General features: G+C 66.8%; 56 protein-coding genes and 1 tRNA gene (1 of these 57 cut by a window edge). 32 read left to right on the top strand and 25 right to left on the bottom strand.

What is annotated here, in order from left to right:
* The 7 genes from sufC to ACWIEX_RS10780 form a co-directional block, all read left to right on the top strand.
* Nucleotides 1–466, top strand: partial view of a Fe-S cluster assembly ATPase SufC gene (gene sufC, locus ACWIEX_RS10810; protein ID WP_061967769.1) — the 3' portion only. It extends 287 nt beyond the left edge of the window; 466 of the gene's 753 nt are visible here — the last part of the coding sequence; its start codon lies off the left edge, out of view; the stop codon is at nt 464–466.
* Nucleotides 466–1,815, top strand: a complete 1,350-nt coding sequence (gene sufD, locus ACWIEX_RS10805) for a Fe-S cluster assembly protein SufD (protein WP_454033035.1) — start codon at nt 466–468, stop codon at nt 1,813–1,815. The genes sufC and sufD overlap by 1 nt, the downstream gene beginning before the upstream one ends.
* Nucleotides 1,815–2,024, top strand: coding sequence for a tautomerase family protein (locus tag ACWIEX_RS10800; protein ID WP_061967772.1), 210 nt, complete (start codon nt 1,815–1,817; stop codon nt 2,022–2,024). The genes sufD and ACWIEX_RS10800 overlap by 1 nt, the downstream gene beginning before the upstream one ends.
* A 4-nt stretch (nt 2,025–2,028) precedes the next feature.
* Complete coding sequence (locus ACWIEX_RS10795; RefSeq protein WP_454033034.1) at nt 2,029–3,267, top strand: cysteine desulfurase; 1,239 nt, start codon at nt 2,029–2,031, stop codon at nt 3,265–3,267.
* Nucleotides 3,268–3,283: 16 nt separating this feature from the next.
* Entirely contained in the window at nt 3,284–3,667 is a 384-nt protein-coding gene (locus tag ACWIEX_RS10790; RefSeq protein ID WP_454033033.1) for an SUF system Fe-S cluster assembly protein, read from the top strand.
* A 38-nt stretch (nt 3,668–3,705) separates the two neighbouring features.
* On the top strand, nt 3,706–4,044 hold the full coding sequence (locus ACWIEX_RS10785) for a hypothetical protein (protein ID WP_454033032.1): 339 nt from the start codon (nt 3,706–3,708) through the stop codon (nt 4,042–4,044).
* Between the two features lie 110 nt (nt 4,045–4,154).
* The gene (locus ACWIEX_RS10780) at nt 4,155–5,045 is read left to right on the top strand and encodes a PhzF family phenazine biosynthesis protein (RefSeq protein ID WP_454033031.1); all 891 of its coding nucleotides are present in this window, start codon (nt 4,155–4,157) and stop codon (nt 5,043–5,045) included.
* Between the two features lie 84 nt (nt 5,046–5,129).
* Here the strand turns inward: ACWIEX_RS10780 and ACWIEX_RS10775 are convergent, their stop codons facing one another.
* Nucleotides 5,130–5,489, bottom strand: a complete 360-nt coding sequence (locus ACWIEX_RS10775; protein ID WP_454033030.1) for an MmcQ/YjbR family DNA-binding protein — start codon at nt 5,487–5,489, stop codon at nt 5,130–5,132.
* 3 nt (nt 5,490–5,492) lie between these two features.
* Nucleotides 5,493–6,560, bottom strand: a complete 1,068-nt coding sequence (locus ACWIEX_RS10770) for a malate/lactate/ureidoglycolate dehydrogenase (RefSeq protein WP_454033029.1) — start codon at nt 6,558–6,560, stop codon at nt 5,493–5,495.
* Nucleotides 6,561–6,790: 230 nt separating this feature from the next.
* On the opposite strand from ACWIEX_RS10770, the gene ACWIEX_RS10765 reads away from it, so the two are divergent.
* Complete coding sequence (locus ACWIEX_RS10765; RefSeq protein ID WP_454033028.1) at nt 6,791–7,180, top strand: HesB/IscA family protein; 390 nt, start codon at nt 6,791–6,793, stop codon at nt 7,178–7,180.
* A gap of 27 nt (nt 7,181–7,207) precedes the next feature.
* On the opposite strand, the gene ACWIEX_RS10760 is transcribed toward ACWIEX_RS10765, so the two are convergent.
* Together ACWIEX_RS10760 and ACWIEX_RS10755 are read right to left on the bottom strand one after the other, a co-directional pair.
* Complete coding sequence (locus ACWIEX_RS10760; RefSeq protein ID WP_454033027.1) at nt 7,208–8,266, bottom strand: GGDEF domain-containing protein; 1,059 nt, start codon at nt 8,264–8,266, stop codon at nt 7,208–7,210.
* Between the two features lie 186 nt (nt 8,267–8,452).
* A complete protein-coding gene (locus ACWIEX_RS10755) occupies nt 8,453–9,925 on the bottom strand; it encodes a DEAD/DEAH box helicase (protein WP_454033026.1) in 1,473 nt (490 codons plus the stop codon).
* 162 nt (nt 9,926–10,087) lie between these two features.
* Between ACWIEX_RS10755 and ACWIEX_RS10750 the strand changes: the two genes are divergently transcribed.
* Entirely contained in the window at nt 10,088–10,783 is a 696-nt protein-coding gene (locus tag ACWIEX_RS10750; RefSeq protein WP_454033025.1) for an alpha/beta fold hydrolase, read from the top strand.
* Nucleotides 10,784–10,789: 6 nt separating this feature from the next.
* Here the strand turns inward: ACWIEX_RS10750 and ACWIEX_RS10745 are convergent, their stop codons facing one another.
* From ACWIEX_RS10745 to parE, 3 genes are all read right to left on the bottom strand, one after another.
* Entirely contained in the window at nt 10,790–11,041 is a 252-nt protein-coding gene (locus ACWIEX_RS10745; protein WP_454033024.1) for a hypothetical protein, read from the bottom strand.
* A 101-nt stretch (nt 11,042–11,142) separates the two neighbouring features.
* Nucleotides 11,143–12,084: a LysR family transcriptional regulator gene (locus tag ACWIEX_RS10740; RefSeq protein ID WP_454033023.1), complete on the bottom strand. Its 942-nt coding sequence runs from the start codon at nt 12,082–12,084 to the stop codon at nt 11,143–11,145.
* 159 nt (nt 12,085–12,243) lie between these two features.
* Entirely contained in the window at nt 12,244–14,325 is a 2,082-nt protein-coding gene (parE, locus tag ACWIEX_RS10735; protein WP_454033022.1) for a DNA topoisomerase IV subunit B, read from the bottom strand.
* A 280-nt stretch (nt 14,326–14,605) separates the two neighbouring features.
* On the opposite strand from parE, the gene ACWIEX_RS10730 reads away from it, so the two are divergent.
* A complete protein-coding gene (locus tag ACWIEX_RS10730; RefSeq protein ID WP_454033021.1) occupies nt 14,606–14,803 on the top strand; it encodes a hypothetical protein in 198 nt (65 codons plus the stop codon).
* 163 nt (nt 14,804–14,966) lie between these two features.
* On the top strand, nt 14,967–16,358 hold the full coding sequence (locus tag ACWIEX_RS10725; protein ID WP_454033020.1) for a hypothetical protein: 1,392 nt from the start codon (nt 14,967–14,969) through the stop codon (nt 16,356–16,358).
* A 9-nt stretch (nt 16,359–16,367) separates the two neighbouring features.
* Here the strand turns inward: ACWIEX_RS10725 and ACWIEX_RS10720 are convergent, their stop codons facing one another.
* The 3 genes from ACWIEX_RS10720 to ACWIEX_RS10710 form a co-directional block, all read right to left on the bottom strand.
* A complete protein-coding gene (locus tag ACWIEX_RS10720) occupies nt 16,368–17,471 on the bottom strand; it encodes a glycosyltransferase family 4 protein (protein WP_454033019.1) in 1,104 nt (367 codons plus the stop codon).
* 185 nt (nt 17,472–17,656) lie between these two features.
* Nucleotides 17,657–19,066 carry a type I glutamate--ammonia ligase gene (gene glnA, locus ACWIEX_RS10715; RefSeq protein WP_454033018.1) on the bottom strand — a complete coding sequence of 470 codons (1,410 nt, stop codon included), beginning with the start codon at nt 19,064–19,066 and terminating at the stop codon, nt 17,657–17,659.
* Nucleotides 19,067–19,162: 96 nt separating this feature from the next.
* Nucleotides 19,163–19,501, bottom strand: a complete 339-nt coding sequence (locus ACWIEX_RS10710) for a P-II family nitrogen regulator (protein WP_061967805.1) — start codon at nt 19,499–19,501, stop codon at nt 19,163–19,165.
* A 278-nt stretch (nt 19,502–19,779) separates the two neighbouring features.
* Here ACWIEX_RS10710 and ACWIEX_RS10705 point away from each other — a divergent pair, with 278 nt between their 5' ends.
* Nucleotides 19,780–21,309: an NAD(P)H-hydrate dehydratase gene (locus ACWIEX_RS10705; protein WP_454033017.1), complete on the top strand. Its 1,530-nt coding sequence runs from the start codon at nt 19,780–19,782 to the stop codon at nt 21,307–21,309.
* A gap of 79 nt (nt 21,310–21,388) precedes the next feature.
* Here ACWIEX_RS10705 and ACWIEX_RS10700 read toward each other — a convergent pair whose 3' ends face one another.
* A complete protein-coding gene (locus ACWIEX_RS10700) occupies nt 21,389–22,186 on the bottom strand; it encodes a PRC-barrel domain-containing protein (RefSeq protein ID WP_454033016.1) in 798 nt (265 codons plus the stop codon).
* Between the two features lie 23 nt (nt 22,187–22,209).
* Between ACWIEX_RS10700 and ACWIEX_RS10695 the strand changes: the two genes are divergently transcribed.
* Nucleotides 22,210–22,413: a hypothetical protein gene (locus ACWIEX_RS10695; RefSeq protein WP_454033015.1), complete on the top strand. Its 204-nt coding sequence runs from the start codon at nt 22,210–22,212 to the stop codon at nt 22,411–22,413.
* Between the two features lie 19 nt (nt 22,414–22,432).
* Here ACWIEX_RS10695 and ACWIEX_RS10690 read toward each other — a convergent pair whose 3' ends face one another.
* Nucleotides 22,433–22,603: a hypothetical protein gene (locus ACWIEX_RS10690; protein ID WP_454033014.1), complete on the bottom strand. Its 171-nt coding sequence runs from the start codon at nt 22,601–22,603 to the stop codon at nt 22,433–22,435.
* A gap of 229 nt (nt 22,604–22,832) precedes the next feature.
* Here ACWIEX_RS10690 and ACWIEX_RS10685 point away from each other — a divergent pair, with 229 nt between their 5' ends.
* Nucleotides 22,833–23,111, top strand: coding sequence for a hypothetical protein (locus tag ACWIEX_RS10685; RefSeq protein ID WP_454033013.1), 279 nt, complete (start codon nt 22,833–22,835; stop codon nt 23,109–23,111).
* Nucleotides 23,112–23,158: 47 nt separating this feature from the next.
* On the opposite strand, the gene ACWIEX_RS10680 is transcribed toward ACWIEX_RS10685, so the two are convergent.
* Nucleotides 23,159–23,233 (bottom strand) — tRNA-Lys (locus tag ACWIEX_RS10680).
* Between the two features lie 173 nt (nt 23,234–23,406).
* Between ACWIEX_RS10680 and ACWIEX_RS10675 the strand changes: the two genes are divergently transcribed.
* The 9 genes from ACWIEX_RS10675 to ACWIEX_RS10635 all read left to right on the top strand — a co-directional run bounded on the left by ACWIEX_RS10675 (nt 23,407) and on the right by ACWIEX_RS10635 (nt 31,868).
* Nucleotides 23,407–23,685 (top strand): FtsB family cell division protein, encoded by a 279-nt coding sequence (locus ACWIEX_RS10675; RefSeq protein ID WP_454033012.1) that lies wholly within the window; start codon nt 23,407–23,409, stop codon nt 23,683–23,685.
* 174 nt (nt 23,686–23,859) lie between these two features.
* Nucleotides 23,860–24,957, top strand: a complete 1,098-nt coding sequence (pdhA, locus tag ACWIEX_RS10670) for a pyruvate dehydrogenase (acetyl-transferring) E1 component subunit alpha (RefSeq protein ID WP_454033011.1) — start codon at nt 23,860–23,862, stop codon at nt 24,955–24,957.
* Nucleotides 24,958–25,015: 58 nt separating this feature from the next.
* Nucleotides 25,016–26,428 carry a pyruvate dehydrogenase complex E1 component subunit beta gene (locus ACWIEX_RS10665; RefSeq protein ID WP_454033010.1) on the top strand — a complete coding sequence of 471 codons (1,413 nt, stop codon included), beginning with the start codon at nt 25,016–25,018 and terminating at the stop codon, nt 26,426–26,428.
* A gap of 13 nt (nt 26,429–26,441) precedes the next feature.
* The gene (locus ACWIEX_RS10660) at nt 26,442–27,779 is read left to right on the top strand and encodes a pyruvate dehydrogenase complex dihydrolipoamide acetyltransferase (RefSeq protein WP_454033009.1); all 1,338 of its coding nucleotides are present in this window, start codon (nt 26,442–26,444) and stop codon (nt 27,777–27,779) included.
* A gap of 17 nt (nt 27,780–27,796) precedes the next feature.
* Nucleotides 27,797–29,236, top strand: coding sequence for a dihydrolipoyl dehydrogenase (lpdA, locus tag ACWIEX_RS10655; RefSeq protein ID WP_454033008.1), 1,440 nt, complete (start codon nt 27,797–27,799; stop codon nt 29,234–29,236).
* 161 nt (nt 29,237–29,397) lie between these two features.
* Nucleotides 29,398–29,796 (top strand): GlsB/YeaQ/YmgE family stress response membrane protein, encoded by a 399-nt coding sequence (locus ACWIEX_RS10650; RefSeq protein WP_454033007.1) that lies wholly within the window; start codon nt 29,398–29,400, stop codon nt 29,794–29,796.
* 189 nt (nt 29,797–29,985) lie between these two features.
* The gene (locus ACWIEX_RS10645) at nt 29,986–30,264 is read left to right on the top strand and encodes a GlsB/YeaQ/YmgE family stress response membrane protein (RefSeq protein ID WP_454033006.1); all 279 of its coding nucleotides are present in this window, start codon (nt 29,986–29,988) and stop codon (nt 30,262–30,264) included.
* Between the two features lie 101 nt (nt 30,265–30,365).
* On the top strand, nt 30,366–31,379 hold the full coding sequence (gene lipA / locus ACWIEX_RS10640; protein WP_454033005.1) for a lipoyl synthase: 1,014 nt from the start codon (nt 30,366–30,368) through the stop codon (nt 31,377–31,379).
* A gap of 15 nt (nt 31,380–31,394) precedes the next feature.
* Nucleotides 31,395–31,868 carry a type II toxin-antitoxin system RatA family toxin gene (locus ACWIEX_RS10635; RefSeq protein WP_454033004.1) on the top strand — a complete coding sequence of 158 codons (474 nt, stop codon included), beginning with the start codon at nt 31,395–31,397 and terminating at the stop codon, nt 31,866–31,868.
* A gap of 4 nt (nt 31,869–31,872) precedes the next feature.
* Here the strand turns inward: ACWIEX_RS10635 and ACWIEX_RS10630 are convergent, their stop codons facing one another.
* Nucleotides 31,873–32,370 carry a CinA family protein gene (locus ACWIEX_RS10630; protein WP_454033003.1) on the bottom strand — a complete coding sequence of 166 codons (498 nt, stop codon included), beginning with the start codon at nt 32,368–32,370 and terminating at the stop codon, nt 31,873–31,875.
* 2 nt (nt 32,371–32,372) lie between these two features.
* Nucleotides 32,373–33,608, bottom strand: a complete 1,236-nt coding sequence (locus ACWIEX_RS10625; protein WP_454033002.1) for a bifunctional 2-C-methyl-D-erythritol 4-phosphate cytidylyltransferase/2-C-methyl-D-erythritol 2,4-cyclodiphosphate synthase — start codon at nt 33,606–33,608, stop codon at nt 32,373–32,375.
* A 147-nt stretch (nt 33,609–33,755) separates the two neighbouring features.
* Here ACWIEX_RS10625 and dusB point away from each other — a divergent pair, with 147 nt between their 5' ends.
* From dusB to hflX, 7 genes are all read left to right on the top strand, one after another.
* Nucleotides 33,756–34,745: a tRNA dihydrouridine synthase DusB gene (dusB, locus tag ACWIEX_RS10620; protein ID WP_454033001.1), complete on the top strand. Its 990-nt coding sequence runs from the start codon at nt 33,756–33,758 to the stop codon at nt 34,743–34,745.
* 26 nt (nt 34,746–34,771) lie between these two features.
* Nucleotides 34,772–35,905 carry a two-component system sensor histidine kinase NtrB gene (locus ACWIEX_RS10615; protein WP_454033494.1) on the top strand — a complete coding sequence of 378 codons (1,134 nt, stop codon included), beginning with the start codon at nt 34,772–34,774 and terminating at the stop codon, nt 35,903–35,905.
* A 16-nt stretch (nt 35,906–35,921) separates the two neighbouring features.
* Nucleotides 35,922–37,373, top strand: a complete 1,452-nt coding sequence (ntrC, locus tag ACWIEX_RS10610) for a nitrogen regulation protein NR(I) (protein ID WP_454033000.1) — start codon at nt 35,922–35,924, stop codon at nt 37,371–37,373.
* Nucleotides 37,374–37,494: 121 nt separating this feature from the next.
* Complete coding sequence (locus ACWIEX_RS10605; protein WP_454032999.1) at nt 37,495–39,783, top strand: sensor histidine kinase NtrY-like; 2,289 nt, start codon at nt 37,495–37,497, stop codon at nt 39,781–39,783.
* Nucleotides 39,780–41,147 (top strand): nitrogen assimilation response regulator NtrX, encoded by a 1,368-nt coding sequence (ntrX, locus tag ACWIEX_RS10600; protein WP_454032998.1) that lies wholly within the window; start codon nt 39,780–39,782, stop codon nt 41,145–41,147. The genes ACWIEX_RS10605 and ntrX overlap by 4 nt, the downstream gene beginning before the upstream one ends.
* A gap of 406 nt (nt 41,148–41,553) precedes the next feature.
* Nucleotides 41,554–41,802, top strand: a complete 249-nt coding sequence (hfq, locus tag ACWIEX_RS10595; RefSeq protein ID WP_038365847.1) for an RNA chaperone Hfq — start codon at nt 41,554–41,556, stop codon at nt 41,800–41,802.
* Between the two features lies 1 nt (nt 41,803).
* The gene (gene hflX / locus ACWIEX_RS10590) at nt 41,804–43,204 is read left to right on the top strand and encodes a GTPase HflX (RefSeq protein WP_454032997.1); all 1,401 of its coding nucleotides are present in this window, start codon (nt 41,804–41,806) and stop codon (nt 43,202–43,204) included.
* 13 nt (nt 43,205–43,217) lie between these two features.
* On the opposite strand, the gene mazG is transcribed toward hflX, so the two are convergent.
* Complete coding sequence (gene mazG, locus ACWIEX_RS10585; protein ID WP_454032996.1) at nt 43,218–44,054, bottom strand: nucleoside triphosphate pyrophosphohydrolase; 837 nt, start codon at nt 44,052–44,054, stop codon at nt 43,218–43,220.
* A gap of 37 nt (nt 44,055–44,091) precedes the next feature.
* Between mazG and arfB the strand changes: the two genes are divergently transcribed.
* Both arfB and ACWIEX_RS10575 read left to right on the top strand, forming a co-directional pair.
* Nucleotides 44,092–44,511, top strand: a complete 420-nt coding sequence (gene arfB / locus ACWIEX_RS10580; RefSeq protein ID WP_454032995.1) for an alternative ribosome rescue aminoacyl-tRNA hydrolase ArfB — start codon at nt 44,092–44,094, stop codon at nt 44,509–44,511.
* A gap of 1 nt (nt 44,512) precedes the next feature.
* Nucleotides 44,513–45,073 (top strand): regulatory protein RecX, encoded by a 561-nt coding sequence (locus ACWIEX_RS10575; protein WP_454032994.1) that lies wholly within the window; start codon nt 44,513–44,515, stop codon nt 45,071–45,073.
* A gap of 19 nt (nt 45,074–45,092) precedes the next feature.
* Here the strand turns inward: ACWIEX_RS10575 and ACWIEX_RS10570 are convergent, their stop codons facing one another.
* From ACWIEX_RS10570 to ACWIEX_RS10530, 9 genes are all read right to left on the bottom strand, one after another.
* Nucleotides 45,093–46,067, bottom strand: a complete 975-nt coding sequence (locus tag ACWIEX_RS10570) for a Bug family tripartite tricarboxylate transporter substrate binding protein (RefSeq protein ID WP_454032993.1) — start codon at nt 46,065–46,067, stop codon at nt 45,093–45,095.
* Between the two features lie 223 nt (nt 46,068–46,290).
* On the bottom strand, nt 46,291–48,078 hold the full coding sequence (locus tag ACWIEX_RS10565) for a peptide ABC transporter substrate-binding protein (RefSeq protein WP_454032992.1): 1,788 nt from the start codon (nt 48,076–48,078) through the stop codon (nt 46,291–46,293).
* A gap of 263 nt (nt 48,079–48,341) precedes the next feature.
* Nucleotides 48,342–49,361, bottom strand: coding sequence for an amino acid ABC transporter substrate-binding protein (locus ACWIEX_RS10560; RefSeq protein WP_454032991.1), 1,020 nt, complete (start codon nt 49,359–49,361; stop codon nt 48,342–48,344).
* A 113-nt stretch (nt 49,362–49,474) separates the two neighbouring features.
* Nucleotides 49,475–50,659 carry a trans-sulfuration enzyme family protein gene (locus ACWIEX_RS10555; protein ID WP_454032990.1) on the bottom strand — a complete coding sequence of 395 codons (1,185 nt, stop codon included), beginning with the start codon at nt 50,657–50,659 and terminating at the stop codon, nt 49,475–49,477.
* 84 nt (nt 50,660–50,743) lie between these two features.
* Nucleotides 50,744–51,904 carry an amidohydrolase gene (locus ACWIEX_RS10550; protein ID WP_454032989.1) on the bottom strand — a complete coding sequence of 387 codons (1,161 nt, stop codon included), beginning with the start codon at nt 51,902–51,904 and terminating at the stop codon, nt 50,744–50,746.
* A gap of 20 nt (nt 51,905–51,924) precedes the next feature.
* Nucleotides 51,925–52,584 (bottom strand): ectoine/hydroxyectoine ABC transporter permease subunit EhuD, encoded by a 660-nt coding sequence (ehuD, locus tag ACWIEX_RS10545; protein WP_061967850.1) that lies wholly within the window; start codon nt 52,582–52,584, stop codon nt 51,925–51,927.
* Complete coding sequence (locus tag ACWIEX_RS10540) at nt 52,574–53,233, bottom strand: amino acid ABC transporter permease (protein WP_454032988.1); 660 nt, start codon at nt 53,231–53,233, stop codon at nt 52,574–52,576. Before ACWIEX_RS10540 ends, ehuD begins: the two co-directional genes overlap by 11 nt.
* Before the next feature lie 17 nt (nt 53,234–53,250).
* The gene (ehuB, locus tag ACWIEX_RS10535) at nt 53,251–54,135 is read right to left on the bottom strand and encodes an ectoine/hydroxyectoine ABC transporter substrate-binding protein EhuB (protein ID WP_454032987.1); all 885 of its coding nucleotides are present in this window, start codon (nt 54,133–54,135) and stop codon (nt 53,251–53,253) included.
* 253 nt (nt 54,136–54,388) lie between these two features.
* A complete protein-coding gene (locus ACWIEX_RS10530; protein ID WP_454032986.1) occupies nt 54,389–55,267 on the bottom strand; it encodes a LysR substrate-binding domain-containing protein in 879 nt (292 codons plus the stop codon).
* Nucleotides 55,268–55,327 lie beyond the last annotated feature (60 nt).

Below are 55,327 nucleotides of genomic sequence, written 5' to 3'. Positions count from 1 at the left end.
CACCATGACCTTCCTGAAGGCCGCGATGAACGCGCAGCGCAAGGCCCGCGGCCAGGACGAATTGCTGACGCCGGACTTCATCAAGCAGGTCAACGCCGCCGCCGACAAGCTCGGCATCGCCAAGGACATGCTGCGCCGTCCGCTCAATGTCGGCTTCTCCGGCGGTGAGAAGAAGCGCATGGAAATCCTTCAGATGGCTCTACTTTCGCCGTCCATGTGCATCCTCGACGAGACCGATTCCGGCCTCGATATCGATGCGCTCCGCATCGTCGCGGAGGGCGTCAACGCACTCCGCGACAAGAACCGCGGCTTCCTCGTCATCACCCACTATCAGCGCCTGCTCGACCATATCGTGCCGGACACCGTCCATGTCATGTCGAAGGGCAGGATCGTGAAGACCGGCGGCAAGGAGCTGGCGCTCGAGCTCGAGAAGTCGGGCTATGCGGCCTATGGGGAGGCCGCCTGATGGCCATCGTCACCCCGCTGAAGACGGCTGCCGAACAGCAGCTCGTTCAGCAATACGCTGACAGCAAGGCCGAGCTGCCGGGCGGCCCGGCCGTGCGCAAGCTGCGCGAGGACGCCTTCGCCGGCTTCGAGGCCAAGGGCCTGCCGCATCGCCGGCTCGAATCCTGGCGCTATACCGATCTGCGCACGCTGCTGCGCGAGGCGCGCCCGCTCGCCGGCGGGGCTGGCGTCACGGCGGCGGTCAAGGCGCGGCTTGCCGCGCTGAAGCTCGATGGCCTGCGTCTCGTGCTGGTCGATGGCGCCTTCGCGCCGGACCTCTCCACGCTCGACGCGATCCCCGAGGGTGTCTCGGTGCAGTCGCTTGCCGAGGCGCTGGTTTCGCCGCGCGAGGACCTGACACGCGTCCTGGCCGGTCCCTCGGTCGGCGCTGACGATACCGGCCTTGCGCTCAACACGGCGCTGATGCGCGGCGGCGTCTTCGTCGAGATCGCCGAAGGCGTCGAACTCGACGAAAGGATCGTGATCGTTGCGCTCGCTTCCGGCGAGGAAGAGCGGGCGGTGTTCCATCGCTCGGTCGTTCTTGCCGGCAAGGGCACGAAGGGGACGATCGTCGAGGTCAGTGAAGCCGCCGGCCATGCCGCGCAGCAGATCAACGGCGCGATCGTCTTCGAGACCGGCGACGAGAGCGAGATCCAGCATATCCGCATCGTCACCCGCCAGCAGGCGGCGACGGTCGAGGTGCAGAGCCTGCTCGCCACGGTCGGCGCTCACGCGAAGTTCGATTCCTTCGCGCTGATCTGCAATGCCGGCACGGTGCGCCAGCAGCATTTCGTCCGCTATGCCGGCGAGCACACCGAGGCAGGCCTGCGCGGCGTCAATCTGCTGCGCGGCTCCGAGCATTCGGACGTGACGCTGATCGTCGACCACGAGGTGCCTCATGGCACCAGCCGCGAATTGTTCAAGACGATCGCGAGCGGCGAGTCGACCGGCGTCTTCCAGGGCAAGGTCATCGTGCGCCAGCATGCGCAGAAGACCGATGGCAGCATGAAGAGCAATGCGCTGCTGCTCAACGATGGCGCCTCGATGTACAACAAGCCCGAGCTCGAGATCTTCGCCGATGACGTGGTCTGCGGTCATGGCGCGACGGTCGCGCAGATCGACGGCGACCAGCTCTTCTATTTGATGGCGCGCGGCCTGCCGCGGCCGCAGGCCGAGGCGCTGGTGCTGCAGGCCTTCGCCGGCGAGGCGGTCGAGTTCATCACTGATGAGGATGTGCGCGATCTCGTGATGGCCGAGGTCGAAACGTGGCTGAAGGCCCGCGAGGCCGCTTCCGAGGTGAGTACCGTCTGATGCCCTATATCAACGTCCAGATCACCAAGGGCGCGACCCGCGCGCAGAAGGCCGAGATCGTCAAGACCTTCACCGAAACGCTGGTGCGCGTCCTCGGAAAGGACCCGCAGAACACCCATATCGTGATCCAGGAGATCGAGCGCGAGGATTGGGGCCATGGCGGCGTGCTCGTCGCCGACAAGGCTCCGGCTTCGCCCGGAAAGGCCTGAACCGATGAACGCGCTGGTGCAGCCCTATGACGTCTTGGGCGTCCGCAAGGATTTCGCGATCCTGAGCCGGGAAGTCTATGGCAAGCCGCTGGTCTATCTCGACAACGCCGCCTCGGCCCAGAAGCCGGAAGCGGTGATCGAGGCGATGACGCGGCTGATGCGGGAGGACTATGCCAACGTCCATCGCGGCCTGCACTATCTCGCCAACGCGTCGACGGAAGCCTATGAGGCGGCACGCGAAAGCGCGCGCCGCTTCCTGAACGCGGCGCATCTGGAGGAGATCGTGTTCACGCGCTCCTCCACCGGCGCGCTCAACACGGTGGCGTCATCGCTCGGCCGATACCTGAAGATCCAGGAAGGCGACGAGATCATCCTCTCGATCCTGGAGCACCATTCCAACATCGTGCCCTGGCATTACTGGCGCGAGCGCCATGGCGCCGTGATCAAATGGGCGCCGATCGACGAGGACGGCAATTTCCTCGTCGAGGAATTCGAGAAGCTGATCTCGCCGCGCACCAAGGTGGTGTCGCTGACCCAGATGTCGAACGCGATCGGCACGATCATCCCGATCGCCGAGGTCGCCGCGATCTGCCGCTCCTACGGCATTCCGCTGGTGGTCGACGGCAGCCAGGGCGCCGTGCATCTGCCGGTCGACGTGCAGGCGCTGGGCTGCGATTTCTACGCCTTCACCGGCCACAAGACCTATGGGCCGACCGGCTCCGGCATCCTCTGGGGCAAGAAGGAATGGCTCGACAAGCTGCCGCCTTACGAGGGTGGCGGCGAGATGATCGTCACCGTCAGCGAAGACAGCGTCACCTATAACGATCCGCCGCACCGCTTCGAATCCGGCACGCCGGCGATCGTCGAGGCGGTGGGCTTGGGCGCCGCGCTCGACTACATGATGGCGCTCGGCCGCGAGAACATCGCCGCGCACGAGGCCAAGCTCGGCGCCTATGCGATGGAGCGGCTCGGCGAGATGAACTCGATCCGCATCTTCGGCAAGGCGCGGGAGAAGGGCGCGATCGTCGCCTTCGAGATGAAGGGCGCCCATGCCCATGACGTCGCGACCGTGATCGACCGTGCCGGTGTCGCAGTGCGCGCCGGCACCCATTGCGCCATGCCGCTTTTGGCACGATATGGAGTGACATCGACCTGCCGTGCCTCCTTCGGGCTCTACAACACGCTCGAAGAGGTGGACAAGCTGGTCGATGCCCTGCGGAAGGCCGAGAGCCTGTTCGCCTGACCGGGATTTTGAAGAGATGACCGACAGCGTCGCTGAAGAGATCAAGCCGAACGCGCCCGCCATGGGCAAGGGCACCGCATTGCCGCCGGAAGAGATCGACCGGCTGACGGACGACATCATCGCCGCCCTGAAAACGGTCTACGATCCCGAGATCCCCTCGGACATCTACGAGCTCGGCCTGATCTATCGCGTCGACATCGCCGACGACCGGCAGATCACGATCGACATGACGCTGACCGCGCCGGGTTGTCCGGTCGCCGGCGAGATGCCGGGCTGGGTCGAGAATGCCGTCGGCACGGTGCCGGGCGTCGCCGGCGTCACCGTCAACATGACTTTCGATCCGCCCTGGGATCAGTCACGCATGTCCGACGAGGCCCGCGTCGCGCTCGACATGTGGTGAGGCTGGACCCCTCCAGCACTCTCGCGCATGATCGCTCCATGCGCGAGACGAAATGGGATTATCTGGTCTTTCCCTTCCTGGCCGCTCTGCTGATCGGCGTGTTTTACGCTTCGCTGCGGCTCGTCGGCTTTTTCGGCCTCGGCGTCCTGGGTCTCATCATCGGCTTCATCACCGTGCGGATGGACCTCGAACGCGACGGGGCGAGCAGCGATCCCTCGGCCCTGGCCGAGCAGTTCAAGGCCCGCGAACGGATGTCGCGCTCGGAACGCGCCGAATTTCACGCCACGCAGGCGTTCCGGCTGAAGCCGCTCTTCATCGCGCAGATCGTCGCGACCGGCTTCGTCATCATCGGCTTCGGCCTGCATTTCCTGCTGTGACGGCGGCGGTCGCGCGCACGTGATCGATCGCATGATCGACCTTCATTATTCCCGGCCGGAGAAGGATGGCATCAAGACGGGGCGAAGGATTGTCGCCACCGGAGCCCGCCATGCCCAGCTTTCCCTACGAGACCGTCGACGTCTTCACCGACCGCTCCTTCGGCGGGAATCAACTCGCCGTCTTCACCGATGCGCGCGGGCTCTCCGATGCCCAGATGCAGGCGCTCGCCGGGGAGATGAACTACAGCGAGACGACCTTCGTCCTGCCACCGGACGATCCGGCCAACGACGCCAGGGTCCGGATCTTCACGCGCACGCATGAGATGCCCTTCGCCGGGCATCCCAATGTCGGCACCGCCTTCGTGCTCGCCCGTCATGGCCGCGATCGCGGCGGCGTGCTGCGCTTCGAGGAGCTTGCCGGGCTGGTCGAGGTCAAGGTCGCACGCGACGCCGCGGGTACGGTCACCGGCGCGACGATCGCCGCGCCCCAGGCCCTGACGAAGAGCATCGAATTGCCGGCCGACGCAATCGCGGCCTGTGCCGGCCTTGAGCCGTCGGACATCGTCGTGGCGAACCACCAGCCGGTGCGCGCCTCGGTCGGCGTCTTTTTCGTCCTCGCCGAGGTGACCCTGGAAGCGCTTTCGCGTGCCACGCCGGACCTGAGCCGGTTCCGGGCCGTACGGGACGGTACGCCGGGGCTGGAGGGCCGCTTCTCGCTGTTCCTCTATGCACGAGACGGTGCCGCCGATATCCGCGCGCGGATGTTCGCGCCGATCAGCGGAACATGGGAGGACCCGGCGACGGGCAGCGCCAGCGCCACGGTCGCAGCCCTGCTGCTCTCGCTCAGCGGCGAGGGCGAAGCGCGCTTCACGCTGACGCAGGGCGTCGAGATGGGGCGTCCCAGCCTGCTGAACCTGACCGCGCGCCGCGGCGAGGACGGTATCCGCGCGACCGTCGGCGGCTCCTGCGTGCAGATGTTCCGTGGAGAGGCGCTGCTATAGGCGCAATCTTTGTCATTCCGGGTTCTTCGCTGCGCGAAGCCCCGGAATGGCAAAAGGTGGCGGCGCTGCAAGCGACCGCGTCGCCTAGCCCAGCCCCAGCTCGGCCCGCGCCCGCTTCGTCAGCCCAGCGGCGACGAGGCGGTGGCTTTCGGCGAGATAGTCCTGCAGGGCGTCGTCCGGCATGCTCTCGCCGTTGAGCCACTGGATCCATTTCATGCCGCGCGAGGCGAGATAGGGCGCGGGCCTGAGGCCCGGCTGCTCGCCCAGAATATCGAAGGCCATCGGCGAGCATTTGAAGGACACGGCCATCTCGCCGTCCTCCTGCTGCCGGCCGAGGGCGAAAACCTTGCCGCCGACCTTCCAGACATCGGCGCCACCCCATTGCACGACATGGCTCGTGGCCGGCAGGCTCGCGCAGAAGGCGTTGTAGGCCGCGGGCGACATGGATCAGTAGCTCTCGGCGTCGATGCCGTGCTTCGCGGCGGCGGCCACGATCTGCGACCAGGTCTCGTCGTCGAGCGGGATGCCGGCCGCTTGACGCTCGACCCTGACCTTGCGCTCCTTGTCGCCGGGCGCGAGCACCGGATTGGCCGGGTCCATCGGCTTCGCGGCGCGGACGAAGGCGAGATAGCTTTCGGTGCGGGAGCGGCGCAGCTCTGCATCCGGCTCCAGCCGGGCCGGATCGATGATGACGCCGAAGAGCGAGTTGATCACCCAGGTCTTCTGCGGCTTCTGGTCGATCCGCGCCGCGCCCATCAGCCCGGCCGAGAGCAACTCGGCGATCAGCGAAAGGCCGGCACCCTTGTGGTCGCCGAAGGGCAGGAGCGCGCCGAGCGGATGGTCCGGGCTGGCGAAGACATGGGCCGGGTCGGTGGTCGGGCGGCCCTCGCCGTCGATGATGTAACCGGGCGGCACTGCCTCGCCCTTGTTGAGGGCGACTCGCGCCTTGCCATGGGCCATGCGGCTGGTGGCGAAATCGAGGATCAGCGGATCGCCGCCGGGGACGGGGATGCCGATCGCATGGGGATTGGTGCCGAATCGGGCTTCCTTCGCCGCATAGGGCGCGACGATCGGTGGGCGGCCGGCGACATTGACCCAGAAGAACGAGATCAGCCCGGCCGCGGCCGCGACCTCGGCATAATGACCGATGCGGCCGATATGATGGGAATCGAGCAGGTTGACGATGGCGACGCCACCGGCCTGCGCCATCGCCACCGCCCGGTCGACGGCGTTGCGCGCGTTGGGCTGGCCGAGCGCGATCTTGCCGTCGATGATCAGGAAAGGAGCGGTGTCGACCCGGGTTTCGGGGCGCACCTGCGGATCAAGATTGCCGTCGGCCAGCGACTGGAAATAGAGCGGCAGCATGCCGACGCCGTGGCTGTCATGGCCGCTGAGATTGGCAAGGACGAGATGGTCGGCCGTCTCCTGCGCCTCCGCTTCGGTCCAGCCGGCCTTCACGACCATGTCGCGGACGAGGGCGTGCAGCGATTCGGGGCGGTGCAGACGATGCGCCATGGGGTTCCTGCCGTTTGGAAGAGGTCTTATTCGATGAGGTCTGTGGCCTCGGGATTCTCAAGCGCCAGAGTGCATGAGCGGGGCGGTTCCGCAATGCGTGGGGCGGGCAGGGGGCGGATACGAAGCGCATGGCATGAAGGGGACATCTCGACGAAAGCCCTGCCGATCCCTATGTTACCGGGAACAATCTTGCTTCACCGGGCCTTGAACCCGGTCGAGGAGGGACACCGATGTTTTCGATACCGGGCCTGAAGGTCATTTCGCTGACCGACGCCGCGGCCACCCGTATCCGCGAGATCATGGCGCAGTCCCCGGGCGGCGACGCGCCGGCGCTCGGCCTCAGGGTCGGCGTCAAGAAGGGCGGTTGCGCCGGCATGGAGTACACCTTCGAGATCGCCCGCGCGACCGGCAAGGGCGACGAGATCGTGACCGACAAGGGCGCGACGGTGGTCGTCGATGCCAAGGCGGTGCTGTTCCTGCTCGGCACAGAACTCGACTTCAAGACCGACCGGTTCTCGTCGACCTTCGTCTTCAACAATCCCAACCAGGTCTCGGCCTGCGGCTGCGGCGAATCGGTCGAGATCAAGCCGCGCAGCGAGAGCGCGCTGGCGGCATCCTGAGTTCACGCCCGCTGGAATCCGGCTCGTTCAAGCCACGCGGCTGGCCGTCTCCAGGGCATCCTCGGTGACGGTGCGGTTACGGCCGTCGCGCTTGGCCTGCATCAGCGACTGGTCGGCCCGGTCGACCAGCGAGCCGGCGGTATCGCCGCGGCGATAGCTGGAGACGCCGAGCGAGATGGTGATGCGGCCGAGATTCTCGTTGGTCGAGCGCTTGATCAGTTCGCGGGTCAGCAGCGCCTGACGCACGGTCTCGGCGCCGAACTTGCCGGCGATCAGGTCGGCTTCGGGCAGGATGATGGCGAATTCCTCGCCGCCGAAGCGGGTGATGATCGCCTTGTCCTTGAACTTGTCCTTCATCGTGCGCGCGACAAGGCGCAGCACCTGGTCGCCCGTGAGATGGCCATGGGCGTCGTTGAAGCGCTTGAAGAAGTCGATATCGGCCATGACCAGCGCGAAGGGCTCGCGCCGCAGGGTCGCCTGATCGATCGATTTCTGCAGCATCTCCTCGAAATGACGGCGATTGGCGAGGCCGGTCAGCGGATCGGTGAGGGCCTCGGCGCGGGTCGATTCCAGTGCCTCGCGCAGGTTGCGGATCTCGTTGGAGCTGTTGCGCAATTCCGCTTCGAGCTGTGCCTTGCGCGAGACCTCCTCGCGCGTCGACATCACCAGCGCCTCGACCCATTCGCGCAGCTTGTGGCGGTCGGTCGCCGGGGGCACATCCTCGGACATGGCGCAGAGCCGGCCGTGATAAAGCTCGCTGGAGCCGAGTGCCTGGTCGACCAGCCCCATCATCGCGTCGATCTCGCCCAGCACCTGCAGGCTGGTGCGCTCGGCCTGGCGCGCGAAGCGTTCCGTGCTGATGAAGCGCTCGTAGAGGCTGTCGATATCGGCAGCGGTAACCTGCCCGTCGCTACCGGTGAGGATGGCGCTCATCGCGACGCTGACGGCCGGCATCTCGCCGCTGAGATGGGCGTACCAGACCTCGAAGGCGCGGGGATAGCTTGGCGAGCCATGCTCCCGCATCGCAGCGACGACGCGCTCTGCGAGATCATCAGTGCGGGCGGGAACCGAAACCAGGTCGTCCATGCCATCGCCATTCCGGTATGAAGCCGGGTCGCGGCCTTCGGCCACGTCAGCTTCGATCAAGACAATCGAAGCGGGACATCCTGTCCGTATCTACGGCGGCATGCGCCCGTCCGCTGCGAAGGTCATCCCGTCGCAGCGAAGGGCAATCTAGGTCGACATCGTTAAAAACCGGTTGATGCCGTAACGTTATCCGACACGCGCCGGGCGCAGCAGGAAGGCCGGGACGTGATCGCCGAGACCCTTCACCTGCGGGCCGTCATCGTCGTCGCGACCATGGCCGCGCCCACGGCGGGGGGCGTCCTGACTGCGCGCGGCGGGCGGGGGCGCTGCCGTCTCGGAATCCGGCCGGATCGGCACGCGGCGTGGCTTGCGCTGCGTATCGGCCGCGGTCTCATCGGCGTCCGGCCGCGAGGCGCCGGAATCCGCGCGTGCGCCGCGCTCGGGGCGCCCGCGACCGCCCCGCGAGGAGCTGCGCTTCTCATCCCGGCGGCCACTGCGCCGCTCGTCGCGCGGCTCTCCCGGAGGCAGCGCGTCGAGGCCGGGGCCTTCGAAGGCGATCGCCTGGCCGGTCAGCTTCTCGATCGCCGCGACGAGCTTGTCGTCATGGCGCGTGACGATGGTGAAGGAGGCGCCTTCGCGACCGGCGCGGCCGGTGCGGCCGATGCGATGGACATAGTCTTCCGCGTGGGTCGGGACGTCGAAATTGAAGACGTGGCTGACGGCGGGAATATCGAGGCCGCGCGCGGCGACGTCGGAGGCGACGAGGATCGGATTCTCCCCGGTCCGGAACGATTCCAGCGCCGCCATGCGGGCGTACTGATCCATGTCGCCGTGGAGCGCCACCGCCGGGAAGCCATGGCGCTGGAGCGACTTGTGCAGCGTCGCGACATCGCGCTTGCGGTTGCAGAAGACGATGGCGTTCTGCAGGTCGGTCGCGCCCTTGATCAGCTTGCGCAGCGTCTCGCGCTTCTCGAAATCCTGCGAATTCGAGGCGATCAGGCGCTGGGTGATGGTCGCTGCCGCCGTGGCGGGCCGGGAGACTTCGACACGGACCGGGTTGTGCAGGAACTGCTCGGAGATGCGGGTGATCTCCGGCGGCATCGTCGCGGTGAAGAACAGCGTCTGCCGGGTGAAGGGAACAAGTTTGCAGACTCGCTCGATGTCCGGGATGAAGCCCATGTCGAGCATGCGGTCGGCCTCGTCGATGACGAGGAGCTCGACGCCGGTCAGCAGCAGCTTGCCGCGCTCGACATGGTCGAGCAGGCGGCCGGGAGTCGCGATCAGCACGTCGACGCCGCGGGTGATCTTCGCGTCCTGGTCGCCGAAGGAGACGCCGCCGATCAGGAGCGCAACCGAGAGCTTCTGGTTGACGCCGTAGCGGGTGAAATTCTCCTCGACCTGTGCCGCGAGCTCGCGCGTCGGTTCCAGGATCAGGGTGCGCGGCATCCGGGCCCGGGCACGGCCGGTTTCCAGGATGGTGAGCATCGGCAAGGTGAAGGCCGCGGTCTTGCCGGTGCCGGTCTGGGCAATGCCCAGAACGTCCTTGCGGGCGAGGACATGCGGAATGGCCTGGGCCTGGATGGGGGTCGGCGTGCTATAGCCTGCGGCCGTGACGGCCGTCAGAACCTTTTCACTCAAGCCGAGTTCGGCAAATGACATCGCGTATGGTGCTTCTTCTGGGTCGGTGAAACACGGCGGGATGACCTGCTCAACCACCGCGTTGGCGCGACGACAGTTCCTGCGCGCCTTCGGACCCGTGTGGAATGCAAAGAAAACGCGGCAAAGTCAATCATCTAGCCCTGGAAGGACCGTTATTACCTCATGAAGGAGCCGCTTGTTCTCGTTCCCGGCCTGAGTTGCAACGCCGCGCTCTATGCTGCGCAATGGCCTGCGCTTGCCGCGGGACGCCCGATCCTGGTCGCCGATCACGCCCGCGACGACACGCTCTCCGCCATCGTGAAACGCCTGCTCGCGGCTGCGCCGCCGCGTTTCGCACTCTGCGGCCTGTCGATGGGCGGCTATGTCGCTTTCGAGGTGCTGCGCCAGGCGCCGGAGCGCGTGACGCGGCTCGCCCTGCTCGACACCAGCGCCAAGCCGGCAACGCCCGAGACCAATGTGCCACGCGAGCAGATGATTGCGCTGGCCGAGAAGGGGGCTTTCGACAACGTCACGACGCTGCTCTGGCAGAAGCTGGTCGCGCCGGCGCGCCTGACCGACGAGCCCTTGCGTCTGCTGGTGCGCGGGATGGCCGATGAGGTCGGGGTCGACGGCTTCGTGCGCCAGCAAAAGGCGATCATGAAGCGGCCGGACTCGCGGCCAATGCTGGCGGGGTTGTCGATCCCGACGCTGGTGCTGGTCGGAGAGGACGACGAGATCACGCCTGTCGCAGAGGCCCGGGAGATGGCGGGCCTTGCCGGCAGCGCGGCCCGCCTCGCGATCGTGCCGGGTTGCGGCCATCTGTCGACGCTGGAAGCGCCGGAAGCGGTGACGGCGGAGCTGCTGCGCTGGCTCGGCTGATGGCCGTCAGCGCGGCAAGGCGCAGGGGTCGAGCTTCGCTTCGCCCGCTGCCTTGGCGATCGAACCGGTGGTCATCGGGTCGCGCTTGGAGGCGGCGAGGCTGACCTGAGCCATGCGGTCCTTGTCGAGCGAAGCGGTCTGGCTCGACAGGAAATTCGCGGCGATGACCGACAGGAAGGCGATGGCCGCGCCGGCCTTGGCGATATCGGCGGCGACGGTGCCGCGATTGTTCTTCCAGAACAGTTCGATCAGGCGCATGGCGCACTCTCCACGGCCCGTGACATCACGAGCTTTGCGGCAGCATGCGCCCTCAGCAGTAAAAGGATGGTTAGCCAAGTCTTGCCGGATTGCGGACGACTTTAGCGATCGCCCGCGTTCTCGCCGGTTCTGCCCATGAGGCGGGCCTGCTGTTCCTTGAACAGCTTGCGCAGGGCGCTCAGCACGGCGGCGACGCCCGGCCTGCGGCGCGAGACCTCATGCGAGACCAGGAAGATGTCGTCGCCGGTCTGCTCGGGCGGCGGCTGGAGGCGGCGCAAGGTCAGGTCGGCATCGCCCATGAAGCAGGGCGCCATCGACAGCGCCCCGGACGAGCGGATGCTTTCGTAGCGCGCGGCCGAATCGCCGACGCGCGCCGCGATCGGCCGGCCGGCGGCATAGTTCATGATGTGGTCGTCGATCCGCGAGGAGGTTTCGCGATTGACCGAGATGATCGGCGCGGTCGCGGGATCGATGTCGCGGCGAATGTAGAGCGCCTGCATCAGCCGCCCGACCTTCTGCGCGTAGTGGCCGGGTTCGCCCGGAACCCGGGTCATGCGGAGCGCGATATCGGCCTCGCCGCGCGCCAGGTCGAGCCGGTTGCGCGTGCTGATGATGACGATCTCGACCCCGCCTGCGGCCTGCGAGATCGCTGTCGCGTTCATGGTCAGGAGCAGGCTGATCGAGGTGGTGGCGGTGATGCGGACGGGCGCGTCGGCGCGCGGGCGAGCCGTGTCCGCGCGGATCGCGAAGCGCCTGGCGGCGGCTTCCACGAGGGCCGCCTCGGTTGCGAGCTCAATGCCGACCGCGGTCGGCACGAGCCGGTTGGCCTCGCGGGTGAAGAGCTGCAATCCGAGCCCGGTCTCGAAGCCCTTCAGCCGGCGCGCGACCGTTGCCTCGCTCAGGCCCAGCTGCGCCGCTGCCACGGCCATCGACCCGCCGACGGCGATGGCGTTGAAGATCCGGATGTCGTCCCAGGATACTTGTCCGGCCGGCGATGCCAGATCGCCGTCGCGTCGAGATGGAGGGGAAGCAGGCTCGCCCATGCGCTCAGCGGCCAGTCCCGGGCGGTGGCGTGATGGTGGCGGTCATGGCGGTCCGGTGCGTGGGGAAGGTTCGACATGCGCGAACCCTGGCGGCAAACAGGCGTCCGGGCAGCCCGCCGGGCTTGAGGCCCAGCCCTGCAAGGATGCAGGGCTCAGCCCTCACAGGTCGATCAGTTCGCCGGCAAAGGCGGCGCGTTCCTGGATGAAGACGAAGCGGGCTTCCGGCTTGTTGCCCATCAGGCGCTCGACCGTGTCGGAGGTTTCCTCCTTGGCCTCGTGATCGACCATGACCTTGAGCAGGATGCGCTTGCTCGGGTCCATCGTGGTTTCCTTGAGCTGGGCCGGCATCATCTCGCCGAGGCCCTTGAAGCGCGAGATCTCCGGCTTCTTGCCCTTGAAGACGGTCTCGATCAGCTCGTCCTTATGGGCGTCGTTGCGGGCATAGACGCTCTTGCCGCCGTGCTGGAGGCGGTAGAGCGGCGGCACGGCAAGATAGAGATGACCTTTCTCGATCAGGCGCGGCATCTGGCGCCAGAAGAAGGTGACCAGCAGCGAGGCGATATGGGCGCCGTCGACATCGGCGTCGGTCATGACGATGACCTTCTCGTAGCGCAGGTCGTCCTCGCGGAACTGGGTGCCGATGCCGCAGCCGAGTGCCAGGATGAGATCCGCGAGCTGCTGGTTGGCATTGAGCTTTTCGCGCGTGGCATTGGCGACGTTGAGGATCTTGCCGCGCAGGGGCAGGATCGCCTGGTTCGAGCGATTGCGCGCCTGCTTGGCCGAGCCGCCCGCCGAGTCGCCCTCGACGATGAAGAGCTCGGAGCCGGCGGCGCCCGCATTCGAGCAATCGGCGAGCTTGCCGGGCAGACGCAGCTTCCGGGTCGCGGTTTTGCGCGAGACTTCCTTTTCGAGGCGCCGGCGCAGGCGCTCCTCGGCCCGGTCGACCGACCAGTCGAGCAGGCGCAGCGCCTGTTGCGGCGCGGCGGCGAGCCAATGGTCGAAGGCGTCGCGGATCGCGCCTTCGACGATGCGGGAGGCTTCCAGCGTCGCGAGCTTGTCCTTGGTCTGGCCCTGGAATTCCGGCTCGCGGATGAAGACCGAGAGCATCGCGGCGCAGGTCGCCATCACGTCGTCGGAGGTCACCTGTGCCATGCGCTTGGACTGGCCGATCCGCTCGGCATGGTCGCGCAGGCCCCGCAGCAGGGCGATGCGCAGGCCCTGCTCATGGGTACCGCCCTCGGGCGTCGGGATCGTGTTGCAATAGGACGACGAGAAGCCGTCCTCGCCGGTCGCCAGCCAGGCCACCGCCCATTCGAGCGAGCCGTGGCTGCCTTCCCGCGTGATCTTGCCCGAGAAGATCGGCTCGGCGACGAGGTCCTTGCCTTCGATCTCGCGGCCGAGATAGTCGCGCAAGCCCCCGGGGAAGCGGAACACCGCCTCGGCGGCGACGTCGCCCTCGGGCTTCAGCAGCGACGCTGCGCAGGTCCAGCGGATCTCGACGCCGCCGAAGAGATAGGCCTTGGAGCGCGCCATCCTGAACAGGCGGGCAGGCGAGAAGGCCGCGCCCTCGCCGAAGATCTGCGCGTCGGGGTGGAAGCGCACCCGGGTGCCGCGCCGGTTGGCGACGGCGCCGACGGTTTCCAGCGGCCCCTGCGCCAGGCCGCGCGAGAAGACCTGACGATAGAGCGTCTTGCCGCGCGCGACCTCGACTTCCAGCCGGTCCGACAGCGCATTGACCACGGAGACGCCGACGCCATGCAGGCCGCCCGAGGTCTCATAGGCCTTGGAATCGAACTTTCCGCCGGCATGCAGCGTCGTCATGATGACTTCGAGCGCCGACTTGCCCGGAAATTTCGGATGCGGGTCGACCGGGATGCCGCGGCCATTGTCGGTGACGGCGATCGAGCCGTCCTCGAACAATTCGACATCGATGAAGGTGGCGTGGCCGGCCACCGCCTCGTCCATGGCGTTGTCGATCACCTCGGCGAAGAGATGGTGCAGGGCGCGTTCGTCGGTGCCGCCGATATACATGCCCGGTCGGCGGCGCACCGGCTCCAGCCCTTCCAAGACCTCGATCGCCGAAGCGTCGTAGCCGGCCTCGGACAGCGTGCCGTTACGGGCAGGGGCTGCCGGTGCGGGGGCCGCCTTGGGGCTCGCGGCGGGCGGGCGCGCTTCCGGCCGCGGGCTTGCCGCGTCGGGCCGCTCCGGTTCTCCGCCGAAAAGATCGCCGTTATCCGCCATTGCCAACCGATTCTTCCTGATTCGCGACTGTGAACTCTAACGCATTGCGGGCCACCATGCCCTGTCAGGGGCAGCTTATAGACACCTCATCCATGGATCGGAACCGCCTTGCCGCACGGGCGCGCATTCCCGTCACATCCCTGTCGCCTGCATGCGCAAGAGCGAGCTGGAACAGGCCTGTTCAGGCCACGTTAACCATCCGTGCCGAGGATGGTCAGCGCGGTCGGGCCTATGCGGATTTCCGCAATGCGCTATGATCGGTCTAGAGGGGGAGAAGGCCGTGGCGTCGCGTCAGTCAGTGCCGGTTGCGGGTATCGCGGGTTTGCAGCGTGCTGCACGCCTCGCCGGCGAATCCTTCGGTCATGAGGATGTCATCGGCACGCCCCTGGCGGCGAGCGATCAGCACGCCTCGCGCTGGGTCTGGTGGCTGGCGGCGATCGCCGCTTCGGCCGGGCTTGCGGTTCTGCATTTCTCCTGAACGCCGCCCGGGCCGCGCGGAAATATCAACCTTTATGCCCTAGGCCTGTGGCCGGAGGGCAATGGGATGTTTCGCGTCATCGTCACGGATTGCGGATCGGTCGATAGCGGCGTGCTGCCATGTGCCGCGCCCGTTCGCGCGGCCTGAGCGGAGCGTCGCGCCGGTGGGCCAGATCGCCGCTCTCGGAGCCTATGTCTATCAGGCCGTGCTGGCGCTCGTGCTGCTGCTGCTGGTCTCGCGCATCCTGCCGGCACGGGATTTCACGCATTACTCGCTCTTCGTCACGATCAGCCAGTTCGCCAGCATCGCCGTCTTCGAGTGGATCCGGTTCTCCTGCAGCCGGTTTTATCCCGGCGCCGATGAGACGGCGCAGCGCTCGGTCATCGCGTATGCTTTCGCCGTTTGCGCTGCTCTTTGCCTGCTCGCGGGAGGAGGCGTTCTCGCGTTGGGCGCGGTTGCGCCGGGCATCGCTGTCGGCGGAGCCTTCTTTGCGGTGTTCCAGGGCGGCTCGGAATTGCACCTGACGATGCTGCGCTTCCGGCAGGATTTTCGGCTGTTCTCGATCCTGCAGGCTGCCCGGGCCTCACTCCTGGCGATCGGCACGGTCGGCGGAGCCATGCTCGCCCCGACGCTTTCGGGCGCGGTGGCCGGCATGCTGGCCGGAAGCCTCGTCTATAGCGTGCTGGCGCGGCTTGCGGGCGGTCCTCTGGCGCGCGGGCTCCATCGGCCGCAGCGTCATCTGCTGAAGAAGTACCTGGCCTATGGCGGCGTTTCGGCCGGAGCATCCGTAGCCAGCCTGCTGGCGCCGCTCGGTCTCAAGGCACTGATCACGGCGGTGGTCGGCAGCCAGGGCGCGGCCGGCGCGTTGCTGGCACTCGACCTGCTGCAGCGGCCCTTCATCCTGGTCGTCTCGGCGCTCCATGCGATCCGCTATCCCGAACTGGTCGCGAGCTATGACCGCGAGCCGGGTTCGCCGGTATTCCGCGAGCGCCTTGGCGGCTACTACGCACAGCTTGCGAACTGTTCGCTGGTGACGGCGGCGGTGATCCTGTGCCTGCTGGCGCCGGCCGCGACCTGGCTGGTCAAGGCCGAACTGCGCGAGACCTTCCTGCTCGCCGCGCCGGCCGTGACGATCCTCGCGCTGCTGCGGGCATGGGTGCAGAACCTGCTGCCGACGCCTGCACATCTGACGCAGCGGCTCAGGCCGATCATCGGGCTGGCCGTGACCGACGCCATCCTGCTCAACCTGAGCTCGCTCGCCGGCTGGACCTTGTCAGGCGGCTCGCTGACCGGGTTGCTCTACAGCGGTGCCGCGGGGGCGGCCGTGGCCATGATCGCGGGGACACCGCTGTTCCTGTCGATGCCGTTCCGCTGGCCCGGGCTCACGCTGGGCAGCGCGCTCGCCGCGTTCGCCATCGCCGGGCTCGCCAATGCCGGCACGCCGCAGGCATCGTTGCCGGTGTCGCTGGCCGTCATGCTGCTATGCATCCCGCCGGCGGTCGCGACCGTCACCGCTCTGCTTCAACGCCAGGGTGCTCCGCCGGATATCTCGTGAAGCACGTAGTCAGAGCCGCGGCGTGGCCATGTCCGACAGGGTCGACAACAGGGTCTCTGCGCTCTTGTCCCAGGAGAAGCGGGCGAGATTGGCATGGCCCTTTTCGACCAGCCCGGACGCATCACCACCTGCATCCATGACCTGGCGCATCGCGCCTTCGAGGCTGGCGCGCTCGCGGGGGTCGAAATAGAGCGCCGCCTCGCCGCAGGCTTCACGGACCGCCGGAATATCCGAAGCCATGACCGGGCAGTCCTGCGTCATCGCTTCGAGCGGCGGGATGCCGAAGCCCTCGTAGAGGCTTGGAAAGACGAAGGCGCGGGCGCGGCGTTCGAGCGCGACGATCTCGGCATCGGTCAGCCGCCCGGTGAAGATGAGGTTGTCGGCGCTTGCCGGCGCATCCGCCTTGAAGACGCCGCTCCGGTCGAGAGCGCCCGCGATGACCAGCTTCCAGCCGCGATCGCCGAGGGCATCGAAGGCGCGGATGGCGAAATCGATGTTCTTGTTGGGCTTCAAGGTGCCGAGCATGAAGAAGAAGTTCGTGCCCTCGAGGCCGAGGCGCGGCAGGACGGTTTCATCCGGAACCAGTCCAGAGAAATGGTCGGTGGCGTTGTAGATCACCGGAATGTTTTCCGGGGGGACATGAAAGATCGTGCCGAGCTCGCCGCGCGAGAACCGCGAGACCGTCGCGATGCGCGCCGTTCGCGTCAGCCCGAAGCCGAGAGCCTTGTGGGTGGCGCGATAAGCCCTGCTGAAGGCTTCCGGATGGCGGAAGATGGTGACGTCATGGATGACGACGAGCTGCCGGCGGTGGAGCAGGGGGCCGCTGCCGCCGAAGCCGACGAGGATGTCTCCCGCCGCCCGGCGCGCGAGCGCTGTCTGCTCCCAGAGGTGGCCTGAGAACGGCCCGAAGCGTTCGAGCGCGATATGCCGGAATTGATCGGTCTGGGGGACATCTTCCGGAGCGAGGAGGCGCCAGCGCGCATCCTTGAGCTTTTCGGGAAGCGCGCCTGCGCCGATCCGCCGGTCGAGCGCCTTGGTCAGTTCGAACGCAAAGCGCTGCACGCCGGTCAGCGGCTGACCGAGAAAGCGCCCGTTGATCGAGATCGTCTGCAAGCCTGAGCACCGCCATCCAGCAATTCTCCACCGAACCTGCCCGATCACGCGTGAAGGCGAGGTTACCCCGCTTCGCGACTCGGCTTCGCGACTCCGGCGCCCAACGAAAAGGCCGAGGCGTTGCCGCCCCGGCCTTCCATGTCCTGCGGTCTCGGCCAGTGCCTGCGCAGCCGGCCGAAAATCCCTCAGTACGAGTAGTACATCGCGAACTCGACCGGGTGCGGCGTCATCTCGAAGCGCGCCACATCCTGCATCTTGAGCTCGATATAGCTCTCGATGAAGTCGTCGGAGAAGACGCCGCCGGCCTTGAGGAAGGCGTTGTCCTTCTTGAGCGATTCCAGTGCTTCGCGCAGCGAGCCGCAGACGGTCGGGATCTTCTTGAGCTCGCGCGGCGGCAGGTCGTAGAGATCCTTGTCCATCGCCGGGCCGGGATCGATCTTGTTCACGATGCCGTCGAGGCCGGCCATCATCAGGGCCGAGAAGGCGAGATAGGGGTTCGCCATCGGATCGGGGAAGCGGACCTCGACGCGCTTGGCCTTCGGCGAGGTCGTCCACGGAATACGGCAGGAGGCCGAGCGGTTGCGCGCCGAATAGGCGAGCAGCACCGGGGCCTCATAGCCCGGGACGAGGCGCTTGTAGGAGTTGGTCGAGGGGTTGGTGAAGGCGTTCAGCGCCTTGGCATGCTTGATGATGCCGCCGATGTACCAGAGGCACTCCTGCGACAGGTCGGCATATTTGTTGCCGGCGAAGAGCGGCTTGCCGTTCTTCCAGATCGACTGGTGGACATGCATGCCCGAGCCGTTGTCGCCATAGACCGGCTTCGGCATGAAGGTCGCGGTCTTGCCGTAGCTCTGGGCGACGTTGTGGATGCAGTACTTGTAGGTCTGCAGCTGGTCGGCGGTCTTCACCAGCGTGTCGAACTTCATGCCGAGCTCGTGCTGGGCCGAGGCGACCTCGTGGTGGTGCTTCTCGACGGCGACGCCCATCGAGGCCATGGCCGCGAGCATCTCGCCGCGCATGTCCTGCGCCATGTCCTGCGGCGGGACCGGGAAGTAGCCGCCCTTGGTGGCGATGCGGTGGCCGAGATTGCCGCCCTCGTAATCGGTCATGCCGTTGGTCGGCAGCTCGGCGGCGTCGAGCTTGAAGCCCGTGTTGTACGGGTCGGCGGCGATCTTGACGTCGTCGAAGATGAAGAATTCGGCCTCGGGGCCGACATAGACGGTGTCGCCGATGCCGGTCGACTTGAGATAGGCCTCGGCCTTCTTGGCGATACCGCGCGGATCGCGGCTATAGGGTTCGCCGGTGGCGGGCTCGAGCACGTCGCAGTTGATGACCATCGTCGGAGCCGCGAAGAACGGGTCCATGACGGCGGTCGTCGGATCCGGCATCAGCAGCATGTCGGACTCGTTGATCGCCTTCCAGCCGGCGATCGAGGAGCCGTCGAACATCGTGCCCTCGGCGAAGATGTCCTCGTCGATGATGCTGACGTCGAAGGTCCAGTGCTGCCACTTGCCGCGTGGATCGGTGAAGCGGAAGTCGACGTATTTGACGTCGTTGTCCTTGATCGCCTTGAGGACATCCTTGGCGCTTTTCATTTCAGCAATTCCTCTTGCCAGCCATGTTCACATTCACGCTGCCGCAACCGGCTCCATCCGGCCTGCGGCTCGTTATCCGATGATGGGGAGACGACCTCAGATCGCGTCCGCGCCGGTCTCGCCGGTGCGGATGCGGATCACCCCCTCGATGCTCGATACAAAAATCTTGCCATCTCCGATCCGGCCGGTCTGGGCGGCCTTCGTGATCGCCTCGATGGCGCGATCCAGCATCTCGTCGGCGAGAACGATCTCGATCTTCACCTTCGGCAGGAAGTCGACGACGTACTCGGCGCCGCGATAGAGTTCGGTATGGCCCTTCTGGCGGCCGAAGCCCTTGGCTTCCAGGACCGTGATGCCCTGCAGCCCGACCTCCTGGAGCGCTTCCTTCACTTCGTCCAGCTTGAAGGGCTTGATGATCGCTTCGATCTTCTTCATGCGCCGACCGGCCTCCCTTGCGTCTCGAGATCCGGCCGAGCCGGACTGTAGCTGGCGGAGCCTTCCGGCGCGGGAACGAACCCCGCAGCCCTGGACGCCTGCAGCCTTGCTTCTGCTCATAGCATTGGCGCCGACGCCCCGCCATGCGGCAGCGCCCGCCAACACGCCCGGCGAAAAGGCAATAAACAGCATAAAAAATGGGCAAGTGCATATCCGTTGATCATAAGCGGCATTCCGCCGCAGCTTGCGGCCTGCCGGACGGCGCCTGAAGATGCGGCATGGACGACAGACGCGCCGACATGAAGGACAGGGCGGAGCTCGCCTTGCTGACCACGCAGCAGATGGCAGCCGCCGATCGCGTGGCCATCGCGGCGGGCACGCCCGGCATTGCGCTCATGGAACGGGCGGGCCGTGCGGTGGCGGAGGCCGCTCTCAGGCGGGCAGGGGCGGGAGGATCCGTCATCCTACTCTGTGGGCCGGGCAACAATGGCGGCGACGGCTTCGTCGCGGCGCGGCTTCTGCGCGAACGCGGGCTCAGGGTCCGCGTGGTGCTGCCGGGCGCCGCTGACCGCTTCGTCGGCGATGCCGCTATCGCACTGGAGCGCTGGGCCGGACCGATCGAGCCGCTGAACGCGCTTCCCGATATGCAGGGCGATGTCTTCGTCGATGCGCTGTTCGGGGCCGGGCTGACGCGCCCGCTGGCCGGGGCATTTGCCGAAGCGGTGGCATGTCTCAACGGCGTGGGGCGTCCCGTCATTGCCATCGACATGCCGAGCGGCGTATCGGGGGATACCGGCCGGGCAGAAGGCATTGCCGTCAAGGCGAGCGAAACCGTCACCTTCTTCCGGCTGAAGCCAGGCCACCTGCTGCAGCCGGGGCGGTCGCTCTGCGGCCCCGTGACGGTCGCCGATATCGGCATTCCGGCTCAGGCCGCGCTCGAAGCGGTCGGGGTGACAGCATTCCGCAACGACCTCCTGCTTTGGCGCCATGCCTGGCCGGAACACCAGGCCGATACGCACAAGTTCCGGCGCGGCGCGGTCGCTGTCCTGGCCGGCGGGGTTGCCGGTGTCGGCGCGCCGAGGCTGAGCGCGCGTGCGGCGCTGCGGGTCGGTGCCGGGCTCGCGATCCTGCTCTGCGAGCCCGAGGCCCTGCCGGTTCATGCGGCGCGCGGGCCGGACGCCTTGATGCAGCGGGCCGTTGCCGATCGTGGAGCATTGGAGGCCTTCCTCCGGGATCGCCGGGTTTCGGCTGTCCTGGCCGGTCCGGCGCTGGGGCTCGACCGGCGCGCGGACGATCTGCTGCGGGCGGTGATCGCGGATGACAGGCCGGCGGTGCTCGATGCCGACGCCCTGACCGCGCTTGCAGGGCTTTCCGATGGTGGCGCGCGCCTGCTGGACGGGCGCGGCGGCGGGACCGTGCTGACGCCGCATGAGGGCGAGTTCCAGCGTCTGTTCGGCGAAGAGCCCGCCATTGCCGCCGAGCCTTCGAAGCTCGAACGGGCGCGGAAGGCCGCGGCGCTGTCGGGAGCCGTCATCGTCTACAAGGGAGCCGATACGGTCATCGCCGCGCCGGATGGACGCGGTGCGATCAATGTCACGGGATCGGCGGCGCTGGCGACGGCGGGGTCCGGCGATGTGCTCGCCGGGCTGGTCGCCGGCCTGCTGGCGCAGGGCATGCCCGCCTTCGAGGCCGGTTGTGCGGCCGTCTGGCTCCATGGTCTTGCGGGGGAGAGGCTTGGAATGGGGTTGATCGCGGACGATCTGCCAGAGGCCATCCCGCCGCTGCTGCGGGACATCGCCACGGCCTGATGCAGGCAGGGCAAGGCCCGCCCCGCTTTCGCGAGGCGGGCCTTTTGAGCTATCGGGCCCAGTTCAGGCCGTGGATCCGTCAGGTGCCGGAATAGGTCACGCTCGGAGCCGCCTTGAGCTGGTCCTTGGTCATCGTGATCTTGCCGTGATCCGGATACATCGCCGGCGCCTTCGGGGCCGCCGCGGCCGGCGGAGAGGCCATGCCGCCACCCGTGCTGCCGGCGCTGCCGGACGGAGCGGGTGCAGGGGCTGCCGCGGCCATCGGCTGGTCGCTCCAGGTCACCTGGTCGAAGGGAACTGCGACATCCTTCGAACCGATACCGAGGAAGCCGCCGACGCCGATGGTGACCATCTCGATCTTGCCGGTCTTGTCGACGATCACCTCGGTGACGTCACCCACCTTCTTGTCGTCAGGACCGTAAACGTCGACGCCGATCAGCTTGCTCGTGCGCCACTTGCCCTGGCCGGCCAGATTGGTCGGGGCCGGGGTGCTGGCACTCGTCTGCGTGGCCGTCGGCGCGGCGGGCGCTGAAGACGGCGGCGTCGGCGCGCTGGTCTGGGCCATGGCGGCCGTAGCGAGCATCGCGACACCAACTGTGGACAGCATGAAATGATGATGCCTGATCATATCTTCCTCCAAAATGCATCCGCCAGTAGAGCGGCTGATAATGAGAACAACCGAGCGGCGCTTTTGTTCGGATCGGCGGCGAAGGAATTTATTGTCTTCGCCGCATACGCCGGCACAGGAAATCATGCAGGTGAATCGACCTGCCGATCCGGCGACATTTGCTTGATTGTGCCGGGCGATTGCTTGCCGGACCAAGCCGTGATCCAATGCCGCATTGTTGGAAACGCCGCAGCCGCGACGCTGTTCCAACCTCGGCCCCGCGAGGTGTTCCGATGCCGACACTCCCTGTCACGCTGTCTGTCGACGAGCGCACGCTCGCGGCGCTCGATCGCCATGTCGAGCTTCACCGGCAAGGCCGCTCGCGTGCCGATGTGATCGCGGAAATCCTTGCTGCCTGGGCGGCCAGTCCGGAGCGCTCGACGCCGCCGGACGAGGGTCTGCGCCCAGAGGAACTCAATGCGAGCAACGATTCCTGAAATTGGGATTGTGCGCCCGTCAGTCGTCGTCGGCGTCGTCACGGCGGAGTTCGAAGGCCAGCATGGCCTCCGCGAGGGCGTGCAGCTCCCGCTCCTTTTCCGCGCCATCAGGCATCGCATTCAGCTCTTCCACCCGCTGCTGGGCTCGGTCGTAGTCTTCTTCGGTGTGGATCGCGATGGGCAGCTTCACGGTCGTGTTCTCCTGGGCAGCAAAGCGGGGCGATGCCACGCTTCCATGACGATCGAACGTCTGCCGATGCCGATCCGAACGCGGGCCGGTCAAGCCGGTTCCGCTCGTTGCAGCCGCATGGCCGCCGCTCATCGGCAGCGGGATGCCTTTCCGATTAAGCCTTCGGCAAGGCCGTAGCCGGCATCATGAGCGTTCCCGAGTTCGATGCAAGGCGCCGGAAGGGCAGGCGATGCGTGGGTTTCTGATTCCGGCCGGCCTCTCGGCGGCGATGTTCGCGGCGGCCTGCGGGCCGGCATCCGCATTCTGGCAGCGCTCGCAGGTCTCGGCCTGCTCGGATGCCACGACCGATGCGGAGCGCGAGCACCTGCGCTGCTGGGAGCTCAACGCCTATGCCGATCCGGGTTGGCCGGCGCTCGGGGCGGGCGGCGGCGCCTATCTGCTGCCGGCGCCGGCGAGCCGGCCGGCGCGCCCATACAGGGGTGGCGGCGCAACCCGGCGGCTTGGCTGAAAGATGCGAATCTGCAGGGGCGGCGCTGCGCGGCAGCTATCCGGCCGTGGTGAGCGGGGTGGGGATCGAACCCACGACCACATGATTAAAAGTCACGTGCTCTACCACTGAGCTACCCGCCCTCACCGGCGCGGTGAATACGGAGCCGAATGGCGCCGGTCAACTCGTTCCGTGCAGATCATACGATTTTGCGGTGGGGTTCGTCCGGTTCCGGATGCCCGCGTTAACCCGGCGGAAACCAAGTCGGCCTAGCGTTCCAGCCATGGTTATTCGCCGCGGACTCCGGTCTATCTTCGTGACATTGGCCCTCTACCTGGTCTCGGGGGCGGCTGTGGCCTATTTCATGTTCCACGCCCAGCACGGCGCGCGCGGCTTAGAGGCGCGCGGCGCGATCCGGGAGTCGCTGCGCGACATGGAGGGCGAACTCGCCACCCTCACGGCCGAGCGCAAGTCCTGGGAGCAGAGGCTCGCTCTGGTCCGCAACGATGCCGTCGATCGTGATCTCCTGGAAGAGAACGCCCGCGAGATCCTCGGCCGGACCCATAAGAACGACGTCGTCATCATGGGCCGCTGAGGCAAAATACCTCCGCCGCTTAGTCGCAGACGTATCGATTAACTCAATTCCAGTTAAAACGTATCAACCCATGTTTTTCAATGGGTTGAGCCATGCTGCATTGCGAGATAGCGTCCTCGCCAAGGTTTTTCCGATCCTCTACAACAATAGTCGGATGACCTTGGAGGACCGCCTATGGCTGTTGCTGCGCGTAAGTCGAAAGCTCCCGCTCAACCCAAAGCCGCTGCAAAGCCGGCAAAGGCCCGTGCGGGCAAGGAAAGCGCCGGCAAGGTCGGGGGAAGCCTCAGCAACACACCGACCTTCACCAAGGAAGAAGACCTCCACGCCTATCGCGAGATGCTGCTGATCCGGCGCTTCGAGGAGAAGGCTGGCCAGATGTACGGCATGGGCCTGATCGGCGGCTTCTGCCACCTCTATATCGGCCAAGAAGCCGTCGTCATCGGCATGCAGATGGCCTCCAAGGATGGCGACCAGGTCATCACCGGCTATCGCGACCACGGCCATATGCTGGCCTGCGGCATGGAATCGCGCGGCGTGATGGCGGAGCTGACCGGCCGGCGCGGCGGCTATTCGCGCGGCAAGGGCGGCTCGATGCACATGTTCAGCCGCGAGAAGAATTTCTATGGCGGCCATGGCATCGTCGGCGGGCAGGTCTCGCTCGGGACGGGGCTTGCCTTCGCCGACTGGTATCGCGGCGACAACACGGTCTCGATGACCTATTTCGGCGACGGCGCGGCCAACCAGGGGCAGGTCTACGAGAGCTTCAACATGGCCGAGCTCTGGAAGCTGCCGGTCGTGTTCGTCATCGAGAACAACCGCTACGCCATGGGCACCTCGGTCAATCGCGCCTCGGCCCAGACCGATTTCTCCCGCCGCGGTCTCTCCTTCAACATTCCCGGCGAGCAGGTCGACGGCATGGATGTCCGCGCCGTGCGCGAGGCCGGCCTTCGCGCCGTCGAGCACGCCCGTTCCGGCAAGGGGCCGTATATCCTGGAGATGCAGACCTATCGCTATCGCGGCCATTCGATGTCCGATCCGGCGAAGTACCGCTCCAAGGACGAGGTCCAGCGCATGCGCGAGGAGCACGATCCGATCGAGCAGGTTCGCGCGCGCCTGGTCCGCGACTTTAAGATCGCCGAGGACGAGCTCAAGGCGATCGACGCCAAGGTGCGCGAGATCGTCAACGATGCGGCCGAGTTCGCGACCCACGATCCCGAGCCGGATCCGTCGGAGCTCTACACCGACATCCTGCTGGAAGCCCCGCGGGGCTGATCGCCCCGCGTTGCCGGCCTTCATCCTTTTCCCCGCGTCTTAGAATCCGGGTGCGTTCATGCCGATCGACATTCTCATGCCTGCCCTTTCCCCCACCATGGAGGAAGGAAAACTGGCCAAGTGGCTGAAGAAAGAGGGCGATCAGGTCAAGTCCGGCGATATCATCGCCGAGATCGAGACCGACAAGGCGACCATGGAGGTCGAAGCCGTCGACGAGGGTGTGCTCGCCAAGATCCTCGTCGCGGACGGCACCGAGAACGTCGCCGTGAACACGCCGATCGGCGTCATTGCAGCCGAGGGCGAGGATGTTGCGGCTGCGGCCAGCGGTGGTGGCAAGGCTGCTGCGCCTGAAGCCAAGGCCGAGCCGAAAGCCGAAGCCAAGCCGGCGGAAGCCAAGAGCGAGGACGTGCCCGCCGCCAGCAAGCCGGACAGCGTTCCCGCCCAGGCGAAGGCCTATGATTCCTCGTCGGAATTCCCGGCCGGCGCCGAGATCGTCAGCACCACGGTCCGCGAAGCCTTGCGCGACGCGATGGCCGAGGAGATGCGCCGCGACAAGGACGTCTTCGTCATGGGCGAGGAGGTCGCCGAGTACCAGGGCGCCTACAAGGTGACGCAGGGCCTGCTGCAGGAATTCGGCGCCAAGCGCGTCATCGACACGCCGATCACCGAGCATGGCTTCGCCGGCATCGGCGTCGGCGCGGCGCTCTCCGGCCTGAAGCCGATCGTCGAGTTCATGACCTTCAACTTCGCCATGCAGGCGATCGACCATCTCATCAACTCCGCCGCCAAGACGCTCTACATGTCCGGCGGCCAGATGGGCTGCCCGATCGTGTTCCGCGGCCCGAACGGCGCGGCTGCCCGCGTCGGCGCCCAGCACAGCCATGACTATGCGGCGTGGTACTCGAACGTGCCGGGCCTCAAGGTCGTGATGCCCTACAGCGCCTCCGACGCGAAGGGCCTGCTGAAGAGCGCGATCCGCGATCCGAACCCGGTGATCTTCCTCGAAAACGAGATCATGTACGGCAAGTCCTTCGACGTGCCGAAGGGCGACGATTTCCTGATCCCGATCGGCAAGGCCAAGGTGGTGCGTCCGGGCACGGACGTGACGATCGTCTCCTTCGGCATCGGCATGACCTATGCGCTCGGCGCTGCCGAAGCGCTGGCCAAGGAAGGCATCGAGGCCGAGGTCATCGACCTCAGGACGATCCGCCCGATGGATATCGAGACCGTCATCGCCTCGGTGCAGAAGACCAACCGCTGCGTCGCGGTCGAGGAGGGCTTCCCGCAGTCCGGCGTCACCGCCGAGATCGGCATGAAGATCATGGAGGCGGCCTTCGACTATCTCGACGCCCCCGTCGCCCGCGTCACCGGCAAGGACGTGCCGATGCCCTATGCGGCCAATCTCGAAAAGCTCGCGCTTCCGAACATCGGCGAGGTCGTCGCGGCGGCCAAGGCCGTCTGCTATCGCTGAGAGGGGCTGACCGATGCCGACCAACATCCTGATGCCCGCGCTCTCTCCCACGATGGAGAAGGGCAATCTTGCCAAGTGGTTGAAGAAGGAAGGCGACACGATCAAGTCCGGCGACATCATCGCCGAGATCGAGACCGACAAGGCCACGATGGAGGTCGAGGCGGTCGACGAGGGCGTGCTCGCCAAGATCGTGGTGCCGGAAGGCACGGCCGATGTCGCGGTCAACGAGGTGATCGGCGTGATTGCGGCTGAGGGCGAGGACGCCAAGAGCGTGTCGGCTCCCGCCAAGGGCGATGCGCCGAAGGCGGAAGCTCCCAAGGTCGAACCTGCGAAGGCTGAAGCCGCCCCGGCGGCGGCTGCGCCGGCCAAGGCTGCCGAAGCTCCCGCCACATCCGCCCCGGCGAAGTCCGACGGCAGCCGTGCCTTCGCTTCGCCGCTCGCCCGCCGCATCGCCAAGGATGCCGGGCTCGACCTTTCGGCCATCAAGGGCTCCGGCCCGCATGGCCGCATCGTCGAGAAGGATGTCGAGGCTGCCAAGGCCGGCGGTGGTGCCAAGGCTGCTCCGGCTGCGGCTCCGGCCGCCAAGCCTGCCGGTGCGCCGCTCGCGAGCGGTCCCTCGGACGAGCAGGTCAAGAAGCTGTTCGAGCCGGGCTCCTACGAGGAGGTCCCGCATGACGGCATGCGCAAGACCATCGCGCGCCGCCTGACCGAGGCCAAGCAGACGGTTCCGCATTTCTACGTCACCGTCGATTGCGAGCTCGACGCGCTGCTCAAGCTGCGCGGCGAGCTCAACGCTGCGGCGCCGGAGAAGGACGGCAAGCCGGCCTACAAGCTCTCGGTCAACGACATGGTGATCAAGGCGCTGGCGCTGGCGCTCAGGGCCGTCCCGGATGCCAACGTGTCCTGGACCGACAACACCATGCTCAAGCACAAGCATGCCGATGTGGGCGTCGCCGTTTCGATCCCCGGCGGCCTGATCACGCCGATCATCCGCGATGCCTGCCACAAGAGCCTGTCGCAGATCTCCAACGAGATGAAGGACATGGCGGCCCGCGCCAAGGCCCGCAAGCTGAAGCCCGAGGAGTATCAGGGCGGCACCACGGCGGTCTCCAATCTCGGCATGTTCGGGGTCAAGGACTTCGCCGCGATCGTCAATCCGCCGCATGCGACGATCCTGGCGGTCGGCGCCGGCGAGCAGCGCGTCATCGTCAAGGGCGGCCAGCCGGCGGTTGCGACGGTGATGTCGGTGACGCTCTCGACCGACCACCGTGCCGTCGACGGCGCGCTCGGCGCCGAGCTTCTCGCGGCGTTCAAGGGCTATATCGAAAAGCCCATGGCGATGCTGGTCTGAGCGGCGGGAGAGACACCATGGCTGACTACGACATCATCGTCATCGGCTCCGGCCCCGGCGGCTATATCGCCGCCATCCGGGCGGCGCAGCTCGGCTTCAAGACCGCGATCGTCGAGCGCGAGCATCTCGCCGGCATCTGCTCGAACTGGGGCTGCATCCCGACCAAGGCGCTGCTGCGCTCGGCCGAGATCCTGCATTACGGCCAGCACGCCAAGGATTACGGGCTCGTGCTGGAAGGCTCGTTCAAGGCCGATCTGGACGCGATCGTGAAGCGCTCGCGCGGCATCGCCGCGCGGATGAACAACGGCGTGCAGTTCCTGATGAAGAAGAACAAGGTCGACGTGATCTGGGGCGAGGCCAAGCTGACCAAGCCCGGCACCATCACCGTCGCGCCGACCAAGAAGCCGGCGATGCAGCCGCAGACGCCGCCGCCGAAGAATGCCAAGGGCGAGGGCACCTATACCGCCGAGCACATCATCGTCGCGACCGGCGCCCGGCCGCGCGCGCTGCCTGGCATCGAGCCGGACGGCAAGCTGATCTGGACCTATTTCGAGTCGATGGTTCCGGCCAAGATGCCGAAATCGCTGCTCGTGATGGGCTCCGGCGCCATCGGCATCGAATTCGCCTCGTTCTACCGGACGATGGGCGTCGAGGTCACCGTGGTCGAGGTGCTGCCGCAGGTCGTTCCCGTCGAGGATGCCGAGATCGGCGCCTTCGCGCGAAAAGCCTTCGAGAAGCAGGGCATGAAGATCCTGACCGGCGCCAAGGTGACGAAGGTCGAGAAATCAGCCGATTCCGTCACCGCCCATATCGAGGACGAGAAGGGCGGCAAGCAGACGATCACCGCGGACCGCATGATCTCGGCCGTCGGCGTCGTCGGCAATATCGAGAACCTGGGTCTCGAGACGCTCGGCGTGAAGACCGATCGCGGCTGCATCGTCATCGACGATCTCTGCCGGACCAACGTCAAGGGCGTCTATGCGATCGGCGACGTCGCCGGCCCGCCGATGCTGGCGCACAAGGCCGAGCACGAGGCGGTGATCTGCGTCGAGGCGATCAAGGGCCTGCATCCGCATCCGATGGACAAGCTGATGATCCCGGGCTGCACCTATTGCCATCCGCAGATCGCCAGCGTCGGTTTGACCGAGGCGAAGGCCAAGGCCGCCGGCCACGAGATCAAGGTCGGCCGCTTCAACTTCGTCGCCAACGGCAAGGCCGTGGCGCTTGGCGAGGATAGCGGCCTGGCCAAGACGATCTTCGACGCCAAGACCGGCAAGCTGCTCGGCGCTCATCTCGTCGGCCCGGAAGTGACCGAGCTGATCCAGGGCTTCGTCGTCGCCATGAACCTGGAGACGACCGAGGAAGAGCTGATGCACACCATCTTCCCGCATCCGACCCTGTCGGAAGTGATGAAGGAGAGCGTGCTCGATGCCTATGGCAAGGTCCTGAACGCCTGAGGGTTCCCCTTCGGGCGCCGCTTCTGCGCACATGATTGTCATTCCGGGGCGCGCCGCAGGCGCGAACCCGGAACCCACGACCGGGTCGGACATCTTGTGCCTCGTTGCAGCCGGCTCACCCCGTCGTGGGTTCCGGGTTCTTCGCTCTGCGAAGCCCCGGAATGACAAGGGTTGGTGCGCCGACGCTTGGCGTCCGCCCACCCGCGCTCCATATTGCGCCGATGGCGCCACGCACTCGTAAATCAGCCAAGCCCGATCGCGTCGTCCGTGAGGAGGAGGTCGAGATCCTGCCGCCGCGTCGGAACCTGCCGCTCGACTGGAGCGTCATCGTGCCGACCGTGGCCTTCGGGACCGTCACGGGCTTCGCGGCGAGCCTGATTGTCGGCGGTGGCGGCGTGATCCGCCATGCGATCGTCGGCGTGCTCGGCATGCTCGTGGGGCAGGGCATCGTGCGCCTGACCGGCTGGCGCCTGAACACCGGCTACGGCTTCCTCGACGATGCCGGCATGGCTGTGCTCGGCGCCATCCTCATTATCCTGCTGGCGCGTTTCATCGCGTGAACTCCCCGTCATTGCGAGCGCAGCGAAGCAATCCAGGGGACGTAGAGCTCTGCCGCTCCTGGATTGCTTCGTCGCTTCGCTCCTCGCAATGACGGGAAGCGATTGACCTGCCATGCATAGACGCGGAACTTCGGCCGGCACGCCTCGTTGGTAGGCGCGCATCCGCGCATGGCTAGGGGAACATCCGAGATGGAAAGCTTTGCCGCCACCATGGCCCAGCCGGGCTATGGCTTCTTCATGACGCTGCTGATCGGCCTGCTCGCCGGCTGGATCGCCGAGCGTCTGACCTCGTCCGATCACGGCCTCTTCACCAACATGCTGGTCGGCGTCGCCGGCTCCTTCGTCGGTGCCAAGGTCGCGGAGCTCATGGAAGTTCCGATCTTCGGCTTCTGGCGGACTCTGACCGCGGCGATAGCCGGCGCGATCATCGTCATCGTGATCTGGAACGCGGCCCGCGGTCGCAGGTGAAGCTCTCTTGCCCGGGCCGGCAGTTGCGGCAGGGCGCTTTGGGGATTAGCTAGAGGGTGCCGGCTTTGGCTGGCTCCTGCTGTTGAAGCCCGGACCCTGTTATGGCGCTTGTTCTCGACCTGCTGAACCGCGATCCGCGGCCCAATGCTGGCAATCCGAAGGCGCAAGCCACGGAAATCCGCCATCCCGAGAAGCAGAAGCGGCCGGAGAACCCGGTGCTGCGCAAGCCGGATTGGATCCGGGTGAAGGCGCCGGGCTCGCCGAAATGGGCCGAGACCAAGGCGATCGTGAAGGCCGAGAAGCTGGTCACGGTCTGCGAGGAGGCCGGCTGCCCCAATATCGGCGAGTGCTGGGAGAAGAAGCACGCCACCTTCATGATCATGGGCGACACCTGCACGCGGGCCTGCGCCTTCTGCAATGTGAAGACCGGCGTGCCGCAGCCGCTCGATCTGGAAGAGCCGCGCAAGGTCGCGGATGCCGTCGCCAAGCTCGGGCTCGAGCATGTCGTGATCACCTCGGTCGACCGCGACGACCTCAAGGATGGCGGTGCCGAGCATTTCGCCCAGGTGATCAAGGCGATCCGCAAGGCCTCGCCCGGCACCACGATCGAGATCCTGACGCCCGACTTCCTGCGCAAGCCCGGCGCGCTCGAAGTGGTCGTGGCGGCCAAGCCCGACGTCTTCAACCACAATCTCGAAACCGTGCCGGGCAAGTACCTGAAGGTGCGGCCGGGCGCGCGCTATTTCCATTCGCTGCGCCTGCTGCAGCGGGTGAAGGAGCTCGACCCGACGATCTTCACCAAGTCCGGCATCATGGTCGGCCTCGGCGAGGAGCGGAACGAAGTGCTGCAGCTGATGGACGACCTGCGCTCGGCCGAGGTCGATTTCATGACCATCGGCCAGTATCTCGCACCGTCGCGCAAGCACCACGCCGTGATCCGCTTCGTCACGCCCGACGAATTCAAGAGCTTCGAGACCATCGCCTATGCCAAGGGCTTCCTGATGGTGTCCTCGACGCCGCTGACCCGTTCCTCGCATCACGCGGGCGAGGATTTCGCCAAGTTGCGTGCAGCGCGCGATGCCCAGATCGGTATCGGCCACAACAGCCGCGGCTGAGAAGGCCCGTTCTCGATGCCGATGTTCAACAGCACCCGCCGGGTGAAGCACTCGCCCGAGCAGATGTTCGCGCTCGTGGCGGATGTCGAGAACTATCCGCAGTTCCTGCCGCTCTGCGAGGGGCTGACCGTGCGGCGGCGCACGCCGCGCGAGGGCGGCGGCGAAGTGCTGCTGGCGGATATGAGCGTCGGCTACAAGGCGATCCGCGAGACCTTCACCAGCCGCGTCACGCTCGATCCGACCAATCTCAAGATCCTCGTCGAATATGTCGACGGACCGTTCCGCTATCTGGAGAACCGCTGGACCTTCAAGCCGCATGAGGCGGGCTGCGAGATCGGGTTCTTCATCTCCTACGAATTCGCCAGCCGGATGCTCGGCCTGCTGATGGGCGCGATGTTCGACAAGGCCTTCCGCAAGTTCGCCGAGGCCTTCGAGCGGCGGGCCGATCTGGTCTATGGCCGCGGTGCGGCGCCGGTTCTCGGCGCCTGAGCGGTCAGGGCCCGGTCAGCACCGTCTCACGGAGCAGGTCGAGCGCTTCCAGCACGCTGAGGCGGCGGATCTCGTCGCGCGACTGCTCGCCGAAACGGCGCTCGCGGTGGCGCGTGCCGGAAGGACCGGCGCAGGCGAAATGGACCAGGCCGACCGGCTTCTCGACGCTGCCGCCGCCGGGGCCGGCGACGCCGGTGATCGAGACCGCGAAAGTCGCGTCGAGGCGCTGGCGTCCGCCCTCCGCCATGGCGCGGGCCACCGGCTCGCTGACGGCGCCGTGCTGCTCGATCAGGAGGATCGGCACGCCGGCGAGTGCGGCCTTGGCCTCGTTGGCATAGGTGATCAGGCCGCCCTGGACCATCGAGGACGAGCCGGCGATGGCGGTCAGCGCGCCGCCGACGAGACCGCCGGTGCAGGATTCGACCGTGGCGACGGTGAAGCCGCGCTCTTGGCTCATGTTCAGCAGTTCGGCCGCGAGCGAGCGGGTGTTGAGATCGAACATGGCTAGTCCTCCTCGGGCAGGCGGATCGTTGCCGTCGCAAACGCGACGAGGCCCTCGCGCCGCCCGGTGAAGCCCATGCGTTCCGAAGTCGTCGCCTTGATCGCGACCTTGCCGAGGGGGAGGCCGACGATCGCCGCGATCTCGGCGCGGATGGCCTCGCGATGAGGGCCGATCTTCGGGGCCTCGCAGACGACGGTGAGATCGAGGAAGTCGATGCGCCCGCCGCGCTCGCGGACCCGCGTGGCCGCAAAAGCCAGGAACTGGGCCGATGCCGCGCCGCGCCATTGCGGGTCGCTTGGCGGGAAATGCGTGCCGATATCGCCATCGGCAAGCGCGCCGAGCAGCGCATCGGTCAGCGCATGGAGCGCGACGTCACCATCGGAATGGGCGATGACACCCTGGTCATGCCTGATCCGGACGCCGCCGAGCCAGACATGATCGCCGGGCCCGAAGGCATGAACGTCGTAGCCGGTGCCGACCCGCGTCACGAGGGTCTTGCCGGGGTGCGCCGCGGCCCGCAGAAAATCCGCGGCATGGGTCAGCTTCACATTGGCCGGATCGCCCTGGAAGGTCGCGACCGGGTGGCCGGCCCATTCCATCAGGGCGGCATCGTCGGTGAAGCCATGCAGCAGCGCCGCTTCTGCTGCTTCGTGGGCTTCGAGGAGCGGCCTGAAGCGGAAGGCCTGCGGCGTCTGGACGGTGACGAGCTGGTCGCGCGGCGGGGTTTCGGCGACATGGCCGTCGGCGCTGGTGCGCTTCACCGTATCGGTCACGGGCAGGGCCGGGATCGCGGCGATGGCGCCGGCGCCGAGCCGGTGGATCGCGGCGCTGATCTGCGCGCGGGAGACGAAGGGGCGGGCGGCATCATGGACGAGCACGATGCCATCGAAGCCCTCGCGGGAGAGCGCGAGCAGGCCGCGCCGCACCGAGGCCTGGCGCGTCGCGCCGCCGAGCGTCGGGGCTGCGAGGCGAGAGCTGTCGATGCCGGCCATGGCATTGGCGTAACGCGCCTCGTCGCCCTCGCCAATGACGATGGCGATGCGCTCGATCGCCGGTTCCGCCAGGAAGGGCGTCAGCGCATGGGCAAGGACCGGCCGCCCCTCGACCAGCCGATACTGCTTCGGCTCGCCATCGCCGGCACGCAGGCCGCGGCCGGCCGCGACCAGCAGGGCGGCGACGGGCTGGGGCGCATCGGAGTGACGGAGCACGGTGCTGGATTCTGGCTGCAAGCGGGTCATGGGCGCATGGCATAACCAATTCTGCTGCGATGGGGCAGGGGGTGCGACGCTGTTGCAATGCAGCATTTCTCTTGAGGCGCTTGCGCTTCCGCAGCATTGTCCAATAAATATGCATCCAGAGAAATGCCTTAAAAGCAGGCTGGCCCTTTGGACATCGCAGGTATCCCGATCGCGTCCCGCGCCTTCCTGGCGCCGATGTCCGGCGTGACCGACATCGTCATGCGCCGGCTCGCGGCCCGCAGCCATGCCGGTGTCGTCGTATCGGAGATGGTTGCGTCCGACGAATTCGTGCGTGGTAGCGAGGAAGCGCGCATCCGGGCCGAAGGCGAGGGCGTGTCGCCGCATGTCGTCCAGCTCGCCGGCTGCGATCCCTACTGGATGGGGGAGGCGGCGAGGCTGGCCGAGGCCAATGGCGCCGATATCGTCGACATCAACATGGGCTGCCCGGCCAAGAAGGTGACCGGCGGCTGGGCCGGTTCTGCGCTGATGCGCGATCTCGATCACGCCGTCGCGCTGGTCGAGGCGGCCGTCGCTGCCACCAGCGTGCCGGTGACGGTCAAGATGCGGCTGGGCTGGGACGACGCCTCCCGCAACGCGCCCGAACTCGCCCGCAGGGCTGTCGCCGCCGGTGCGCGGATGATCACGGTTCATGGCCGGACGCGCCAGCAATTCTACAAGGGCACGGCGGATTGGCAGGCCATCGCGGCAGTGCGCGCCGCCGGGGATTTCCCGCTGGTAGCCAATGGCGACATCCACGATGTCGCCGATGCGCGGGCCTGCCTCGAACAGTCCGGCGCCGATTTCGTCATGGTCGGGCGCGCCGCGCTCGGCCGGCCCTGGCTGGTCGGCGAGATCGGCGCGGCGCTCGACGGGCGCGCGTTTCGGGCTCCGACGCTGGCTGAGAAGCTGGCGCTGGCCTGCGAGCATTACGAGGGACTGCTTGCCTTGATCGGCGTTGCGCATGGCGTGCGTCATGCCCGCAAGCATCTCGCCGCCTATGCGGACGAGGCTGTGGCCGATGGCTGCCAGCCCGATGCCGAGCTGCGCCGCAGCCTTCTGACCTCGGATCAGCCCAAACAGGTCCTCGCGGCTCTGGCGGGGCTGTTTTCGACCGACCGCAATCGTGAAGCCGCTTGAGCCGAGGGGATGAGGCGATGACGGCGATGTTTACCGACAACGGGCCTGGAGGCCGCAGCGCCTATCTGCTCGATCCGATCGAGATCCAGGCGCTGAACGTGCTGCCGATGCCGGTTCTGGTGATCGGGGAGGGCCATGCCGTGCTGTATGCGAATACCGCGGCCGAGGATTTCTTCCAGTCGAGCGCCGCTCTGCTCAAGCGCCAGCGCATCGACGATCTCGTCGCTTTCGGCTCGCCCGTGCTGGGGGTGATCGAGGAGGTGCAGCGCCGCGGTGCCAGCGTCAGCGAATACCGCCTCGATCTCGGCACGCCGCGCCTCGGAACCGATCACATCGTCGATGTCTTTGCCTCTCCCTTGCCCAGTCAGGGCGATGCGGTCGTGCTGATGCTGCAAGAACGGACAATTGCCGAAAAAATGGACAGGCAATTGACGCATCGCGGGGCAGCACGCTCGATCACCGCGCTCGGTGCGATGCTGGCGCATGAGATCAAGAATCCGCTCTCGGGCATCCGGGGCGCCGCGCAACTGCTCGAAGGTTCGATCCCGGATTCCGACCGGATGCTGACGCAGCTCATCTGCGACGAGACCGACCGGATCGTGAAGCTAGTCGAGCGCGTCGAATTGTTCGGCGACGAGCGGCCGAGCGAGCGCGACGCGGTCAACGTCCATGACGTGCTCGACCATGTGAAGCGCCTCGCCCATTCCGGCTTTGCCCGGCATATCCGCTTCACGGAGACCTACGATCCCTCGCTGCCGCCGGTCGCCGGCAATCGCGACCAGCTCGTCCAGGTCCTGCTCAATCTCGTCAAGAATGCCGCCGAGGCCATCGGCGAAGATGCGATCGACGGCGAGATCACGCTGACGACGGCCTACCGCCCGGGCATCCGCCTGCAGGTTCCCGGCTCGTCGGAGCGGATCGCGCTGCCGCTCGAAATCGGGGTGCGCGACAACGGGCCGGGCGTGCCTGCCGACCTGGTGCAACACCTGTTCGATCCCTTCGTCACGACCAAGGCCCAGGGAAGTGGCCTTGGACTTGCACTTGTCGCCAAGGTGATCGGCGATCACGGCGGAATCGTCGAATGCGAGTCCGTTCCGCGCCGGACGCATTTCAGGATCCTCCTGCCCCTGCACCAGCTCAGGTCGGGGCAGGCAACGTAAAGGCCTCAAGCAACACATGCCGACCGGTCATATCCTTGTCGCCGACGACGACGCCGCGATCCGCACCGTCCTCAACCAGGCGCTCGCCCGGGCGGGCTATGAAGTCAGGACCACCGGCCAGGCCGCGACCCTCTGGACCTGGGCCGCGCAGGGATTGGGCGACCTCATCATCACCGATGTCGTGATGCCGGACGGGAACGCCTTCGACCTGCTGCCGCGCATCAAGCGGGTGCGGCCCGAACTCCCGATCATCGTGATGAGCGCGCAGAACACCTTCATGACGGCGATCAAGGCGTCGGAGCGCGGTGCCTACGAATATCTGCCGAAGCCCTTCGACCTGAAGGAACTCGTCGCCATCGTCGGGCGCGCCCTGTCGCGGCCGCGGGGCGAGGCGGTCCGCGGGCATGCGACCGAGCCCGAGGACATCCCGCTGATCGGCCGCTCGCCGGCGATGCAGGATGTCTATCGCGCGCTGGCACGCCTGATGCCGATCGACCTGACCGTGATGATCAACGGCGAATCCGGCACCGGCAAGGAATTGGTGGCCCGCGCCCTGCACGATTACGGCAAGCGCAAGAACGGCCCCTTCGTCGCGATCAACATGGCCGCGATCCCGAAGGACCTGATCGAATCCGAGCTCTTCGGCCATGAGAAGGGCGCCTTTACCGGGGCGCTCACCCGCTCATCGGGGCGCTTCGAGCAGGCGGAGGGCGGTACGCTCTTCCTCGACGAGATCGGCGACATGCCGATGGAGGCGCAGACCCGTCTGCTGCGGGTGCTCCAGCAGGGCGAATATACCACGGTCGGCGGGCGCACCCCGATCCGGACCAATGTCCGCATCGTCGCGGCGACCAACAAGGACCTGCGCATCTCGATCGCGCAGGGCCTGTTCCGCGAGGACCTGTTCTTCCGGCTGAACGTCGTGCCGATCCGGTTGCCACCGCTGCGCGAGCGCATCGAGGATATTCCCGACCTCGTCCGCCATTTCTTCACGCTGGTCGAGAAGGAGGGGTTGCCGCGCAAGCAGGTCGATTCGGAAGCGATGGACGTGATGCGGCAGTATCGCTGGCCGGGAAACGTCCGCGAGCTGGAGAACCTGGTCCGGCGCCTGGCGGCGCTCTATCCGCAGGAGACGATCACCGCACCGATCATCGAGGCCGAGTTGCAGCCTGCAGCGGTGGGGCCGGGATTTACCAATAGCCCGACGACATCCGAGCGCACGGAAACGCTGTCCGGCTCGGTCGAACGCCATCTCGGCCAGTATTTCGGTGGGTTCGGCGACAATATCCCGCCGCCGGGGCTGTATCATCGCATCCTGCGCGAGATCGAGCCGCCCCTGATCGCCGCGGCGCTGGCCGCGACGCGCGGCAACCAGATCCGCGCCGCGGAGCTCCTCGGCCTCAATCGCAACACGCTGCGCAAGAAGATTCGCGAACTCGACATGCAGGTGGTGCGCTCGCCACGCTGAAACGGGGCGATACCGCCTTGTGAATGTCATATTTTGACAACACCGTTGCGGCGGCGCATCAGTGGCGCCCGCAGGCGTGATCGGTTTGCGATCCCTGCCCCTATCGGAGTTGTCGCGAAACGTGTCCGCTTCTGTCAACGAAGCCAGAATGATGCCGCGTGGCGAGGAGAAGTCCCGCCGCGTATCGGGCTGGGTCGGCGGGATCGTCGTCGCGCTCGCGCTGATCTCGGCGCTGCTCACCTTCCTCGTGCTGTCCGGTGCGACGCCGATCGCGCCGGTGCACGAGGTCGTGGTCGGCGTCTTCGTGCTCAATGCCCTGCTGATCCTGGTTCTGATCGTCATCGTCGCTTTCGAGGCCGCCGTGCTGATCCGCGCCCGCAAGGCTGGCGCGGCGGCGGCGGGACTGCATGTGCGCATCGTCGGCCTGTTCAGCATCATCGCCGCCCTGCCAGCGGTTCTCGTCGCCATCATCGCCACCGTCACGATCGAACGCGGGCTGGAGCCGTGGTTCTCCGACCGGATGCGCGATGCGATCTTCAAATCGGTCGAGGTCGCCGACGCCTATGCCGCGAGCCAGTGCCGTTCGCTCGGGCGCGAGATCCGCGTGCTGGCCGACGACCTGAGCCGGGCGAAGCCCGCCTTCGACGTCGATCGCAAATGGTTCGAGAATTTTCTGACGTCCCGCGCGACGGCGCTCGGCCTTCCTGTCGCCGCGGTGATGCAGCCGCCGGACAAGGTGATCGTGCGGGCCAATATCAATGTGCTGCGCGACCCGCCGATGCCGGACCAGGCCGCCTTCGACGATGCGAAATCCGCGCCGGAGCCGATCTGCGTGATACCGCGGACGGGCACCGTCTTCGGCGCCGTGATGAAGCTGCCGGCCTATGACAACAGCTTCCTGCATGTCGCGCGCGAGGTCGACCCGCTCGCGGTCGAGTTCCCCTCGGTCGCACGCGGGGCCGCCGTCGAATACCTCTCGATCGATGCGCGCCGGAAAGGCGTCCAGATTGCCTTTGCCTCGATGTACGGGCTGATCGCGCTGATCCTGCTGCTCTCGGCGATCTGGCTGGGCCTGAGCTTCGCCAACGGGCTCGTCGCGCCGATCCGGCGGATGATCGATGCGACCGACCAGGTGTCGAGCGGCAATTTCTACGTCCAGGTGCCGATCCGACGATCCGAGGGCGACCTTGCCCATCTTGGCGAGACCTTCAACAAGATGACGGCGGAGCTGCGCCGCCAGCGCGACAGCCTGGTCACGGCGAGCGAGGTGATCGACCGGCGCCGGCGCTTCACCGAGACGGTCCTGTCCGGCGTTTCCTCCGGCGTGCTCAGCCTCGATGGCGACGGCCATGTCACCACGATCAACCGCTCGGCCGAGACCCTGCTGGGGACCGGCGGACGCCTGCTCGGCAAGCCGATCGCCGAGATCGCGCCCGAGGTGGCCGGCTTCGTCGCGGACGCGCTGCAGAACCGCCAGCGCCAGAGCTCCGGCCAGGTCGCCTTCACGCGCGCCGGGCAGGACCGGATGGTGAATATCCGCGCCGTACGGGAAGGCGAGGGGATGGGAGCCGGGCTCGTGGTGACGCTCGACGACATCACCGACCTCGTCTCCGCGCAGCGCACCGCCGCCTGGGCCGACGTCGCCCGCCGCATCGCGCATGAGATCAAGAATCCGCTGACGCCGATCCAGCTCTCGGCCGAGCGCATCAAGCGCCGGTTCGGGCGGGTCATCGTCGAGGGCAAGGACGTCTTCGACCAGTGCACCGACACGATCGTGCGGCAGGTCGAGGATATCCGGCGCATGGTCGACGAGTTCTCCTCCTTCGCCCGCATGCCGAAGCCGTCGCTCGCCCATGAGGACATCGTCGAGACCGTCCGCCAGATCGTCTTCCTCTGGCGCGTCGGCAATCCCGAGACGACGATCGCCGAATCGCTGCCTCCGGACGCCGTGCCGGCGCGCTTCGACCGGCGCCTGATCTCGCAGGCGCTGACCAATGTCATCAAGAACGCGACCGAGGCGATCGAGGCCGTGCCGGCCGATGAGCGCGGGCAGGGGCGTATCGACGTCCAGATGGCCCGCCTTGACGATGGCCGGGTCGTCATCGACGTGATCGACAACGGCAAGGGCCTGCCGGCGGACCAGCGTCAGAAGCTGCTCGAACCCTATATGACGACGCGGGAAGGCGGGACCGGCCTGGGCCTCGCCATCGTCGGCAAGATCCTGGAGGACCATGGCGGCGGGATCGAACTGCTCGACCGGCCGGATGCCGCCAGCGGTACACGGGGCGCGCGCATCCGCCTCTGGTTCCCCGAAACAGGCCCGGCGCAGGACATAGAGGGCGGCGATGCGGCCGCCCAGCCGGAAAACGGCTCGCGCAACACGGATACAAGGAATGGGATACGCCTATGAGCGCTGACATCCTGGTAGTGGACGACGAAGTCGATATCCGCGATCTGGTCGCCGGCCTTCTGGAAGACGAGGGCTACCGGACCCGCAAGGCGGGCTCCGCCGATGAGGCGCTGGCTGCGATCGCATCGCGCCGGCCGAACCTGGTCTTCCTCGACATCTGGCTGCAGGGCAGCCGGCTCGACGGCTTGCAGGTTCTGGAGCTGATCAAGGAGAGCAACCCCGACCTCGCGGTGGTGATGATCTCCGGCCACGGCAACATCGAGACGGCGGTTTCGGCGATCAAGAGCGGCGCCTACGACTTCATCGAGAAGCCGTTCAAGGCGGACCGGCTGGTGCTGGTCGCCGAGCGCGCGCTGGAGGCATCGCGTTTGCGCCGCGAGGTGCGCGAGCTCAAGACCCGCTCGGTCCAGGCGGATCGCATCGTCGGCCGCACCACGGTGGTCAACCAGCTCCGCCAGACGATCGAGCGCGTCGCGCCGACCAATGCGCGGGTGCTGATCACCGGCGAGCCGGGCTGCGGCAAGGAACTGGCGGCGCGCACGCTGCACGACGCCTCGACCCGTTCGAGCGGGCCCTTCGTCGTCATCAACGCGGCGACGATCACGCCCGAGACGATGGAGGAGGAGCTGTTCGGCGTCGAAGGCGGCGACGGGCGCTCGCGGCGGATCGGCGCGCTCGAAGAGGCCCATGGCGGCTCGCTCTATATCGACGAGATCGGCGACATGCCGCGCGAGACGCAGAACCGCATCCTGCGCGTGCTCGTCGACCAGAACTTCCAGCGCGTCGGCGGGGCGACGCGGGTGCATGTCGATGTCCGCGTGATCTCCTCGTCGAGCCGCGACCTGGCACAGCTCATCGCCGACGGGCATTTCCGGGAGGATCTCTATCACCGGCTCGGCGTCGTGCCGATCAAGGTGCCGCCGCTGTCGGAGCGGCGCGAGGACGTGCCGGAGCTGATCGAGTTCTTCATGGAGCAGATCTCGATCGCGAGCGGATTGCCGAAGCGCCAGATCGGCAGCGACGCGATGGCGGTGCTGCAATCGCACGAATGGCCGGGCAACGTCCGCGAGCTGCGCAACAATGTCGAACGCCTGATGATCCTGACCAAGGGCGATCCGACGGCCGAGGTGACGATCGAGATGCTGCCGGCCGAGGTCGGTGCGATGGTCCCGACGACGCCGTCGGGTTCAGGCGGCGAGCGCCTGATGAGCCTGCCGCTGCGCGACGCGCGCGAGATCTTCGAGCGCGAATACCTGATCGCGCAGATCGCGCGCTTCTCCGGCAACATCTCGCGCACCGCCGAGTTCATCGGCATGGAGCGTTCGGCGCTGCACCGGAAACTGAAGTCGCTCGGCGTCGGCTGAGGTCGGGTCGACACCCGATGCCAGCCTTTTGGTGCCGCATCGTTGTCATTCCGGGGCTTCGCGGAGCGAAGAACCCGGAACCTACGACGGGGTGAGACACTCGGTAGCCGGTGGTCAGCCGCTCACCCGGTCGCGGGTTCCGGGTTCGACCCTTCGGGCCGCCCCGGAATGACAAAGGTGATGCCCGGGACAAGTGCCGTCAGGCGCGTCACGCATGCCCAGTTGCACGCCACGCAGGCGGCATGCATCTAAAGTCGACATTGCTGCACTTGCGTTGTGGGCGAAGACGACGATCTAATGGAGCATCGGTGTTCCGACGCTGGTGGAATGCGCCCCCGGCCTGAAACGGAACGAACTGGATCGCTGGATTTAATCCGATCGGCGATCCCAACAACAGGGACTACCCATGGCCGCCGAGCGGGCACAGAACCTCCAGGACACTTTCCTCAACCATGTGCGCAAGCAGAAGATCCCGCTGACGATCTTCCTCGTCAACGGCGTCAAGCTGCAGGGCGTCGTCACCTGGTTCGACAATTTCTGCGTGCTGCTGCGTCGCGACGGTCATTCGCAGCTCGTCTACAAGCATGCGATCTCGACCATCATGCCCGGACATCCGGTGCAATTGTTCGAGCCCGAGGAAACGGACAAGAACTGATTTGGCGACAAGCCACAAGGACGACAAGGATCGGGCGGCCACGCGGGTCACAGGCGCGAAGCCGCTCGACGAGATCGAACGCGACATCGCGGCGAATACGCGCGCCTTTGTCGTCGGCCCCTATTCGCAGAAGCGTGGCGTTGCGGTCGATGCCAATCTGCGTTCCTTCGCGGCGCGGCTGGACGAGGCCGTCGGCCTTGCGGCGGCCATCGACCTGACGGTCGTCGAGCCGGTTCAGGTGCTGCTGACAGCGCTGCGACCTGCGACCTATCTCGGCAAGGGCAAGGTCGAGGAACTGGCCGAGCGCATCAAGATCGAGGAGATCAGCCTCGTCGTGATGGATTGCGCCCTGTCGCCGGTTCAGCAGCGCAATCTCGAGAAGGCCTTCGGCTGCAAGGTCATCGACCGGACCGGGCTGATCCTCGAAATCTTCGGCAGGCGTGCCCGCACGAAGGAAGGCGCGCTCCAGGTCGAGCTCGCGCATCTGAACTACCAGAAGAGCCGCCTGGTGCGGTCCTGGACCCACCTTGAACGCCAGCGCGGCGGCTTCGGCTTCCTCGGCGGCCCCGGCGAAACCCAGATCGAGGCCGACCGGCGCATCATCCAGGAGCGGATGACCAAGATCGAGCGTGATCTCGACAGCGTGAAGCGCACGCGCTCGCTGCATCGCGCCAGCCGGAAACGCGTGCCTTATCCGATCGTTGCGCTCGTCGGCTACACCAATGCCGGCAAGTCGACGCTGTTCAACCGGCTGACCTCGGCCGAGGTGCTGGCGCAGGACATGCTGTTCGCCACGCTCGACCCGACGGCGCGCGCGATCAAGCTGCCGCACGGGGCGCGGATCATGCTTTCCGACACGGTCGGCTTCATCTCCGACCTGCCAACGCAGCTCGTCGCGGCCTTCCGCGCCACGCTGGAGGACGCGATCGAGGCCGATGTGCTGCTGCATGTCCGCGACGTCGCCCATGAGGACACGCAGGCCCAGGCCGCCGACGTGCAGTCGATCCTGCGTGATCTCGGGATCAACCCGGACGATGGCCAGCGCGTCATCGAGGTCTGGAACAAGGCCGACCTGCTCGATCCCGCCGAACGCGAGCGCCAGCTCGGTATCGCGACGCTGCGGCCGGACGGATCGCGCCCGGTCCTGGTCTCGGCACTGACCGGGGAAGGCGTCGAACGCTTGACCCGTTCGATCGAAGCGCGGATCGCGTCGAGCCGCCCGGTCTACACGCTGGATCTCGTGCCCGGAGACGGCAAGTCGCTTGCCTGGCTGCATGCCAATGGCGAAATCCTTCAACGCGAGGATGGCGAGGATGGTGGGCTGAAGCTCGTCGTGCGCCTGCCGTTGGAGCGGGAAGGGGCGTTCACGGCGCGTTTTCCCGAGGCTGAGCGGCAGAGCTAGCTGTCTGCCGCAGCTAGCCGGCGCTCATTTCCGCCTTCTTCACCGCCTGCCAAAGCGCCTCCATCTCGTCGAGGCTGGCATCTTTCGCCGTCCGCCCTTCGGCTTCCAGCGCCTGCTCGATGCCCTTGAAACGGCGTTCGAACTTGGCGTTGGCGGCGGCGAGGCAGCCTTCCGGGTCGGCATCGACATGGCGGGCGAGATTGGCGACGACGAAGAGCAGGTCGCCGATCTCCTCATGGATCGCGGCCTTGTCGCCGCCGGCGAGCGCTTCGTCGATCTCGGCCGTCTCCTCGCGGATCTTGTCGAGGACGAGGCGGGCATCGTTCCAGTCGAATCCGACAGTGGAAGCACGGGCCTGCAATTTCCAGGCGCGGGTGAGGGCGGGCAGGGTATGGGGCACGCCGGCCAGCACGCCGCGCTCCTCGGTCTGCGGCGGCAGGCCGGCGGCCTCGCGCGCCGCAGCCTTGGCGGCTTTCTCTTCGGCCTTGATCCGGTGCCAGAGCACTTTCACCTCGGCGGGAGAAAGATCGCGCGCATCGCCGAAGACATGCGGATGCCGGCGGATCAGCTTGCTCGTGATCGCCTCGACGACGTCGGGGAAGGCGAAGGAACCCTCCTCCTCGGCCATGCGGGCATGGAACGCGACCTGAAGCAGCAGATCGCCGAGCTCGTCCTTGAGGTCGAGCCTGTCGCCGCGGGCGATCGCATCGGCGACCTCATAGGCCTCCTCGACGGTGTAGGGGGAGACAGAGGCGAAATCCTGCTCCAGATCCCAGGGGCAGCCGGTTCCCGGCGTGCGCAGCGCGGCCATGATCTCGATCAGGCCGGCAATGTCGCGAGAGGGCTTCAACGCTGCATGTCTCCGTGAATTCGGCTACGCTCCTCCCATGATTCAAGCCACCCCGTCCATCGCGATCGACGAGAGCGAGATCGAGGAAAGTTTCGTGCGCGCCTCGGGCCCGGGCGGCCAGCACGTCAACAAGGTGTCGAGCGCGGTGCAGATCCGCTTCGACGCGCGCGGCTCGCCGTCTCTGCCCAACGATGTCGCGATCCGGCTGATGAAGCTCGCCGGCAGCCGGCTGACGCAGGACGGCGTGATCGTCATCGTCGCCCAGGCGCATCGCAGCCAGAAGCGCAATCGCGAGGAGGCGCTGGAGCGGCTGCTGGAGCTGATCCGGGCGGCCGCCGTGCGCCCGCAGGTCCGGCGCGCGACGAAGCCGACCAAGGCGTCGAAGGAACGCCGGCTCGCCTCGAAGGAGAAGCGCTCCGGCGTCAAGGCCGGCCGGCAGAAGCCCGGGGCCGATTAGCGTGACGGATGAGCAGGACAGGCGCGGGCAGGGGGCACGCCCTGCCCGCGTGCCGCGGCGCATAAGCGCTGGTTATCTCCAGCGCGCGGCGATGCATTATCTCGAACGCTACTCGGTTCCGGCGGCGCAGTTGCGCAGGGTGCTGGCCCGCAAGGTCGCGCTGAGTTGCCGTCACCATGGCGAAGATCCGGCTGCGCATGCGGAGGCTCTCGACGATGTCGTGGCGCGTTGCGTCTCGGCCGGCCTCGTCGACGATCGCCGTTTCGCCGAAGCGCGGGCGGCGACATTGCGTCGAAGGGGCCATTCGCAACGCACGGTCGCGGCCAAGCTCGCCGCGAAGGGAGTCCCGCGCGCGCTCGTCGGCGAAGTCGCTACCGCCGAAGCCGGCGATGAACGCGCCGCCGCGCGGATCGCGGCAAGGCGCCGCCGGCTCGGTCCCTGGCGGGCGGAGGGGAGGCGCGCGGAATTCCGCCAGAAGGATCTCGCGGCCCTGGCTCGGCTCGGCTTCGACTACGCCACGGCACGCGCCGTGATCGATGGCGAAACCGAGCCAGCGCTCTAAGGGCTGGGAGCGGCCTGGCTCACTCCAGCTTGACCTGCGCCTCCTTGACGACCTTGCCCCAGCGGTCGACCTCGGCCGTGACGAACTTGCCGAAATCGTCGCCGGAGAGGGTCGGCATCGGCGAGCCGCTCTTCTTCCAGGTGGCCTCGATGGCGGGTGTCTTGAGGGCTTTGCCCACCTCGTCGCGCATCCTGGTCACGATCTCCGCAGGCGTGCCCTTGGGCGCCCAGAGAGCGTACCAGGTCGAGACCTCGAAGCCTTCCAGGCCGGCCTCCTTTGCCGTCGGCACGTCGGGCACGGCTTCGGAGCGGCTGGGGGCGGCGACCGCGAGCGCCCGCAGCGTGCCGCTCTGGATCTGGGCGGCGGAGGAACCGAGCCCGTCGAACAGCAGGTCGACCTGGCCCGCGATCGTGTCCTGGAGGGCGGGCCCGGCGCCGCGATAGGGCACATGGGTCAGCTTCGTCTTGGTCGAGATCTGGAAGAGCTCGCCGGCCAGATGATGCGTCGTGCCGTTGCCGGCCGAGGCGAAGTTCAGCTTCTCCGGGTTCTTCCTGGCGAAGTCGATCAGCTCGGCCAGCGTCTTGGCCTGGACCTTGCCGGGATGGACGACGATGACCTGGGGCGGCTGGGCGATGACCGCGATCGGGACGAAATCGGTCTGGATGCTGTAGTCGAGCTTCGGATAGAGCGCCGGCGCGATGGCATGATGGGCTGCGCCGACAAAGAAGGTGTAGCCGTCGGGCTTGGCCTTCGCGGCGGCCGATGCGCCGACCGTGCCGCCGGCGCCACCACGGTTTTCGATGATGATGCGCTGGCTGAGCTGCTGGTCGAGCTGGGCGGCGAGCGGCCGTGCGAAGGCATCGGTGCCGCCGCCGGCCGGGAAGGGCACGATGAAGGTGATCGGCCGGGCTGGCCAGGTCTCCGCCAGTGCCGGCGCGGCTGCCAGCAGCGCGAAGGCTGCGGTTGCGAGGATCAGGTCTCGTTTCGTCGTCATGGTCGATGCGTCTCCCTGGATGCGGTGTTCGTCAGCCCCCACCTTCGAGACGGGCGGGGTGCAGAGGAACAGGAAGGGATGTCGATCGAACCGCGATGCGGCTTCATGCCAGACGCGGCCGATACAGCCCGAATGAGCGAAAGCAGCCCCGGCCCGGTGCGGGCCGGGGCATGGTTGGAACGGAAGGCCGGAGAAGCTCCGGCCTCCGGGCAGCAGGCAAGGCTCAGCTGCGATACCAGGCGGCGAGGTTCCAGGTGGTCACCTCCCAGCCCGAAATATCCGCCGTCAGGTTGTTGGCGGCGGCGCCGACGACGGTGCGCGAGATGATCGGCAGAAGCACGTTGGCCTCGCAGAAGATCTCGTTGACCTTGATCAGGAGGGCGGCCCGCTTGGCCGGGTCGAGTTCGGTCTGCGCCGCCTTGTAGGCCTTGTCGGCCTCGGGGTCGGTATAGCGCGAGACGTTGCGGCCCAGCCACTTGTTCTCCTTGCTGGCGATTTCCCAGGAGACGCACTGGTTGAGGAAGCGCTCCGGATCGGGCTGCGGCTGCGTCTGGGTATACATCTCCATGTCGACATAGAGCTTGGTGTAGGTGTCGGGGTTGGCCACATCCGACGAGAAATAGACCGAGGCCGTGACCGACTTCAGCTCGAGCTCGATGCCGGCGCGCTGGCAGGCCTGCTTGATGATGGCCTGGGTCTTCTGGCGCGGGGCGTTGATCGAGGTCTGGAAGACGTATTTGAGCTTCTTGCCGTCCTTTTCGCGGATGCCGTCGGCGCCCTTCTTCCAGCCGGCCTCGTCGAGGATCTTGTTGGCCTTGTCGATGCTGAACTCGTATTTGAGCTTGGTCGACTTGAACTGCTTGGGCTCGTTGACGAAGCTCGCCGTGGCGGTGCCGCCGCGGCCATAGATGAACTTCTCGATCGAATCGCGGTCGATCAGCAGGTTCAGCGCGGCGCGCACCTTGGGATCGCTCAGCGTCGGGTGCTTGGTCTTGGCGCTGGAACGCTCGCCGTCGACCTCGGTCCACGGATCGGTCGTGTTCAGCGTGATGAACTCCACGTCGCCCGCCGGAACCGCGACCACCTTGCCGCGTCCGCCGGTCTCCATGCGCTTGAGGACCTCGTCCTCGACCTGCAGGTTCCAGGCATAATCGTATTCGCCGGTCTGCAGGACGGCGCGCGCCGCCGAGACCGCATCGCCGCCGCCCTTGGCCTCGATCGTATCGAATTGCGGCTGGTTCTTGACGTGGTAGTCGGTATTGCGCTCGCCGGTCAGGATGTCGCCCGGTTTGAACTCGACGAACTTGTAGGGGCCGGTGCCGACGGGCTTGAGATTGGCCGGGGCTTCGCGCGACTTGGCGCCCTTGTATTCGGCAAAGAGATGCTTCGGGACCATCATCCCGACCACGCCGACGAAGGGATCGGCCCAGAATGGCGTCGGCTCCTTGAAGATCACCTTGATGGTATGGGTGTCGACCTTCTCGACCTTGATGTCCTTGTAGGAGCCCGTGGTGTAGGCGGCGGTCGCCGGATCGGCGGCGTATTCCCAGTTGAAGACGACGTCGTCGGCTGTGAACGGTTTGCCGTCATGCCATTTCACGCCCTGCTTCAGCTTCCAGGTCACGGTCTTGCCGTCGGCGGACAGGCCGCCATTGGCCTTGCTCGGGATCTCGGCGGCGAGCTGCGGGAAGAGGTTGCCTTCCTTGTCCCAGCCGGCGAGCGGCTCGTAGAACACGCGGCAGGCGATCTGGTCCTTGGTGCCCGCGGCGAAATGCGGATTGAGCAGGGTGGGAGCCTGCCAGAGCAGGATCTTGAGGGCGCCGCCGCCGCCGGCCTTGGTCGGCTTGTACTTGACCGTGGCGTCCGCCATCGCGACATCGTTCCAGGCGAGGATCTGGGTCGCGATCGGCGCCGTGATGCCGACTGCCGCCATTCTCTGGATGAAGGATCGTCGCGACAGCGAACCGTCCTTCACACCCGCGACCAGGCCGCGAATTTCCTCTTCCTTCATGGGATTCCCTCCACCTTTTCAGCAAAATGGCGCCCCGGCATTGAGTGCCGTGTTTTCGTTGGCGCGCCAGCAATGCATGGCCGGGCCCGGTCGTCCAGTCGTCGAATGGACCGAGCATGCCGGCAATGCCGGCAAAGCGTATCGCCGTTCGATCTGGTGGGTGCGGATGAGGTGCTGGAGCCGGGTGGCAGCGGCTCGGTACGCTGCCCGCGAGCACGTGGCTGCGGGCAGGCTGAAGCCCGGCAAGGACTGCCGGAACGCCCTCAGCGGAACGGGGGCGAATACTGCAGGCCGCCTTCCGTCCAGAGCGCATTGGGGCCGCGCTGGAGCTTCATGGGCGAGCTCATGCCGAGATTGCGCTCGAAGCTTTCGCCGTAATTGCCGATCGCAGCCACGATGCGCACCGCCCAGTCATTGGTCACGCCGAGGCCTTCGCCGTATTTCCCGTCCTTGCCGAGGAAGCGACGGATTTCAGGATTGGTCGAGGTTTCCGCCAGTTCCTTGACGTTGGCCCTGGTCACGCCGAGCTCCTCGGCATTGATCAGGACGTACAAGGTCCAGCGCACGAGGTTGAACCAGGTATCGTCGCCGCTGCGCACCCAGGGACCGAGCGGCTCCTTCGAGATGACCTCGGGCAGCACGAGATGCTCGCTCGGGTCGCGGAACTTGAGCAGATTGGCCGAAAGCGCCGATACGTCGGTCGTATAGGCGTCGCAGCGCCCGGATTCATAGGCTTTCAGGGCATCCTCCGCCGTACCGAAGGCCGCGACCTCGTATTTCATCTTCGTCCGGCGGAAGTAGTCGGCGAGATTGAGCTCGCTCGTCGTGCCCTGTGCGACACAGATCGAGGCGCCGTCGAGCTTGCTCGCGCTGGTGACGCCGAGCTTTTTCGGCACCATGAAGCCCTGGCCGTCGTAATAGTTCACGCCGGTGAAAGTGACGCCCTGGCCGGTGTTGCGCGCCAGTGTCCATGTCGTCGTGCGCGGCAGCACGTCGACCTCGCCGGCTTGCAGGGCGATCAGCCGATCCTTCGAGGTCAGGGGAACGAAGGATGCCTTCTCGCTGTCGTCGAAGATCGCAATGGCCAGCGCGCGGCAGATGTCGATATCGAAGCCCTGCCAGCGGCCATTGGCATCCTGGGTGGAAAAGCCGGCGACGCCGGTGCTGGTGCCGCAGATGATCTTGCCGCGTTCGCGGATGGTCTTGAGCGTGTCCGCGTTGGCAGGTGCCATGGCGAGACAGGCGGCCGCGAGGGCGCCCAGTCCGGTCAGAACCGTCTTCATGGTATGTCCCCTTCGTTTTTGTGGTCGAGAAGCTGTCTGCGGGCAAAATTCTCCCTTCACGGCGGGAGCCTCGCGCCGTGTCTTTGTCGTCTCGGTCTAGGTGCGGCTCGCGATCAGGCGGCCCTGATCGTGGTGGCCTGTCCGAGCACCGAGAGCAGGCGGCTCAGGTCGGCCCAGAGCTCGTCCGGGTCCTCAAGCCCGATGCTGATGCGCAGCAATGGGCCTTTCGCGGTCCAGGCCGTCGCGCTTCGGTCCTGCGCGATCGCCTGGGGGGCGACAAGGCTGCGGGTGCCGCCCCAGGAGGCGCCGATCGCGAAGACGCGCAACGCGCTCAGCGCGGCGCTCATGGCGTCGTCGTCGACGGGCTTCAGCACGAGGCTGAACAGGCCCGAGGAGCGCCCCATGTCGCGCTTCCAGACGGCATGGCCCGGGCAGGAGGGCAGGGCCGGATGCAGTACGCGCTCGACCATGGGATGATCGACGAGACGGCTCGCGAAATCCTCGGAGACCTTGCCCATATGGGCGACCCGCAGGCCCATGGTCTCGATGCCGCGCAGCGCGAGCTGGCATTCGTCCGGCGAGACGCCGATGCCGAAGCCGCGCAGGATCTCCTTCATCTTCTGGCGCAGCGCGATGTCCTTGACGGTGACCGAGCCGAGCAGGAGGTCGGAATGGCCGCCGACATATTTGGTCAGCGCCTCACAGGCGAAATCGGCGCCGTGCACCAGCGGCTTGAAGATCAGCGGCGTCGCCCAGGTATTGTCGCAGCCGACGAGGGCGCCCTTCGCCTTGGTGGCCGCCACGATAGCGGGCACGTCCTGCACCTCCATCGTATTGGAGCCGGGCGACTCGACCCAGACCAGCTTGACGGTTTCGTCGATGAGCTCGGCGATGCCCGCTCCGATCAGGGGATCGTAGAAGCCGTGGGCGATGCCGCGCGGGGCCAGATACTCGGTGCAGAAGCTGCGGACCGGCGGATAGGCGTGATCGGGAATCAGCACCTTGTCGCCAGGCATCAGCACGGAGAGCATGACGGTGGTCACGGCCGCCTGCCCGGATGGCACGAGCACGGTGCGCACGCCGTCGTGCAAGGCCGTCAACTGCGCTTCCAGCGTACGGGTCGTCGGGGTGCCGTGCAGGCCATAGGTATAGCCGTCGAAGCCGCGATATCTACGGGCCATGAAGCTCGCGCCGTCCGGATAGACGATGGTCGAGGCGCGGTGCGTCGGCACGGCGAGCGAGGCATAACCCTCCTCGTTGACGGCCGGGTGATGAACGCAAAGTGTCTGGTCGTGCATGGTCGGCTTCCCTTGTCGGGCTGATACTCAAAGCTTTGAAAACAGGCCGCAATCGGCCTCAGGGCATCGTATGATGCCGGGATGTTATGGGGTTGGGGCGTCATCCTGCAGCGCGCGCCTGGCGACCTCATGCATCCAGTCGATCGCCGTGGGCAGGATGGCGTCGTTGAAGTCGTAGCGGGCGTTGTGAAGCTCGCCATCCGGTCCCGCCGGGCCGTTGCCGATCCAGACATAGGCGCCGAGCTTGTCCTGGATCAGGAAGGAAAAATCGTCGCCGGTAGTGCTGGGGCGAAGGTCGGTGCGGACTTTGGCGCCGATCGCCTCGCCGGCGGCGACCGCGAGCTTCACCTCGGCCGGGGTGTTGATGATCGACCGGCCGGTCGAGAGAATCTCGACATCGGCGCGCATGCCGTAGGCTTCGCAGGTGCCGGCGATCAGGCTTTCCATGCGCTTGATGACGGCCTCGCGCACCTCCTGCCGATAGGTCCGCAACGTGCCGACGAGCGTGACGCTTTCCGGGATCTGGTTGCTGACGACGCCCCCTTGGATCTGGCCGATCGAGAGCACGACGGCGTCGCAGGGATCGACATTGCGCGAGATGATGGTGTGAAGACCCATGATCAGATGCGCCGAAGCCAGGATCGGGTCGCGTGTCTGGTGCGGGATCGCGGCGTGGCCGGCGAGCCCGTGCAGCGTCACCTGCCAGCGCCCGCCCGCCGCCATCACCGGCCCGTCATGGACGGCTACGGTGCCGGCCTCGAGCCCCGGCCAGTTATGGAAGGCGAAGACGCGCTCCATCGGGAAGCGCTCGAACAGTCCGTCGGCGATCATCGCCTTGGCGCCGGCGCCGTTCTCCTCCGCCGGCTGGAAGATGAACTGGATCGTGCCTTTCCAGTCGGGATCGGCTGCGAGCATCGCGGCCGCGCCCAGCAGGGCGACCGCGTGGCCGTCATGGCCGCAGGCATGCATCGCGCCCGGATTCTGCGAGGCATAGGGTACGTCGTTGCGCTCCGCGATCGGCAGCGCGTCGATGTCGCCGCGCAGGCCGACCGAGCGGTTGGAGCCCGGCCGCGACAGCGTCGCCACGATGCCGGCGCCGCCAATACCGGCCTCGAAGGGAATGCCGAGTTCGCGCAGGCGGTCCTGGAGGAAGGCCGAGGTCTGCGTCTCCTGCTCCGAGAGTTCAGGATGAGCGTGGAGATGGCGGCGCCACTCGGTCAGCCGCGGAAGAAGTGTCGTATCCATGATCGGTCCGTCTGCAGGAATCAGCGTTTCGCGGAGAGCAGCAGGTGCTCCTCCAGCCGCCTGACGAGCCAGGCGAGCACGAGGGCGATGGCCAGGAAGATCGCGCCGACGACCACCATCGGTTCGGTGTAGCGGAAGGTGTCGGAGGCGATGTCGAGCGCCGCGCCGAAGGCTTCGTAGACGGCGATGGCGGCGAGGTAGGGCGTCGATTTGAAGATGCCGATGAAGTAGTTGCCCATCGGGGCTGCGATATTGCGCAGCATCTGCGGTGCGATCACCAGGATGACGGTCTGCAAGCGCTTCAGGCCGAGTGCGCGCGCTGCTTCGAACTGGCCGGGTTTCACGCCGTCGATGCCGGCCTTGAAGACCTCGGCGAGATAGCCGCTGTAATAGATGCTGATCGCGATGACGCCGATGGCCAGCGCCGGCAACTTGATGCCGTAGGACGGCAGCACGAAGTAGAAGAAGTAGAGCTGCACGAGCAGCGGCGTCGAGCGGATGAAGTCGATCAGGAAGCGCATCGCATAGCGCATCACGCGGTTGCTGCGCCGCGCGATCTCGAGGCCGAAGCCGAGCAGGGATGCACCGATGCAGCTCAGCAGCGCGACCAGGATCGAGGTCCAGAGCGCGCCGGCGATCTTCGGCACGAGCGAGAGGGCAAAGCCCGCGTCAAACAGCATGGTCGAGCTTTCGTCCGGCGCCGACCTTGCGCTCGACCCAGCGGCCGATGATCGTCGCGGGGTAGCACAGGATGAAATAGGCCACGAGCAGCGCGAAATAGACCTTCGGCGGATCGTAGAAGAGCTGCGAGATCTCCTTGGCGCGGAAGGTCATGTCGGTCAGCGTCACCAGCGAGACCAGCGCCGTGCCCTTCACCAGCTGGATGAACTGGTTGATGAAGGTCGGCACCATCGCGAGCAGCGCCTGCGGCAGCTCGATCAGCATCAGGATCTGCCAGCCGCGCAGGCCGAGCGAGCGTCCGGCCTCGCTCTGGCCCTTGTCGAGCGACTGCAAGGCGCCGCGTACGGCCTGGCTGCCATAGGCGCCGATATGCAGGCCGAGCACCATCGAGCCGACCGTGATCCCCGAGAGCCGCAGGCCGAAGGAGGGCAGCGTATAGTAGAAGCCGTAGAGCAGGATGACGACCGAGGTCGAACGCCAGAACTCGATCACCGCCGTGATCGCGCCATAGGCGAGACCGCGCCAGCTGTGCTGGGCGATGCCGGCGGCGAAGGCGAAGGGCACGGCATAGAGCATGCCGAGCACCGTCACCGTCAGCGTGACGTTCAGCCCCTGGAAGATGCCCGAGAGGACTTCAAGAAAGCTCATGGCGCCGCCTGCGCCGCTCAGCCGTTGCCGGCGCAGATCTGCGCCGTCGTGACCTGGCCGGCATCCTCGTCGGCGGTGAAGTTGTATTTCTCCATGATCGGCTTGAGGCCGCCGCTGGCACGCAGCTTGGCGAGCTCGGCATTATAGGCGTCGCGGAGCTTGGCGCTGCCCTTGGGGAAGACCGTTCCGGTATAGAGCTTGGCCGGCTGGCCGTTCGGCTTGATCAGGCCCTTGAACGGCACGGCGCGCTCGATGCCCTCGACCTTCTGCTCGTCGATCACGCCGATCGCGCTGGGGACCGACAGGGTCGTGACATCGGCACGATCGGCGAGGATCGCGCTGACGGCGGCTTCGTTGTTCGGGAACAGCGAAATCTGCGATTCCGGCACGCCGGCGGCGATGGCGTTCTTGGTGTTCTCGGAACCGCGGCCGCCGGCGAGGCGCACCTTCGGGTTCTTCGCGATATCCTCATAGGAATGCAGCTTGAGCGGGTTGCCCTTCTTGACCAGCAGGCTGTCGCCCACTGCGACGTCCGGCTCGCTGAACAGCACCTGCTCGCAGCGCGGCGGGGTGATGGCGACGCCGGAGGCGATGATGTCGAAGCGCCCGGCGAGCAGGCCCGGGATCATCGCCCCGAAATCGGAGACCACGAACTCGAAATCCTTGACGCCGAGCGGGGCGAAGACGGCGCGGATGACGTCCGGATGGATGCCGACGACCTTGCTGTCCTTGTCGCGATAGGCCCAGGGCGTGCGGTTATGGATGCCGACGACGAGCTTCTTGCCGGCCCATTCGGAGGTTTGGGCCTGAGCCTGCGACGCGCCCGGCCCCGCGAAGCCCGCAAGAACCGTGAGCGCACCGGCGAGGAGCAGGGGAAGATGGCGGCGCGAGGTGGCGGTCATGGCGATCTCCGGTCGGGAACGATGGGGCTGCGCAGTGGAGGAACGGGCTGAGGAAGAACCTGGTGCGTTCACGTCGGGAGGCGGCGCTTCGGCGCGCGCATCATCGCCAGCAGGCCCGGCAGCCCGCTTCATGGTCGAATTCATCATTGTCCCTCGCAATCGCGTCTCAGGCGCGTTTCCCGGGAAGGATAGCCGGGGAGGGCCGCCTTACAATTTGTGTTGAGGCATGGCTCGATGCCGGGCTGTTATGATCTCAGCGCGCTTCCATGAGGCAGCCGATGAAGTCGCGCACGAGCTCGGATTTCGGCCGGTCCGGCGGCAGGATCAGGAAGCTGCGGCTCTGCACGGGCGGCTCGAACGGCCGCAGCACGAGTTGGCTCTGGTCATGGCCTGCGATGGCATAGGGGCTGACCAGCCCCACGCCGACCCCCTCCGCCACCAGCGCGCAGACGGTCGCGGCGTAGATCGTCTCGACCACGACGCGGGGCGGCGCGGCGCCGGCCTCGGACAGGATCATGTCGAAGCGTTGCCGGGCGCGATCCTCCGGGACATAGGCGACGAAATCGACGCCGGAGAGATCATGCGGGCCGATCGTCTCGCGCTCGGCGAGGGGATGGCCGAGCGGGATGGCGCAGAGCGCACGCGGCTGGACGAAGGCCTGGTGGACGACCCCGGTCACGTCGATCTCATCGGCGGCGAGGCCGATATCGAAGATGCCGGCGGCGACGCCGTCCCGGACGTCGCGCGACGGCAGCACCATCAGCGTGACGGTCGCGTCCGGCCGCAGCGTGCGGAAGCGCCGCACGGCGCCCGGGATGATCGAGGAGCTCAGCGCCGACAGCGTGGCGACGCGCAATTGCCCCGCCCCATAGTCGCGGATGCGGGCGGCGCTCGCGCGCAGCCGGTCCATGCCGCGGAAATTGGCCTCGACCTCCGCAAAGAAGGTGCGCCCTTCCGGCGTCGGCACGACGCGATTGCGCACCCGGTCGAACAAGGCGAAACCCAGCGATCGTTCGAGTTCGGCGATCAGGCGACTGACGCCGGGCTGGGTGACGCCGAGAATCTCTGCCGCCCGCGAGACGGTTCCCGCTTTCATGACTGCGGCGAAGACTTCGATCTGACGGCTGTTCAATGTCGTCCTGCCCGGTCGATCCAGAGAAAGGCGAGGCTAGCGCATTTCGCCTCGCGGGGC

This window comes from Allobosea sp. NPDC055353, assembly GCF_053644975.1.
This window is presented reverse-complemented; position numbering and strand designations above follow the sequence as displayed.

Bases quoted from the DNA above. Each gene is read 5' to 3' on its own strand.
- ACWIEX_RS10760 (WP_454033027.1), bottom strand. From the start codon at position 8,266: ATGGACGACCTGGTTTCGGTTCCCGCCCGCACTGATGATCTCGCAGAG.
- ACWIEX_RS10695 (WP_454033015.1), top strand. From the start codon at position 22,210: ATGCCGACACTCCCTGTCACGCTGTCTGTCGACGAGCGCACGCTCGCG.
- ACWIEX_RS10705 (WP_454033017.1), top strand. From the start codon at position 19,780: ATGGACGACAGACGCGCCGACATGAAGGACAGGGCGGAGCTCGCCTTG.
- ACWIEX_RS10660 (WP_454033009.1), top strand. From the start codon at position 26,442: ATGCCGACCAACATCCTGATGCCCGCGCTCTCTCCCACGATGGAGAAG.
- ACWIEX_RS10745 (WP_454033024.1), bottom strand. From the start codon at position 11,041: ATGCGCCTGATCGAACTGTTCTGGAAGAACAATCGCGGCACCGTCGCC.
- ACWIEX_RS10645 (WP_454033006.1), top strand. From the start codon at position 29,986: ATGGAAAGCTTTGCCGCCACCATGGCCCAGCCGGGCTATGGCTTCTTC.
- ACWIEX_RS10795 (WP_454033034.1), top strand. From the start codon at position 2,029: ATGAACGCGCTGGTGCAGCCCTATGACGTCTTGGGCGTCCGCAAGGAT.
- arfB (WP_454032995.1), top strand. From the start codon at position 44,092: ATGATTCAAGCCACCCCGTCCATCGCGATCGACGAGAGCGAGATCGAG.
- ACWIEX_RS10770 (WP_454033029.1), bottom strand. From the start codon at position 6,560: ATGGCGCATCGTCTGCACCGCCCCGAATCGCTGCACGCCCTCGTCCGC.
- ACWIEX_RS10540 (WP_454032988.1), bottom strand. From the start codon at position 53,233: ATGAGCTTTCTTGAAGTCCTCTCGGGCATCTTCCAGGGGCTGAACGTC.
- ntrX (WP_454032998.1), top strand. From the start codon at position 39,780: ATGAGCGCTGACATCCTGGTAGTGGACGACGAAGTCGATATCCGCGAT.
- ehuB (WP_454032987.1), bottom strand. From the start codon at position 54,135: ATGACCGCCACCTCGCGCCGCCATCTTCCCCTGCTCCTCGCCGGTGCG.
- ehuD (WP_061967850.1), bottom strand. From the start codon at position 52,584: ATGCTGTTTGACGCGGGCTTTGCCCTCTCGCTCGTGCCGAAGATCGCC.
- ACWIEX_RS10550 (WP_454032989.1), bottom strand. From the start codon at position 51,904: ATGGATACGACACTTCTTCCGCGGCTGACCGAGTGGCGCCGCCATCTC.
- ACWIEX_RS10685 (WP_454033013.1), top strand. From the start codon at position 22,833: ATGCGTGGGTTTCTGATTCCGGCCGGCCTCTCGGCGGCGATGTTCGCG.
- ACWIEX_RS10785 (WP_454033032.1), top strand. From the start codon at position 3,706: ATGCGCGAGACGAAATGGGATTATCTGGTCTTTCCCTTCCTGGCCGCT.
- lpdA (WP_454033008.1), top strand. From the start codon at position 27,797: ATGGCTGACTACGACATCATCGTCATCGGCTCCGGCCCCGGCGGCTAT.
- lipA (WP_454033005.1), top strand. From the start codon at position 30,366: ATGGCGCTTGTTCTCGACCTGCTGAACCGCGATCCGCGGCCCAATGCT.
- ACWIEX_RS10570 (WP_454032993.1), bottom strand. From the start codon at position 46,067: ATGACGACGAAACGAGACCTGATCCTCGCAACCGCAGCCTTCGCGCTG.
- ACWIEX_RS10555 (WP_454032990.1), bottom strand. From the start codon at position 50,659: ATGCACGACCAGACACTTTGCGTTCATCACCCGGCCGTCAACGAGGAG.
- ntrC (WP_454033000.1), top strand. From the start codon at position 35,922: ATGCCGACCGGTCATATCCTTGTCGCCGACGACGACGCCGCGATCCGC.
- pdhA (WP_454033011.1), top strand. From the start codon at position 23,860: ATGGCTGTTGCTGCGCGTAAGTCGAAAGCTCCCGCTCAACCCAAAGCC.
- glnA (WP_454033018.1), bottom strand. From the start codon at position 19,066: ATGAAAAGCGCCAAGGATGTCCTCAAGGCGATCAAGGACAACGACGTC.
- ACWIEX_RS10775 (WP_454033030.1), bottom strand. From the start codon at position 5,489: ATGTCGCCCGCGGCCTACAACGCCTTCTGCGCGAGCCTGCCGGCCACG.
- sufD (WP_454033035.1), top strand. From the start codon at position 466: ATGGCCATCGTCACCCCGCTGAAGACGGCTGCCGAACAGCAGCTCGTT.
- ACWIEX_RS10650 (WP_454033007.1), top strand. From the start codon at position 29,398: ATGACAAGGGTTGGTGCGCCGACGCTTGGCGTCCGCCCACCCGCGCTC.
- ACWIEX_RS10630 (WP_454033003.1), bottom strand. From the start codon at position 32,370: ATGTTCGATCTCAACACCCGCTCGCTCGCGGCCGAACTGCTGAACATG.
- hfq (WP_038365847.1), top strand. From the start codon at position 41,554: ATGGCCGCCGAGCGGGCACAGAACCTCCAGGACACTTTCCTCAACCAT.
- ACWIEX_RS10740 (WP_454033023.1), bottom strand. From the start codon at position 12,084: ATGGGCGAGCCTGCTTCCCCTCCATCTCGACGCGACGGCGATCTGGCA.
- ACWIEX_RS10790 (WP_454033033.1), top strand. From the start codon at position 3,284: ATGACCGACAGCGTCGCTGAAGAGATCAAGCCGAACGCGCCCGCCATG.
- ACWIEX_RS10625 (WP_454033002.1), bottom strand. From the start codon at position 33,608: ATGACCCGCTTGCAGCCAGAATCCAGCACCGTGCTCCGTCACTCCGAT.
- ACWIEX_RS10560 (WP_454032991.1), bottom strand. From the start codon at position 49,361: ATGAAGACGGTTCTGACCGGACTGGGCGCCCTCGCGGCCGCCTGTCTC.
- ACWIEX_RS10755 (WP_454033026.1), bottom strand. From the start codon at position 9,925: ATGTCATTTGCCGAACTCGGCTTGAGTGAAAAGGTTCTGACGGCCGTC.
- ACWIEX_RS10665 (WP_454033010.1), top strand. From the start codon at position 25,016: ATGCCGATCGACATTCTCATGCCTGCCCTTTCCCCCACCATGGAGGAA.
- ACWIEX_RS10765 (WP_454033028.1), top strand. From the start codon at position 6,791: ATGTTTTCGATACCGGGCCTGAAGGTCATTTCGCTGACCGACGCCGCG.
- ACWIEX_RS10635 (WP_454033004.1), top strand. From the start codon at position 31,395: ATGCCGATGTTCAACAGCACCCGCCGGGTGAAGCACTCGCCCGAGCAG.
- ACWIEX_RS10615 (WP_454033494.1), top strand. From the start codon at position 34,772: ATGTTTACCGACAACGGGCCTGGAGGCCGCAGCGCCTATCTGCTCGAT.
- ACWIEX_RS10800 (WP_061967772.1), top strand. From the start codon at position 1,815: ATGCCCTATATCAACGTCCAGATCACCAAGGGCGCGACCCGCGCGCAG.
- ACWIEX_RS10565 (WP_454032992.1), bottom strand. From the start codon at position 48,078: ATGAAGGAAGAGGAAATTCGCGGCCTGGTCGCGGGTGTGAAGGACGGT.
- ACWIEX_RS10710 (WP_061967805.1), bottom strand. From the start codon at position 19,501: ATGAAGAAGATCGAAGCGATCATCAAGCCCTTCAAGCTGGACGAAGTG.
- ACWIEX_RS10780 (WP_454033031.1), top strand. From the start codon at position 4,155: ATGCCCAGCTTTCCCTACGAGACCGTCGACGTCTTCACCGACCGCTCC.
- ACWIEX_RS10750 (WP_454033025.1), top strand. From the start codon at position 10,088: ATGAAGGAGCCGCTTGTTCTCGTTCCCGGCCTGAGTTGCAACGCCGCG.
- parE (WP_454033022.1), bottom strand. From the start codon at position 14,325: ATGGCGGATAACGGCGATCTTTTCGGCGGAGAACCGGAGCGGCCCGAC.